The organism is Chitinolyticbacter meiyuanensis (genome assembly GCF_008033135.1).
In the GTDB taxonomy this organism is placed as follows: domain Bacteria; phylum Pseudomonadota; class Gammaproteobacteria; order Burkholderiales; family Chitinibacteraceae; genus Chitinolyticbacter; species Chitinolyticbacter meiyuanensis.
In genome coordinates, this window is the sequence record NZ_CP041335.1 from 3,612,389 (window position 1) to 3,667,821 (window position 55,433).

General features: G+C 61.3%; 58 protein-coding genes and 3 tRNA genes (2 of these 61 running past the window's edge). 19 read left to right on the forward strand and 42 right to left on the reverse strand.

The features are described 5' to 3' along the window. The 3 genes from FLM21_RS17130 to FLM21_RS17140 form a co-directional block, all read right to left on the reverse strand. Window positions 1–660, reverse strand: partial view of a tandem-95 repeat protein gene (locus tag FLM21_RS17130; RefSeq protein WP_148716731.1) — the 5' end (the start) only. The gene continues 37,038 nt to the left of window position 1, outside the view; 660 of the gene's 37,698 nt are visible here — the first part of the coding sequence; it begins with the start codon at window positions 658–660; its stop codon lies off the left edge, out of view. A gap of 74 nt (window positions 661–734) precedes the next feature. Further along, window positions 735–1,520 carry an efflux RND transporter periplasmic adaptor subunit gene (locus FLM21_RS17135; protein ID WP_187359962.1) on the reverse strand — a complete coding sequence of 262 codons (786 nt, stop codon included), beginning with the start codon at window positions 1,518–1,520 and terminating at the stop codon, window positions 735–737. A 410-nt stretch (window positions 1,521–1,930) separates the two neighbouring features. After that, complete coding sequence (locus FLM21_RS17140; protein ID WP_148716733.1) at window positions 1,931–2,701, reverse strand: class I SAM-dependent methyltransferase; 771 nt, start codon at window positions 2,699–2,701, stop codon at window positions 1,931–1,933. On the opposite strand from FLM21_RS17140, the gene FLM21_RS21140 reads away from it, so the two are divergent. From FLM21_RS21140 to FLM21_RS17180, 9 genes are all read left to right on the forward strand, one after another. Continuing rightward, a complete protein-coding gene (locus tag FLM21_RS21140) occupies window positions 2,700–2,867 on the forward strand; it encodes a hypothetical protein (RefSeq protein ID WP_222846719.1) in 168 nt (55 codons plus the stop codon). The two genes, FLM21_RS17140 and FLM21_RS21140, sit on opposite strands and share 2 nt — an antisense overlap. Window positions 2,868–2,892: 25 nt before the next feature. Beyond that, the gene (locus tag FLM21_RS17145) at window positions 2,893–3,921 is read left to right on the forward strand and encodes a citrate synthase (RefSeq protein ID WP_222846720.1); all 1,029 of its coding nucleotides are present in this window, start codon (window positions 2,893–2,895) and stop codon (window positions 3,919–3,921) included. 291 nt (window positions 3,922–4,212) lie between these two features. Next, on the forward strand, window positions 4,213–5,790 hold the full coding sequence (locus FLM21_RS21605; protein WP_148716734.1) for a lytic polysaccharide monooxygenase: 1,578 nt from the start codon (window positions 4,213–4,215) through the stop codon (window positions 5,788–5,790). 244 nt (window positions 5,791–6,034) lie between these two features. Then, the gene (locus FLM21_RS17155; RefSeq protein ID WP_148716735.1) at window positions 6,035–6,589 is read left to right on the forward strand and encodes a hypothetical protein; all 555 of its coding nucleotides are present in this window, start codon (window positions 6,035–6,037) and stop codon (window positions 6,587–6,589) included. Continuing rightward, window positions 6,586–8,373 (forward strand): M64 family metallopeptidase, encoded by a 1,788-nt coding sequence (locus FLM21_RS17160; RefSeq protein WP_148716736.1) that lies wholly within the window; start codon window positions 6,586–6,588, stop codon window positions 8,371–8,373. The genes FLM21_RS17155 and FLM21_RS17160 overlap by 4 nt, the downstream gene beginning before the upstream one ends. 98 nt (window positions 8,374–8,471) lie before the next feature. Continuing rightward, on the forward strand, window positions 8,472–9,005 hold the full coding sequence (locus FLM21_RS17165; RefSeq protein WP_148716737.1) for a glutathione peroxidase: 534 nt from the start codon (window positions 8,472–8,474) through the stop codon (window positions 9,003–9,005). After that, window positions 9,002–10,030, forward strand: coding sequence for a phytanoyl-CoA dioxygenase family protein (locus FLM21_RS17170; RefSeq protein ID WP_148716738.1), 1,029 nt, complete (start codon window positions 9,002–9,004; stop codon window positions 10,028–10,030). The genes FLM21_RS17165 and FLM21_RS17170 overlap by 4 nt, the downstream gene beginning before the upstream one ends. Before the next feature lie 231 nt (window positions 10,031–10,261). Then, window positions 10,262–10,474: a hypothetical protein gene (locus FLM21_RS17175; protein WP_148716739.1), complete on the forward strand. Its 213-nt coding sequence runs from the start codon at window positions 10,262–10,264 to the stop codon at window positions 10,472–10,474. A gap of 81 nt (window positions 10,475–10,555) precedes the next feature. Further along, window positions 10,556–10,915, forward strand: coding sequence for a hypothetical protein (locus FLM21_RS17180; RefSeq protein ID WP_148716740.1), 360 nt, complete (start codon window positions 10,556–10,558; stop codon window positions 10,913–10,915). A 36-nt stretch (window positions 10,916–10,951) separates the two neighbouring features. Here FLM21_RS17180 and FLM21_RS17185 read toward each other — a convergent pair whose 3' ends face one another. Beyond that, on the reverse strand, window positions 10,952–11,341 hold the full coding sequence (locus FLM21_RS17185; RefSeq protein ID WP_148716741.1) for a hypothetical protein: 390 nt from the start codon (window positions 11,339–11,341) through the stop codon (window positions 10,952–10,954). A gap of 335 nt (window positions 11,342–11,676) precedes the next feature. Between FLM21_RS17185 and FLM21_RS17190 the strand changes: the two genes are divergently transcribed. After that, window positions 11,677–12,018, forward strand: coding sequence for a hypothetical protein (locus FLM21_RS17190; RefSeq protein WP_148716742.1), 342 nt, complete (start codon window positions 11,677–11,679; stop codon window positions 12,016–12,018). 264 nt (window positions 12,019–12,282) lie between these two features. On the opposite strand, the gene FLM21_RS17195 is transcribed toward FLM21_RS17190, so the two are convergent. Together FLM21_RS17195 and FLM21_RS17200 are read right to left on the reverse strand one after the other, a co-directional pair. Then, window positions 12,283–12,801, reverse strand: coding sequence for a hypothetical protein (locus FLM21_RS17195; protein ID WP_148716743.1), 519 nt, complete (start codon window positions 12,799–12,801; stop codon window positions 12,283–12,285). Window positions 12,802–12,989: 188 nt separating this feature from the next. Further along, window positions 12,990–13,397: a hypothetical protein gene (locus tag FLM21_RS17200; protein WP_148716744.1), complete on the reverse strand. Its 408-nt coding sequence runs from the start codon at window positions 13,395–13,397 to the stop codon at window positions 12,990–12,992. Between the two features lie 261 nt (window positions 13,398–13,658). Between FLM21_RS17200 and FLM21_RS17210 the strand changes: the two genes are divergently transcribed. From FLM21_RS17210 to FLM21_RS17220, 3 genes are all read left to right on the forward strand, one after another. After that, a complete protein-coding gene (locus FLM21_RS17210; RefSeq protein WP_148716746.1) occupies window positions 13,659–14,048 on the forward strand; it encodes a nuclear transport factor 2 family protein in 390 nt (129 codons plus the stop codon). A gap of 342 nt (window positions 14,049–14,390) precedes the next feature. Next, on the forward strand, window positions 14,391–14,579 hold the full coding sequence (locus FLM21_RS17215) for a hypothetical protein (RefSeq protein ID WP_148716747.1): 189 nt from the start codon (window positions 14,391–14,393) through the stop codon (window positions 14,577–14,579). 400 nt (window positions 14,580–14,979) lie between these two features. After that, entirely contained in the window at window positions 14,980–16,119 is a 1,140-nt protein-coding gene (locus FLM21_RS17220) for a DUF4253 domain-containing protein (protein WP_187359963.1), read from the forward strand. A 271-nt stretch (window positions 16,120–16,390) separates the two neighbouring features. On the opposite strand, the gene FLM21_RS17225 is transcribed toward FLM21_RS17220, so the two are convergent. From FLM21_RS17225 to tpiA, 28 genes are all read right to left on the reverse strand, one after another. Then, window positions 16,391–16,467 (reverse strand) — tRNA-Pro (locus FLM21_RS17225). A 59-nt stretch (window positions 16,468–16,526) separates the two neighbouring features. Beyond that, a complete protein-coding gene (locus FLM21_RS17230) occupies window positions 16,527–16,883 on the reverse strand; it encodes a MerR family transcriptional regulator (RefSeq protein WP_148716749.1) in 357 nt (118 codons plus the stop codon). Next, entirely contained in the window at window positions 16,849–17,166 is a 318-nt protein-coding gene (locus FLM21_RS17235) for an integration host factor subunit alpha (RefSeq protein WP_148716750.1), read from the reverse strand. Before FLM21_RS17235 ends, FLM21_RS17230 begins: the two co-directional genes overlap by 35 nt. Before the next feature lie 60 nt (window positions 17,167–17,226). Continuing rightward, window positions 17,227–19,581 (reverse strand): phenylalanine--tRNA ligase subunit beta, encoded by a 2,355-nt coding sequence (gene pheT / locus FLM21_RS17240; RefSeq protein WP_148716751.1) that lies wholly within the window; start codon window positions 19,579–19,581, stop codon window positions 17,227–17,229. Between the two features lie 63 nt (window positions 19,582–19,644). Continuing rightward, on the reverse strand, window positions 19,645–20,631 hold the full coding sequence (gene pheS / locus FLM21_RS17245) for a phenylalanine--tRNA ligase subunit alpha (RefSeq protein WP_148716752.1): 987 nt from the start codon (window positions 20,629–20,631) through the stop codon (window positions 19,645–19,647). Window positions 20,632–20,750: 119 nt separating this feature from the next. Further along, window positions 20,751–21,110, reverse strand: coding sequence for a 50S ribosomal protein L20 (gene rplT, locus FLM21_RS17250; RefSeq protein WP_148716753.1), 360 nt, complete (start codon window positions 21,108–21,110; stop codon window positions 20,751–20,753). A gap of 16 nt (window positions 21,111–21,126) precedes the next feature. Beyond that, a complete protein-coding gene (gene rpmI, locus FLM21_RS17255; protein ID WP_148716754.1) occupies window positions 21,127–21,324 on the reverse strand; it encodes a 50S ribosomal protein L35 in 198 nt (65 codons plus the stop codon). Window positions 21,325–21,480: 156 nt separating this feature from the next. Next, window positions 21,481–22,056: a translation initiation factor IF-3 gene (infC, locus tag FLM21_RS17260; protein WP_444542104.1), complete on the reverse strand. Its 576-nt coding sequence runs from the start codon at window positions 22,054–22,056 to the stop codon at window positions 21,481–21,483. Then, window positions 22,053–23,957, reverse strand: coding sequence for a threonine--tRNA ligase (gene thrS / locus FLM21_RS17265; RefSeq protein ID WP_148716756.1), 1,905 nt, complete (start codon window positions 23,955–23,957; stop codon window positions 22,053–22,055). Before thrS ends, infC begins: the two co-directional genes overlap by 4 nt. 167 nt (window positions 23,958–24,124) lie before the next feature. Then, window positions 24,125–24,201 (reverse strand) — tRNA-Val (locus tag FLM21_RS17270). Window positions 24,202–24,272: 71 nt separating this feature from the next. Next, window positions 24,273–24,572: a DUF2818 family protein gene (locus FLM21_RS17275; RefSeq protein ID WP_148716757.1), complete on the reverse strand. Its 300-nt coding sequence runs from the start codon at window positions 24,570–24,572 to the stop codon at window positions 24,273–24,275. Next, the gene (gene nuoN, locus FLM21_RS17280) at window positions 24,573–26,024 is read right to left on the reverse strand and encodes an NADH-quinone oxidoreductase subunit NuoN (protein WP_148716758.1); all 1,452 of its coding nucleotides are present in this window, start codon (window positions 26,022–26,024) and stop codon (window positions 24,573–24,575) included. Between the two features lie 25 nt (window positions 26,025–26,049). Beyond that, entirely contained in the window at window positions 26,050–27,552 is a 1,503-nt protein-coding gene (locus FLM21_RS17285; protein ID WP_148716759.1) for an NADH-quinone oxidoreductase subunit M, read from the reverse strand. A gap of 32 nt (window positions 27,553–27,584) precedes the next feature. After that, window positions 27,585–29,672 carry an NADH-quinone oxidoreductase subunit L gene (nuoL, locus tag FLM21_RS17290; protein WP_148716760.1) on the reverse strand — a complete coding sequence of 696 codons (2,088 nt, stop codon included), beginning with the start codon at window positions 29,670–29,672 and terminating at the stop codon, window positions 27,585–27,587. A gap of 23 nt (window positions 29,673–29,695) precedes the next feature. Beyond that, complete coding sequence (nuoK, locus tag FLM21_RS17295) at window positions 29,696–30,001, reverse strand: NADH-quinone oxidoreductase subunit NuoK (RefSeq protein WP_148716761.1); 306 nt, start codon at window positions 29,999–30,001, stop codon at window positions 29,696–29,698. Window positions 30,002–30,022: 21 nt separating this feature from the next. Further along, a complete protein-coding gene (locus FLM21_RS17300) occupies window positions 30,023–30,670 on the reverse strand; it encodes an NADH-quinone oxidoreductase subunit J (protein WP_148716762.1) in 648 nt (215 codons plus the stop codon). A 15-nt stretch (window positions 30,671–30,685) separates the two neighbouring features. Beyond that, on the reverse strand, window positions 30,686–31,177 hold the full coding sequence (gene nuoI, locus FLM21_RS17305; RefSeq protein ID WP_148716763.1) for an NADH-quinone oxidoreductase subunit NuoI: 492 nt from the start codon (window positions 31,175–31,177) through the stop codon (window positions 30,686–30,688). 10 nt (window positions 31,178–31,187) lie between these two features. Continuing rightward, entirely contained in the window at window positions 31,188–32,234 is a 1,047-nt protein-coding gene (gene nuoH / locus FLM21_RS17310; protein ID WP_148716764.1) for an NADH-quinone oxidoreductase subunit NuoH, read from the reverse strand. Between the two features lie 13 nt (window positions 32,235–32,247). Next, window positions 32,248–34,557 (reverse strand): NADH-quinone oxidoreductase subunit NuoG, encoded by a 2,310-nt coding sequence (gene nuoG, locus FLM21_RS17315; protein ID WP_148716765.1) that lies wholly within the window; start codon window positions 34,555–34,557, stop codon window positions 32,248–32,250. A 56-nt stretch (window positions 34,558–34,613) separates the two neighbouring features. Then, on the reverse strand, window positions 34,614–35,903 hold the full coding sequence (nuoF, locus tag FLM21_RS17320; RefSeq protein ID WP_148716766.1) for an NADH-quinone oxidoreductase subunit NuoF: 1,290 nt from the start codon (window positions 35,901–35,903) through the stop codon (window positions 34,614–34,616). 1 nt (window position 35,904) lies between these two features. Continuing rightward, a complete protein-coding gene (nuoE, locus tag FLM21_RS17325; protein WP_148716767.1) occupies window positions 35,905–36,402 on the reverse strand; it encodes an NADH-quinone oxidoreductase subunit NuoE in 498 nt (165 codons plus the stop codon). Further along, window positions 36,402–37,658, reverse strand: coding sequence for an NADH-quinone oxidoreductase subunit D (locus FLM21_RS17330; RefSeq protein ID WP_148716768.1), 1,257 nt, complete (start codon window positions 37,656–37,658; stop codon window positions 36,402–36,404). The genes nuoE and FLM21_RS17330 overlap by 1 nt, the downstream gene beginning before the upstream one ends. After that, a complete protein-coding gene (locus tag FLM21_RS17335; RefSeq protein WP_148716769.1) occupies window positions 37,648–38,241 on the reverse strand; it encodes an NADH-quinone oxidoreductase subunit C in 594 nt (197 codons plus the stop codon). The genes FLM21_RS17330 and FLM21_RS17335 overlap by 11 nt, the downstream gene beginning before the upstream one ends. A 10-nt stretch (window positions 38,242–38,251) precedes the next feature. Next, complete coding sequence (locus FLM21_RS17340) at window positions 38,252–38,755, reverse strand: NuoB/complex I 20 kDa subunit family protein (RefSeq protein WP_148716770.1); 504 nt, start codon at window positions 38,753–38,755, stop codon at window positions 38,252–38,254. Beyond that, the gene (locus tag FLM21_RS17345) at window positions 38,752–39,120 is read right to left on the reverse strand and encodes an NADH-quinone oxidoreductase subunit A (protein WP_148716771.1); all 369 of its coding nucleotides are present in this window, start codon (window positions 39,118–39,120) and stop codon (window positions 38,752–38,754) included. The genes FLM21_RS17340 and FLM21_RS17345 overlap by 4 nt, the downstream gene beginning before the upstream one ends. Before the next feature lie 108 nt (window positions 39,121–39,228). Further along, window positions 39,229–39,313: transfer RNA gene (locus FLM21_RS17350), tRNA-Leu, on the reverse strand. A 32-nt stretch (window positions 39,314–39,345) separates the two neighbouring features. Next, window positions 39,346–39,675: a preprotein translocase subunit SecG gene (gene secG, locus FLM21_RS17355; protein WP_148716772.1), complete on the reverse strand. Its 330-nt coding sequence runs from the start codon at window positions 39,673–39,675 to the stop codon at window positions 39,346–39,348. A 66-nt stretch (window positions 39,676–39,741) separates the two neighbouring features. Continuing rightward, entirely contained in the window at window positions 39,742–40,458 is a 717-nt protein-coding gene (gene tpiA / locus FLM21_RS17360; protein WP_148716773.1) for a triose-phosphate isomerase, read from the reverse strand. Between the two features lie 198 nt (window positions 40,459–40,656). On the opposite strand from tpiA, the gene pstS reads away from it, so the two are divergent. The 5 genes from pstS (at window position 40,657) to FLM21_RS20950 (ending at window position 44,786) form a co-directional block, all read left to right on the forward strand. Further along, a complete protein-coding gene (gene pstS, locus FLM21_RS17365) occupies window positions 40,657–41,697 on the forward strand; it encodes a phosphate ABC transporter substrate-binding protein PstS (protein ID WP_148716774.1) in 1,041 nt (346 codons plus the stop codon). A gap of 88 nt (window positions 41,698–41,785) precedes the next feature. Next, window positions 41,786–42,751, forward strand: a complete 966-nt coding sequence (pstC, locus tag FLM21_RS17370) for a phosphate ABC transporter permease subunit PstC (RefSeq protein ID WP_148716775.1) — start codon at window positions 41,786–41,788, stop codon at window positions 42,749–42,751. An 18-nt stretch (window positions 42,752–42,769) separates the two neighbouring features. Then, window positions 42,770–43,606 (forward strand): phosphate ABC transporter permease PstA, encoded by an 837-nt coding sequence (gene pstA, locus FLM21_RS17375; protein ID WP_148716776.1) that lies wholly within the window; start codon window positions 42,770–42,772, stop codon window positions 43,604–43,606. Window positions 43,607–43,640: 34 nt separating this feature from the next. Next, window positions 43,641–44,405: a phosphate ABC transporter ATP-binding protein PstB gene (gene pstB / locus FLM21_RS17380; protein WP_148716777.1), complete on the forward strand. Its 765-nt coding sequence runs from the start codon at window positions 43,641–43,643 to the stop codon at window positions 44,403–44,405. A 153-nt stretch (window positions 44,406–44,558) separates the two neighbouring features. Next, complete coding sequence (locus FLM21_RS20950) at window positions 44,559–44,786, forward strand: thioredoxin family protein (RefSeq protein WP_187359964.1); 228 nt, start codon at window positions 44,559–44,561, stop codon at window positions 44,784–44,786. A gap of 55 nt (window positions 44,787–44,841) precedes the next feature. On the opposite strand, the gene glmM is transcribed toward FLM21_RS20950, so the two are convergent. The 4 genes from glmM to FLM21_RS17405 form a co-directional block, all read right to left on the reverse strand. After that, the gene (glmM, locus tag FLM21_RS17390; protein ID WP_148716779.1) at window positions 44,842–46,203 is read right to left on the reverse strand and encodes a phosphoglucosamine mutase; all 1,362 of its coding nucleotides are present in this window, start codon (window positions 46,201–46,203) and stop codon (window positions 44,842–44,844) included. 61 nt (window positions 46,204–46,264) lie between these two features. Continuing rightward, window positions 46,265–47,089 carry a dihydropteroate synthase gene (gene folP / locus FLM21_RS17395; RefSeq protein WP_148716780.1) on the reverse strand — a complete coding sequence of 275 codons (825 nt, stop codon included), beginning with the start codon at window positions 47,087–47,089 and terminating at the stop codon, window positions 46,265–46,267. 64 nt (window positions 47,090–47,153) lie between these two features. Next, window positions 47,154–49,064, reverse strand: a complete 1,911-nt coding sequence (gene ftsH, locus FLM21_RS17400; RefSeq protein ID WP_148716781.1) for an ATP-dependent zinc metalloprotease FtsH — start codon at window positions 49,062–49,064, stop codon at window positions 47,154–47,156. A gap of 52 nt (window positions 49,065–49,116) precedes the next feature. After that, window positions 49,117–49,737: an RlmE family RNA methyltransferase gene (locus FLM21_RS17405; RefSeq protein WP_148716782.1), complete on the reverse strand. Its 621-nt coding sequence runs from the start codon at window positions 49,735–49,737 to the stop codon at window positions 49,117–49,119. A gap of 144 nt (window positions 49,738–49,881) precedes the next feature. Between FLM21_RS17405 and FLM21_RS17410 the strand changes: the two genes are divergently transcribed. Further along, on the forward strand, window positions 49,882–50,205 hold the full coding sequence (locus FLM21_RS17410; protein WP_187359965.1) for a YhbY family RNA-binding protein: 324 nt from the start codon (window positions 49,882–49,884) through the stop codon (window positions 50,203–50,205). A 63-nt stretch (window positions 50,206–50,268) separates the two neighbouring features. Here FLM21_RS17410 and FLM21_RS17415 read toward each other — a convergent pair whose 3' ends face one another. From FLM21_RS17415 to carA, 4 genes are all read right to left on the reverse strand, one after another. After that, a complete protein-coding gene (locus tag FLM21_RS17415) occupies window positions 50,269–50,703 on the reverse strand; it encodes a DUF4149 domain-containing protein (RefSeq protein ID WP_148716783.1) in 435 nt (144 codons plus the stop codon). Between the two features lie 50 nt (window positions 50,704–50,753). Then, the gene (gene greA / locus FLM21_RS17420; RefSeq protein WP_148716784.1) at window positions 50,754–51,236 is read right to left on the reverse strand and encodes a transcription elongation factor GreA; all 483 of its coding nucleotides are present in this window, start codon (window positions 51,234–51,236) and stop codon (window positions 50,754–50,756) included. A 124-nt stretch (window positions 51,237–51,360) separates the two neighbouring features. Then, window positions 51,361–54,582, reverse strand: coding sequence for a carbamoyl-phosphate synthase large subunit (gene carB / locus FLM21_RS17425; protein ID WP_148716785.1), 3,222 nt, complete (start codon window positions 54,580–54,582; stop codon window positions 51,361–51,363). Window positions 54,583–54,592: 10 nt separating this feature from the next. Next, window positions 54,593–55,433: the 3' portion of a glutamine-hydrolyzing carbamoyl-phosphate synthase small subunit gene (gene carA / locus FLM21_RS17430; protein WP_148716786.1), read on the reverse strand. Its footprint extends 287 nt past the window's final position; 841 of the gene's 1,128 nt are visible here — the last part of the coding sequence; its start codon lies beyond the right edge, outside the window; its stop codon occupies window positions 54,593–54,595.

Sequence of the window (55,433 nt, forward strand, 5' to 3'; positions counted from 1 at the left end):
GGCCGCAGTGTTGTAGATCAATCCTTCAACCAGCAGGGTATATTGACCGTCGTAAGGTAATATAACCTCCGCATCGCCAGCCCCATTGGCATTATTGATCTGGCGGCCAAATGGATCGATCAACCGCCAGCTCACCGGGGCACCTTCCTTGAAATCCAGAAAGTAATGTTCGCCCGCGGAGCCCGACCAGGTAAAAACGTCAGTTTCCTTACCAGATTCAAGCTGACCTTCCCGCTTTTGCCCAGGGATCAACTTGGCGCTGTTATTGACATCGATCAAACGAAATGCATAGCTTCCGGTCGCATCACCGACAGCATCGACCGAAATGGTGTATTCGTCGGCCTCCAGCATATAGAACGGCGCATAGCTGGTACCACTTGCATCCGTTGCATGGAATTGGCGACTATCGATGAAATCGCCTTTTGAATTGGTAATTTTCCAGTTCAAATCGCTTCGATTGGTCAATGAATCAAAGACAACCTGACTTTTTTCGACAACCTTGAAGACATATTGATCAGTCTCACCTGGCGAGGCGATCTCACCTTCGACCTTCTGCACTGGGTTGATGTCCGCCGACAGCAGCACTCGCTGCTCGAGCATCTCGACGGCTGCAACCTTGCCTGTTTCGCCTTGTTTTTTCCAATCGACCATCTTGTTCATTTCACGCCCCAATTTATTACAATTTTGATTTTTTCGGACAAACAAAAGCCAGACCACACAGGATCTGGCCTTCTTTAATTAATTAATTCAGCCTTACATCGAACCCCGACTGGTATATTTGATTTTGGATTCGGCATTTCAAAGACTACAACAAACGTACCACTGGCCGCGTCCACCACACCATCGACAGATTTTACGGTGGCCACCAGCTCCTTTTGTTTCAGAATTTCAGTTTCAACGGTCGCCTTCTGTCCGATCTTCACTTTGCCGAACATCTCTTTCGGCAAGATTGCTCGGACATGTAATAAATCGATCCGCGCTACCTTGAGTATTGCACTTCCTTTCCCGGCTTCGACTACCTCACCTGGAAAAATAGACTGATCTACAACCACACCGTCAAAAGGGCTATACACCGTACGCAGCGCCAACACAGCGCTGCGATATTTATATTCAATGCCCGAGCCTGATTTATTTTCTTTTGCCGTCACGATCTCTGATTGCGCGACCCGATATTCGGACTCTGCCTCGTCCACTTCCTGTTGCGACATCAAGCGCTCCCCGCCTAAAGCCTTTTTGCGTTCGAATTTTCTCTTCGCAAACTCTGCTTTGGCTTGTGCGGTCTGGAGAGGGCCAACCTGCTCTGCTTTGAATTTCGCGAGCTCGGCCTCGGCATTTTCTGCATTAGATGCAAGCGAAATCAGCAACTGTCCCTTTTTGACCCGATCCCCTCGACGCACAGTGACCTTATCGACCACACCCGCGACGTGCACGCCCAAGGCCAGAGTTCGGGCTGGCTCTACCAGACAAGTGAAAGGTGCGGCCCTGCCAGCGGGACTCGAAATCAGGACAACCAACGACATCGCTATGATTACAGACTTCATCAGTTAAATCTTACGCAGACTGAAAAAACATGATGTAAGCATGAAACCAACAGCATTGTAAAGATCACTATCGGTTAGGCGAGTTTCTGTCATCAAGATGTCACTCGTTAGGCGATGGTCCGGAATTCTATCGCCTGCACTTTCGTAAACAGCTGAAGCCTTTGCCCATTCTTCAGGAGCCGTCCTCCTGTGCTACGCAGTGCGCACGATCCAAGTTTGAAAATGAGCCAAACGCAGACGACACACATGCTCCAAAGGCAACACATGGACAAACTGCACTGTTCTTCGCATCATCAAAACTTACTAATTTTCGTTGCCGAAGTAAGGATGTTTGACGCTGAGCTGCTCCCCCTGCTCAACCTGCCAAGAGGGAGCTTTTCCCGCACAGATCAATTCCGCTTGCTACCCAGCAGCAGGAACACACGGTGTGGCACCTCAAGCGGCTCAGCCGAAAAGCACTCCGCCAGCAACGCGGCATGCTCGGCATCGAAACTTGCCACTGCGTCGTTGCCGAGGCTCGCCGCCACGCCGGCGCTGGCACGGATGCGGCCACGCCATCCCTGATGCGTGTAATGCTGCAGGTGATCGAACGACAGCGATTCCAACACAGTGAATCCGGCTTCGGCCAAGTGGGCAAAGCCGGCGGTGTGGATGCCGCAACCGTCGGCGCCGCGCCAATGCGGGTTGTGGCGCAGGATCAGGTGTTCGCTCGCTGCGGCGACACTGCCGGGTAACGGCAGCCAGTCGTAGTGGGCGATCAGCAGCATCCCACCGGATCGCATCAGGCGGTTGGCCTCATGCGCCACGGCAAAGCCGTCGAACCAATGCCAGCACTGGCCGGCACATACCAGGTCGAACTGCGCCTCGGGCAGGCCGATGTGCTCCGCAGCAGCTAAGTGGTACTGCACGTCCACGCCAGCTTCCTGATCCAGCGCACGCGCGGCGGCCAGCATTGCTGGCGCGATATCGAGGCCGGTTACGTGGCAACCGCATCGCGCCAGGCCACGTGCCAGTGTGCCGGTCCCCGTCCCCAAGTCGAGTACGCCGGTACCGGCTTGCAACAGGCCCCAGTCGGCCAACCGGTCATAGAAGGCATCGGGAAACCCGGCACGGTGGATACGATAGTCATCAGCCGTCAGGCCGAAATCAATGGTGTTCATGGCTTTCCTCGAATGGTGGGAAAGCGGCGCCGCGTGCTGGCATTGGATGCTGCGCTGCGATATACCGTCAATCTTGATCGAACCAATCAAGTTGCCGATGTCGCGCTATCTCCTCGCCGATGAAGCCGCCCGCCTGCTTGGCATCAGCCGCGCCACGCTTGTATAGCTACGTCAGCCGGGGCCGGCTTGCCGTGTATCGGATCGGTGACGATCGCCGCAGCAGTTACCTGCGGGAAGACATCGAACGGCTGCTGCGGCTGAAAGCGCCTGGGCGCAAACCGGAACGCATCGCCGCGGCCAGCCTGACTTGGGGTCAGCCAGTGCTCGACACCCAATTGAGCGGCATTGCTAAAGGCGACCTGTTCTATCGCAGGCAATCGGCATCCACGTTAGCTGATACCGCTCACTTGGAAGCTGTAGCCGCCTTGCTCTGGGATTGCGATGCCGCAGTGTTTGACGCACCCGCCCCTGAAGCAACGGCACCTTGGATGCAGCTGTGCCGGTCACTGCAAACGGCGAGCTTCGCCGATCGGGCCATTGCCCTCACCGCGCTAGGCCGCAGTGCCTTGATAGAGACGGATCCTGCCGCAACTGCAGTAGCGCTGCTGCGCCTGGTGGTTGCCGGCCTGCTCGGCACTGCGCCGCGCCGCCAACCGATCCATCAGCAGTTCGCCTCAGTGTGGTCGCTCGCCGCACCCGCGGCCAAGCAAGTTCGCGCAGCGCTGGTCCTGTCGGCAGATCATGAACTGAATGTATCGACCTTCACCGCACGCTGCATTGCATCGGCCGGCGCTGATCTGGGCGCCTGTGTGCTGGGAGGGTTGTCCGCCGTCAGCGGTACGGCTCATGGCGGGCAGAGCGCCGAAGTGGATGCCTGGCTGGACCGGATGGCCACCGGCGCTACGCTCGATGCCCACAACTTTGCACCCGGCTTCCGCCACGCGTTGTATCCGGCCGGCGATCCGCGCGCGGCAAAGCTGTTATCGCTTTTGACGCCCTCGCCCGCCGCGGCGCAATTGCTTGCTCGTGCAGTCTCCCTAAGCTGGCCGCCACCGAACATCGATCTGGCGCTAGTGCTGCTGTGCCGCCAATTGGGTCTACCACGCGGCAGCGCCTTCGCCCTATTCGCTGCGGGGCGCACCATCGGCTGGCTTGCCCATGCGCTGGAACAGCGCCGCGACGGCAGACTGATCCGGCCACGCGCCCGCTATCTACGCTAGGCCAGCATGTAGCCGAGAGTGGTATTAGTACAAAATCCGGCCTGCCACTCATCGCCGTAAGGCGACCTGTTGTCACATAAGACTGAACTAATACGATCACGCGCCTATTGCACTGCCTTGCATCGCGCGCGATTACCGTTTTCCATGCAAGTGGTATTAACTCATCATCGACTTGTATCCACTCCAGCCCATCAGTAAGCTAGCGCGCACTGCTCCAGAGTGCAGCCAGGCGCCGGATTACACCAACAAGATCCAAATCGCGGCGTCACCCCCGAATAATGAGGAGACAACATGAACAAGTGCTTCAAGCCGACACGTCTGTGCCTGTCGTTGCTCTTGGCCTTGCCCGGTGCCGTGCTCGCCCACGGCTCGATGGAAGTACCGGTCAGCCGCGTCCTGAACTGCTTCAACGAAGGTCCCGAAGCGCCGAAGTCCGCCGCCTGCCAGGCGGCCGTGGCCATTTCCGGCCCGCAGATGCTGTATGACTGGAACGGCGTGAACCAGAACCCGAATGGCAACCACCAGGCCTTCGTGCCGGATGGCCAGCTCTGCGCAGGGGGCAAGTCCAACTACGCCGGCCTCAACCTCGCCCGCACCGACTGGGTCACCTCGCCGATCGCCCCGGACTCCAACGGCAACTTCGAATTCATCTACAACGCCCCGGCAACGCACGCCACCAAGGATTGGGTGTTCTACGTGACGAAGGATGGCTGGAATCCGACCCAGCCGCTGAAGTGGAGCGACCTCGAGCAGTTCTGCAAGCTGGGCAACGTGCCCGCCGATGCCACCAAGCGCTACCACCTGACCTGCCCGCTGCCCAAGAACAAGAAGGGCTACCACGTGATCTACAACACGTGGCAACGTTCGGACAGCGCCGAAGCGTTCTACTCGTGCTCGGATGTGACCTTCTCGGCCGTGGTCTCCAATTACAAGGAACTGGGCCAGATCCGTTCGGCACAGGATCTCGCAGCGGAAACCAACGTCACCTTCCGCCTGTTCGACGCCAACGGCGGCGACCTGGAATCCTTTACCGTCAACATGGGCTGGGACAGCGTGACCGGCGAGAAGATGTACCTCGCCGCCAACTGGCCATACTACCTGGCGCAGAAGGTCAACAGCTCGTCGCGCTACATCTCGGTCGGCGTACTGGCCACCAATGGCAGCGTTGCACCGGTGAAGAGCACGCAGGACAACCGCGTGTATTCGCGTGATGGCGTCAGCTACACCTTCCGCGTCGATGTGAATGGCACCACCGTGCCGACCCCGTCGCCGACGACCCCTACCCCGTCGCCCACCACACCGACGCCGTCGCCAACCACGCCTACCCCTTCGCCGGTCACGCCGACCCCGATTCCGGTTACTCCCACTCCAGTGACGCCGGTCCCGACCACGCCGACCCCGGCTCCGGGCGCCTGCTACACCGCCTGGGCTGAAGGCCGCAACTACACTGCCGGCACGCTGGTGACCTACAACGGCCGCAACTATCAGGCCCTGGTCACGCACACTGCTTACGTCGGTGCAGGCTGGAACCCGGCTTCGAGCACCACGCTGTGGAAGGATGTCGGTGCCTGCACCGGTTCCGTGCCGACACCGACCCCGGTGACCCCGGCTCCGACCACTCCAACCCCGGTCACGCCCGCTCCGGTAACGCCGACGCCGGTGACTCCGGCTCCAGTTACGCCGAGCCCGGTCACCCCGGCGCCGTCCACCTGCAACCCGGTCTGGAACGCCAGCACCGTGTACGCAGCCACCGGCACCAAGGTGACCTACAACGGCCGCAACTACCAGAACAAGTGGTGGACCCAGGGTGACAACCCCAGCCAATCCGGCCAGTGGGGCGTGTGGCAGGACATCGGCGCCTGCAACTGATCCGCCTTGCAATGAAATCGGCCCTCCCTCGTGGAGGGCCTTTTTCTTTTCTCCGCCCTCGCGCAAGCGCTTTCACCCGATAAACAACCGGCCATACCGGCAAAGCCGGTGCTTCATCGGAAGCGCAGCTCGTCGCAGACGATAGACCTTGGTGGCGCAGCGTTAGCACATTAGCATCCGCTGACCTTGCCCGGATTGCACAACAGCGGCGCAAGCGGATCGACAAGAACAGCGAGGAGAGGCCGTGAAACATTATCTGACCGGGGCATGCATCGCCGCGGCGCTGGGGCTGTCCGCCCCGGCATGGGCCGAGCCGGTGCTATTGCTGCAACTGGCACTGGATGACCAGGGCGTACACATCGTCAGCCAGGAAGTCCGCGATATCGACTACAAGCCCTCGCGCAGCGAAGCGCGCGAGCGCAAGCAGGGCCGGGTGAAGCGTGCTGGCCAGGGCTGGCTGGCGCAGATCGTCCGCGCCGACGGCAGCATCGAGCGCGAGATCACCATCGAGAATCCGCGGCTGGTGCGCGGCGAGTTTTCCGATCGCGCCAAGCCGGGCGATGCCAACGAGTATGTGGAATCAACCCGCGATACCGGGTATTTCGACCTGCAGATTCCCGTTTCCACCAGCGATGTGACCGTGCGCATCATCGAGCGCAAGCCGGCACCACAGGCCGGCGCGCGCAGCGCCACCGCCGATGTCGACAGCACAGACGACGCCAGCACGGCATCGACCGCCAGCGGCGTGCGCGATGCCGTGCAGGGCGAGATCAAGGTGCAGGGAGGGCGCGCGCAATGAAGCTGCGTCCACAACTCCTGCCGCTGCTGCTCGCCGGTGCGCTGGTGCAACCCGCCATGGCGCAGCTGTTCGAGCACAAGATCACCGGTGCGCGCGACAAGCGCGTGAATATCCTGTTCGTCGGCGATGGTTACCTCGCCAGCCAGCAGGCCCAGTTCAAGACCGATGTCGCCACCTTCCACAATGCGCTGCTCGATGGCCCCTGGGGCAGCAGCTATGCGCGTTACTTCAACACCTACGGGCTGTTCATCGCGTCCAATCAGGCTGGCGCCGACAAGGAAGACGGCAGCACGCTGAAGGACACGGCGTTTGACTGCACCTACTGGACCAGTAACCTGGAACGGCTCGGCACCTGCAGCACCAGCAAGGTGAATGCGGCCAAAAACCAGTATCTGCCGGAAGCCGATATCGTCGTCGTCATCATCAACAGCAGCAAGTACGGCGGCAGCGGCGGCAGCATCGCCGTAGCCAACCGCAGCTCGCCCGACATCGTCGCGCACGAGGTGGGCCACAGCTTCGCCAAGCTAGCCGACGAATACGAATATGCCGGCACCACGCCGCGCGAAGCACCCAACGCCACCCAGACCATCCTGCCGCGTAGCAGCCTGCGTTGGGCGCACTGGGTGGAGACCAGCACCCCTATTGCCACGCCGGAGACCAGCGCCTACGCCAGCATCGTCGGGGCGTTCGAAGGCGCGGCCTACAACCCCACCGGCTGGTGGCGCCCCACGCTGGACAGCCGCATGCGTAGCAACGGCAAGCCGCTCGGCCCGGTGAATGCCGAGCAGTTCGTGCTGGCGATGTACGACCGCGTGTCGCCACTGGAATCGTTCAGCCCGGCGTCCGGCACCGTCAGCTGGCGCGGTCCGGGCACGTTGTCGGTCACGCCGATGCAGCCGAGCAGCCATGCGCTCGCCATCGAATGGTGGGTGAATGGCACCAAGAGCGCCGAGACCGGAACGGTGTTCCAGGGCAGCCTGTTGCCACTGTCCGGCAACGCCACGGTGCAGGCCAAGGTGATCGACCGTACCAACTGGGTGCGCAAGGACAGCAACAACCTGCTGGGCGACAGCGTGAGCTGGACGGTGCGGACCAGCGCCCCCACCCCGACGCCCCGGCCAACGCCGCTGCCAACAGCAGTGCCCACGCCGAAGCCGACCCCGGTCGCCACGCCGACCCCCAGGCCGACCGCCGTCCCCACGCCAACGCCCAAACCCACGGCAGTGCCAACCCCGACGCCGCGCCCCACTGCCGTGCCGACTTTGGCTCCGACGCCTACGGTCACGCCACGGCCGGCGACCCCGGTGCCGGCCACGCCGACGCCGGTATCCGGCAGTTGCTACACAGTGTGGGCGGAAGGGCGTAGCTATGCTGCCGGCAGCTTCGTCACCTACAACGGCCGCAACTATCAAGCGCTGGTGGCCCACACTGCGCATGTCGGCGCCAACTGGAACCCGGCCGCCAGTAATACGCTCTGGAAGGATGTCGGCGCCTGCAGCGGCAGTGCACCGACCCCGGCGCCCGCCACGCCAACACCAAGGCCGGCCACTCCAGTTCCGCCCACGCCAACACCGGTGGCCCAGATCACCGTCACCCCCACCACCGTCACTCCGGTGTCGGGCAGTTGCAATCCGGCCTGGAGTGCCAGCACGGTGTACGCCACTGCCGGCACCAAGGTGACCTACAACGGCCGCAACTACCAGAACAAGTGGTGGACCCAAGGGGACAATCCCAGCCAGTCCGGCCAGTGGGGCGTGTGGCAGGACAGCGGCGCCTGCAACTGATCCTTGCCTTGCACTGGAATCGGCCCTCCCTCGCGGAGGGCCTTTTTCTTGGCCCGGCCGCCTGCCATCATGCAGGCATCTTCCGCCTGGAGGCCGCCATGCTGCGTCTGCTCTCGATTGCCGTGCTGCTGTTCCTCAGCCAGACCGCCCTCGCCACCTGCCCGCCGTTGTTGAACAGCCAGTTCAAGACACTGCAGGGCGAGCCGTTCGATCTGTGCCAGCACGCCGGCAAGCCAATCCTGGTGGTGAATACCGCCAGCAAATGCGGCTTCACGCCGCAGTTCGAAAAGCTGGAAACGCTGTATCGCAAGTACCAGGACAAGGGTTTGCTGGTGGTGGGCTTTCCCTCCAACGACTTCAAACAGGAGCTGGCAACCAACAAGGAGATCGGCGAGTTCTGCAAGCTCACCTACCTGGTGCAGTTCCCAATGATGGAGGCGTCGAGCGTGATCGGCAGCAACGCCAATCCGTTGTTCCAGCGTCTGGCCGCCGCCAGCGGCACCGCACCGAAGTGGAATTTCTACAAATACCTGATTGCGCCGGATGGCAAGACCGTGACCGCCTTCGCCTCGCGAGTGGCGCCGGACGATCCACGTATCGTCAGCGCCATCGAAGGCTGGCTTAAGCGATGAACGCTCCGGCGCTACCCGCGATTACAGAAACCGGTGCGCTGGGCATCTGCCAGCTCAAGCGACTCTGGGCTCGCAGCCAGCTGGCCCGGCAGGGACATTCGGCCCATGGTGACGAAGCGGAAGGCCGGCGCGATCAACTGACGCTGCATGCACTGGGCCTGGGCCTGGAGCAGGCGCGTCGGGCATTGGTCAACGATGTTCACAGCTTTGCCGATTTCGAGCGCTGGATCGTTGCTATGGCAGGCACACCGCCAACGACATTGGCGGAGCGCCTCAATGCCGCCTTGCTCGACGTGCCACCTCCTGGTCATGCACAAGCACTGCTACAGCAGATCGATGCAATGGACGCAGTACTCGACGGCGCCGATCTCGCCCACTGGCACCGCGAAGGCTATGTGATCGTCCGTGGCGCCGTGCCCGCCACCCTGTGCAGCCAGACTGTCGAGGCAGTCATGACGCAGCAAGCAGCGACGCTGGACCAGCCGGACAGCTGGTATCGCGGGGAACGGCAGGGCATCATGGTCCAGCTGTTCCAGCACCCGGCGCTCACCGCCATTCGCAGCCTGCCGCGCATCCACAAGGCATTTGCGCAGTTGTGGGGTCACGCCGACCTGTGGCCCAGTACGGACAGGGTCAGCTTCAACCCGCCGGAGCGCCCCGACCATCCATTCCAGGGGCCTCATTTGCACTGGGACGTGAGCCTGACCCAGCCGATCCCGTTCGGCACCCAAGGCCTGATCTACCTGACCAATACTTCAGCCGACCAAGGCGCATTCACCCTGGTGCCAGGCTTTCACCGCAGGATCGATGCCTGGCTCGATGCCCTGCCACCGATTGCGGATCCGCGCGTGCAAGACCTGCAGGCGCTCGGCCCCCGCCCGATCGCTGCCCAAGCCGGCGATCTCATCATCTGGCATCAGGCCCTGCCCCACGGCAGCAGCCCGAACCGTGCCACGCTACCGCGCTTCGTCCACTACCTGAACTACGCACCGGCCAGGATTGAGCAGCAGGCGGTATGGCGCTGATTGCATCGCGCCGGACCATCGCGCGATGAAACGATGTCCCTCGATGAATGTGCGGCTCTCCCGTCACTGAAGCGGGTTTGTTTCGGTTGGCGAGGTAGCCGCCTGACCGTGCATAAGCCACAGGCGCTCCCACATGATCCGCAAGCAATAGCCCGCAGGCACCCTACTTGCTCCTTTAGTTCTGGCGGGCCACGACGGCCTGCATGTCTTGCCCACAAAGGAGAGCTCAACATGACCACCATCCGCTACTTCACCACCCTGCTCGGCGCTGCGGCGCTGGCCGCTTCGCTTGGCGTTTCCGCTGCAGACACCGGTTCGGCCAGTGGCAGCGGCAACGGTCCTGCCACGGAGAGCGACGGCAGCTGGACCCGCAGCGCAACCCCGACGCCAAACAATCACACCGCCAGTGAGCCGGATACCACCGGCAGGAACCGTCACGATTGAATCGTCCTCGCCTGGAGCGCGTACCGTCCCAGCCAAGCCGCCTAAGGGCGGCTTTTTTGTAACCGCAGCACGCACTGCAACATGGTTTTCCTGCGCTCAGCCGGCAAAACAGCCCTGCCGTCGGTCATTTTGTGTAGCCCCGCAACAAATAATTACATACTGGGCAATCAAAAAATAAGAAAGGGTATGGAAGACGTGTACGGAGAATTGGAAGCCATGAAGATCCAAGAGGATTCCTACAAGGGCGTGACGTATGAAGTCTATGCGCGGGAGGCAGACCATCGCTGGTCCGCCTTGGTGATGATCGATTTTCCAGGCACGACTTTTCCGCCCACCTCAAGCGTGGAAACGAGCTACGTCTCCTCCGATGAAGCGATCGCAGCCGGACACAAAACCGCCAAGCGGCTGATCGAGAACTACGCCCAACAACACCGACATTGATATCGCAAACGTGAGCCGAGGTGCCCTTGGCCAGGTTCATACCATCGGCATCGATGGCCACTCGTCGTTCGCTGCCGGCCTGCTCGGTGGCAACTTGCCAGCGCGATAACGGCCAAGGTTGAGCAGCGGCGCCGACGCACGCGAAGCCGGCGATACCGCCAGACCGCGCAGTGAACGATGCATGTCGCTGAACCCGCGCCAATACGCCTCGAAATCCACGACGACGCGTTCCGAGTAGCTCAGACGCGCGGGAATACGGGCCGCAATGCTGGCAACGCGCTCATCATCGATCATCTCGATGGTCTCAGGCTGCAATAGCAACGCATGAAACCCTTGCAACGGCCGCGACAGCAGCTTCAATTGCACATCGTTGGGCACGCAGCCCGGGAAATAGACCAGCCCCACCAGCTGACCGAGCAGAAACATGGTGTGCTCCTGCCGTAGAAACGGCGCACTCTTGGACAACTTCAAGAGAATGAATGCTCAAGACCAGAAGCATGAATTTGGTAGCCGGGTTGTCGGCGTCGGTCTTGGAGCTGCTTGCCACGCGAGGGAGGAACAACGGCTACCTGAGTCCCAACGGTAGCGGCGGGGCAAATTGGATGCAGGACAATACACATGTATCTTCCACCCATATGCGGAAGAATCCTATGGCCACGTCTCAATAGCATGACGAACGGATCAGTGGTGTCAGTCATGGCTTGGCTGCGAGCCAGCGTCTTGAGCGCTATGCTGCCATATCGCTCACGAGTTTCGCCGCAATGAAAAGTACTGCTGGTCTGGCCTTGGCGATCGTGTTCGTGCTGTACAGCGCAGCATGTTTGCTCTACGACCGATACCTCGCTCCAGTACAGCTGGACTTCAACGAGTTCAATGCCCTGTTCTGGCTGCTGTTCCTTGCCACGCTCTATGTCATGGGCGACGCATTGCGGCAGGCGGCTAGCCCGGCCATCGCAGTCACTCTGGCGATCAGCTTGGGCACCTTGTTGAGCTACCTGATCGGTTGGACGCTGGAACGTCTGTTGCATGCATGGCGGCGGAGACACATGGCAACCTCCAGCAAGCCAGGACACGACCCAGCGAAGCGTGAACCGCAAAAATAGAACAGCCCACCACAAGGGGCGGGCTGGCTACCAGGGCGGTTTGCAATCGGCCGCGGCGGCATTTGCACTATACCCTGAAGCGCTGATGGAGCCGGCAGAACGTGGCAATCGCGGGACCAACGGTGCGACTGCACCACATTGTATGTCACACGCATGGCCAACCGGTCTTCAGGCATCACGAGCGCCGTTCAAGTTCTGTCGTCTCTCGAGTTGGAACACAGAGCGCACACCTGTGCGCTCTGTTGTTGGCGCTTTGAAGCAACTTCAAAGCTTGGAGCGCTTGTCGATCCGCTCCCAGGATGCCCGCGCCGCTTCGCGCGCGTCATCCCACTCCAGCGCCGAATCACCGCGGTTGGCGTAATAGTCCGAGCGCAGATGACCTTCCACTTCGTCGAACGACTGGTCGGCAAATCGCCCCCTACCCTCGTAGCCGGTGCGGTACGCTGCAGCGTAGCGATCAAAACCGCTGCCCGGCTCCACATAAGGCTCGCGCGTGTAGTTGCGCCGCCAGAAGTCCTCTTCCTCGGTCGGGTTTACCAATTCGCCCGCGGCAGAGCCGATCAATCCGCCCGCCACCGCCCCGACCGCGGCGCCCACCGCCGTACCCACCGGGCCGACCGCAGAGCCAGCTGCTGCACCAGCGGCTGCAGCAGCGCCGATACCGGCTGCACCGCCCACTGCCGCGCCCACGCCGGTGCCCACCGGGTGCGATCCGGGCTCTCCCGTGATGAGATCGCGGTTCGCGTCGCGATCTTCGCGCTTGTCGTAATCGTCGTGTGCCATTGGAATGCTCCTTTCGCTGTGCGAGCCAGCGTGATGTGCCAACTGGATGAAATCAGCCCGTTCGATCGAGCCTGACCCCAGCGTACGCGGCACCGGAAAGCATGCCTGTAGGCGCACGCCGCAAAGTAGCGCAGGACGCAGACAACCAACTTTGCCAGCTGCCCGAAGAAGCACTGCTCCATAATGCGCTACTTCTGCTCGATGGTTTCGTGGAAGCGCCGCTTGATCTTTTCCACTCGGTCATCGCAGACCTGTCGGGTTTGGGGGTCGGTTTCGTCACCGTAGCCCTGGCAATGCACTGTCAACGTGATCAACTGGCTCTGGCCTTGTTCGCGCGTCAGCACCGCTTGCAATCCAACCTGACCAGAGTTGGTCGGCACGTAGGTAATGATCGCATCCTGATCCACGCTTTTAACCTTCATGTCCGAATGCTGCTCGATAAAGGCGCGTGTTTTTGCAAAATCGGTTTTGCACTGTTCTGCCCCAGCGCAGGCCGTACTGATGCTATTGGGTGGCAGCTGAGTGGAATTAGCACCCGCCGCGAAAGTGTGCAGCGATACCGCAGTCAGAGTGATCGCCAATTTGAGGTTAGCCATGATTCGCACCTTCCAACATGAAAGCCCCAACATACCATCCTGCCCCAAACCAAGTTGTAAGATTTTTCAATGCAAATCGAATAGAAATCGGTCCAAACAACCAAATGTCATTGCAAATCACGCTGGTATTGACGTTGCATCAACTACAAGCACCTACTCAATCGGTGGCGTAGGAATAAACCGACATCAGTTCGCAATTTTTTCTGATACGGGCTTGCTTTCCGGAGGGCGATAGTGAGCCAAGAGTCACAGGAGCCCACCATGCATACCTCGAACAGCCAGTTGGTCCAACTTGAAAAACAATTCTGGCAAGCGCTGGTGGATGAAGACACAGAAGCAGCAATCGCGTTGCTGGCAGAGCCCTCCACCCTCATCAGCTCACATGGTGTGATGTCGTTCGATCACAACAGCTTTCGGCAGATGGCGGAAAAGGCGCCAGAGTTGATCAAGTCGTTCCAGCTCAGCGACGTCAATGTGGTACAGCCGAACGAAGACACTGCCGTGATCACCTATCGGGTGAAGCAGACGCTAGCCAAGCGGGGGCAAGCGGACGCGGTGACTCAAGAGATGGCCGATTCATCGGTATGGGCGCGGCAGGGCGAAGACTGGCGTTGCGTGATGCATACGGAGACACCGCTTTATAGTCATTGAGGTATTGCCAAAGGGCGATTAATCCAACGACGATTTGAGAATGACTTTAAATTTCGCCACCACTGAACTTCCAGAATCTATGACTTAGGCGTGGGGGCCGTGTTTAATGCCCCCACGAAGTTCATCTTCTTCTCACCCCCACTTTATATGGCGTTCTATTCGACAAGCCGAACAGCCCTCGGATTCCAAGCACCGCAATAGTGCAAAACCTCTACATTCGCTGTGTAAAAACGACACACCGCCGGCCTGGCCCTAACCCAAACGCGAATTAGCGCAGGCACGCTACTTGCGACTTCCCCCATGCAGACCGAATTGCCTGTTTAACCAAAAGGAGAACTCAAGATGATGACCATGCAAAAGTTCCTCGCCTTAGTCGGTGCCACGACATTAGCTGTGTCGTTCGGTGTAACCGCCGCAGATGCCGGGAATGCAGATACCGACACCGGCGGCTCCACCAGCGAAAGCGGTAGCTGGAGCAAGGACGTAACGCCCACGCCGACCAGCGTTCCGGATGCAACCATCCAGAACTAAGCTCTTACAACTACAAGTTCAGTCGTTTTGAAACAGCGCCTCACAAGGGCGCTGTTTCAATTTGAAATTTTTACTGCATATTGTCGCCACGTACTGACTTCCCAAGCCAGAGACAAATATCCCGTGGGTAGCAGTTCGTGGCAAGGATTTAGCGATAGCCATTATCAATCGGCAGCCGTAGCGTGAGTACATCCGTAAAGCGGCCCGCTTACGCAACCAGCTTGGAACTTTCTAGATGCACACCGCTGGTAGGCTCGGGGGGCCTAGGTCTCTCTTTAAACGCATATTTAACGGGCCGCTTATCGGTCCCGGACGCCTCGCTACATTCGCAAATCTGGCCGTACAATTGACAAGCAATGCGTCAAAGCTGACCACCGTTACTTCTAGCTATGGAGACACGATGTCCACACTTGGTCTGTTGTCTGGGATCTATTGGCAAGATCTATCAGGAATCAAAGAACGACATGCTGCGGGCACAGATGTAAACGGAATTGATGCAAACGGCCGCACACCGTTGGTTGAAGCGATCCTAGGTGGCACTGGTTACCCCGCCGTGGTGAAGCTGCTGCTTGAGCTAAAGGCAGATCCCAATCTTCAAGACACACATGGCTATACACCGTGGTTGGCCAACCTCAGCATGATGGGTAATCCTGTTACCGCAAAAGAGCAGTCTAAAATTCGCAAACTGCTGCAAGACGCGGGAGCAAACCGCCAGGGAGAAGAAATATTTGAACTGCAAACCCTGGCCGGCAATGGAGAACTGGAAGCCGTTCGTGCACTGCTTGACCGCGGTGCCACTGTAGAAACCGCATTCTGCTCACCACTTGGAGCTGCACTCTTTGCAGGCCATTTGGCGATCGCTGAATTGTTGCTTCAAAATGGAGCAAACCCGGAAGGGAGTGATTCAACGGGCCTTTCACCCATGATGCACGCCGCGGACATGGGACTCTTGCCTGCCGTACAACTCTTGGAGAAGTACGGAGCCAATGTCAGCCGTTCAATGGACGGTGAGGAAGGGTGCATGACTGCTGCTTGGTATGCTCGGCAAAGTGGCAAAGATGAAGTTGCGAATTGGCTTGCGCGGCAACATCCAGCCGCAGAACGCTGCCGTATCCCTCAGTCAGCCCTCAACAACGGCCCGAAGGCAAAATATCTCGAGCTCTATCGCAAATACACCAACGGTCACAACTATGAGTTGAGCACTGATGCAATTGTGCGCCAACTCAGCACGTGGGATAAGCACTATGGTATCTACGTACATAACGTAGAAGCGGATCGAATCACTGTCCAATTCGCCACGCTCCCGGCCAACCTAGATAAATTGGTCAAGGAGATCGACAAATTCTGCCCAGATGTGATCAGCCAGCATTTTGGCATCCTGCATGAGCAAGCAAGCCAGTTTCTGGCTCATGACCGTGAAGTACCCAACGATCTATCCGAGCTACTTTACGGACTCGATCCGCAGCACAAGCGCTTTGGTCACCAAGTGCTCGCCCGTTGGCTTCATACACACCGTGCAGTTGAACTTTGGTGGGACTAAGCGAGGCTGATTACCAGTACCCTGCTGCGCTTCGCACAACTGATCGTGCCGATAAGTCAGCACATTCAGTCCGGAATATAGTTGCTGAGGTTGATAAGGCTCCGGTCCGACGTCAACGTTGCTAGGGGAGTGCATTCACGCAGTGCCAACTACTTCGTAGAGCAACTAAACGGATTGCACATCCCGCACAAAAGTCGGCACACAAAGAAAAAGCGACCGGGTGATGACCGATCGCTTTCTTGTACAACCAACTGATTTTATTGCATAAAACTGGTCGGAATGGCGGGATTCGAACTCGCGACCCCTTGCACCCCATGCAAGTGCGCTACCAGGCTGCGCTACATTCCGATAGGAGGGCGATTATAGCCAAGGCTGCCGGACTTGCCTAGCCCTGAAGCACCGCCGTTTCAGCTATCCAGCCAATGCAGCAGCGCAGTGAGCTCTTCGCGTACCTCGCCGATCACATCGACCTCCGAGACTTCCTCGCCAGGATGCGCCAGCTGGTTGCGGGCACCGCTGATGGTGAAGCCCTGCTCGTACAGCAGCGAGCGGATTCGGCGCACCAACAGCACTTCATGGTGCTGATAATAGCGCCGGTTGCCGCGACGCTTCACCGGCTTCAGTTGCGTGAATTCCTGCTCCCAATACCGCAGCACATGCGGCTTCACACCGCACAGCTCGCTTACTTCACCGATGGTGAAATAGCGCTTGGCGGGAATGGAGGGCAGATCACTGGTCGGAACGACGTTGCTGCTGTTTTGCATAGTGGACTTCCACCAGCCCCTTCAGCTTCTGACTCGCATGGAAGGTGACGACGCGGCGTGCGGAGATGGGAATCTCCTCGCCGGTCTTGGGATTGCGCCCGGGGCGCTGCGGCTTGTCGCGCAGCTGGAAATTGCCGAAACCCGAGAGCTTCACCGAATCACCCTCGGCGAGGGCGGTGCGGATCTCTTCAAAGAAGGCTTCGACCATGTCCTTCGCTTCGCGCTTGTTCAGGCCCACCTTGTCGAACAGCAGATCTGCGAGGTCTGCCTTGGTGAGCGTCATTGTTGTATTTTCGGTACTGCTCGATGGCATAGAAGGACGAAACGGGAAATTCATAGGATCTCAAACTCTCAATGTCGCGCCTGCAGCCTCCGCTTGGCGAATGAGCTTCGCCACTGCGGCATCGACTTCTTCATCGGTCAGAGTTTTGTGAGTATCTTGCATTAACACCTTGAAAGCAAGGCTCTTTTTTCCTTCCGCAACACCCTTGCCGCGGTAGACGTCAAACAATGCGATCTCAGCAACAACGCCTGCTGCAGCGGCCTTCAGCCCGGCGATCAGCGCGCCCGCTTCGACGTGATCATCGACGATCAGCGCCAGATCACGGCGTACGCCCTGGAACTTGGATACTGGCCTGGCCTCGACCTTGTTCACGGTAACGAGCTCCGCCACTGCGAGCTCGAACAACACCGGTGCGCTGCCGAGCTCGTACGCCTGCGCCCATTGTGGATGCAACTCGCCGATCACGCCGATCACACGGCCTTCGAGCACCACTTCGGCGCTGCGGCCCGGATGCAGGGCCGGGTGGCTGGCGCGACGGAACTCCGCCACGCGCGGCGCCAGCAAGGCCTCCACGTCCGCCTTCACGTCATAGAAGTCGACGCGCTCCTTGCCAGCGGCCCACTGCTCGGCGTCGCGCGGACCCCACGCGAGGCCAGCGATCAGCTCGGGCTGATTCGCGGCATCCTTGCTCTTGAAGACTCGGGCGAGTTCGAACAGCCGTACGCGATCATGCTTACGGTTGACGTTGTGCTTGAGCGCACTGACCAACCCGCCGACCAGGGTTGAGCGCATCACGCTCATCTGGCTGGCGATGGGATTGATCAGCTTCACCGGGCTGGTATTGCCGGCAAAATCGGCTTCCCACTTTTCCTCGACGAAGGCGTAGCTGATCGCCTCCTGGTACTCACGCGCCACCAGGATCTGCTTGAGCGCATTCTTGCCACGGGCGTCGCCCGGCTGCGCCAGCATGGCGAGCTTGGCGTTCGACGCTGCCACCGGCACGTTGTCGTAGCCGTAGACCCGGGCAATTTCCTCGATCAGATCTTCCTCGATCACGATATCGAAGCGGTAGGACGGCGGCGTCACGGTGATGACATCTCCATCCTGCGCAGTGGCCAGGCCCAAGCGCTGCAAAATAGCGGCGATCTCGGCCGCGGGCAGCGTCACGCCGAGCACGCGGGCGACGCGCGACACACGCAGCGCCACCGGCTGGCGGGCTGGCAGTTCGGCGATGCGCTCGACAATCGGGCCCGGCTCGCCGCCGCATAGCTCCAGCACCAGCTGGGTAGCGCGCTCCAATGCGTCGCGGCAGTTGCCGAAGTCGACACCACGCTCGAAACGGTGCGACGAATCGGATGAGAAGCCCAGACGGCGCGCCTTGCCAGCGATCACTTCGGGAGCGAAGAAGGCGGACTCCAGGAAGATGTCGCGGGTGGTCTCGGTGACACCGGTGTCGGCGCCGCCCATGATGCCGGCAAGCGCTACCGGCTTCTTGTCGTCGGCGATCACCAGCATGTCGGGCTCGAGCACCAGCTCTTTGTCGTTGAGCAACGTGATCTTTTCGCCCGGCTGAGCCAGCCGCGCCGTGATGCCGCCTTCGAGCTTTGCGAGATCGAACGCATGCATCGGTTGGCCGAGTTCCAGCAGCACGTAGTTGGTAATGTCGACGATGGCCGAAATCGAGCGGATGCCCGAGCGCGCCAGGCGCTGCTTCATCCAGTCAGGCGTGGCGGCGGCCTGGTTCACGTGCTTCACCACGCGACCGGCGTAACGCGGGCAGGCAGCAGGCGCACCCAAGTTGACGCTGCGTACGTCGTCGCAACGCGGTGTCACCGGACTGATGGTAACCGGCGTCTGCGCGGTGCCGGTCAGCGCGGCCACTTCGCGGGCAATGCCGCGGATCGACAGGCAATCGGTACGGTTAGGGGTGAGCTTGAGCGTCAACAGCTGGTCGTCGAGCTGCAGGTAGTCACGCAGTGGCGTGCCAACCGGTGCATCAACCGGCAGGACGAGCAGGCCGTCGACACCATCAGGAATACCGAGCTCGTCACCCGAGCACAGCATGCCGGACGATTCGACACCGCGTACCTTGGCGCGCTTGATCTTGAAGTCACCGGGCAGATTGGCGCCAATGCGCGCGCACGGCACCTTGAGGCCAACCGCAACATTAGGAGCACCGCAAACGATCTGCAGCGGTTCAGCCTCGCCAACGTTCACGCTGCAGACATTGAGCCGGTCGGCATCCGGGTGCTTGGCTACCGACAGCACCTCAGCCACGAACACGGTGTCGAAGACGGGAGCGGCAGGCTCCTGCTCTTCCACTTCCAGGCCGGCCATGGTCAGCAGGTGCGAGAATTCATCGGAGGTCAACGCCGGGTTCACCCAGCTGCGCAACCATTGTTCGGAGAATTTCATGGGGAGTATCCGTTCGAGTTCGTCGCCAGGCGGCCGCCATGCAGCCGCGTCACGCTTGGGGGCTTACTTGAACTGCCCGAGGAAGGACAGATCGTTCTCGAAGAACAGGCGTAGATCGTTCACGCCGTAATACAGCATGGCAAAGCGGTCGAGGCCGATGCCGAAGGCAAAGCCAGTGTACTTTTCCGGATCGATGTTCACGTTGCGCAGCACATTGGGGTGGACCATGCCGCAACCACCCACCTCCAGCCAGCCACGCTTGCCCATCACGTCGATTTCGGCCGATGGCTCGGTGAACGGGAAGAACGATGGACGGAAACGCACTTGCAGTGTGTCGTCTTCGAAGAAGTTGCGCAGGAAGTCGACGATCACGCTCTTCAGATCGGCAAACGACACGCCTTCATCGACCCATAGCCCTTCCATCTGATGGAACATTGGTGAATGGGTGGCGTCGGAATCGACGCGATACACGCGGCCCGGCGCGACGATCTTGATCGGCGGCTGGTTGTTCAACATGTAGCGCACCTGGATCGGACTGGTGTGGGTGCGCAGCACCTCGCCCCCCTCCACGTAGAAGGTGTCCTGCATCGCCCGCGCCGGGTGATCCTTGGGGATGTTGAGCGCTTCGAAATTGTGAAAATCGGTTTCGATTTCCGGGCCGTCGGCAACTTCGAAACCGATCGAGCGGAACAAGGCCTCGATCCGTTGCTGCACCAGCGTCACCGGATGCAGACCACCGGCTGCGCGACCACGACCGGGCAAGGTCACGTCGAGCGCTTCGGCGGCGAGCTGGCGCGCCAGCTTCTCGGCAGCCAGCGCCTCGCGCCGGCCGTTCAGCGCCGCCTCGAAGGCCTGCTTGGCCTGGTTGACGGTAGCACCGAAGGTCTTCTTTTCCTCCGGCGCCAGCGTGGCCAGTTGGCGCAGCAGTGCGGTGATGGCGCCTTCCTTGCCGATATAACGCGCCTTGGCGTTTTCCAGCTCGACCGGGTCGTTGGTCGCGGCCAGCGCGGCAAGTCCCTCATCGAGTATGTGTTGTACGTTGGCAGCCATTGGGGTCTCTCTTCAGAAACGATTGCGCAGCATGCGCGTAGCACGCGCTGGGCAATCGGAGCTGGGCGGAATTCAATAAAAAAGGGAGGCTAACGCCTCCCTTTCAAACCACTCACCGATCAGGCAGCGAGGCTTGCCTTGGCTTGTTCAACAAACTTGGCAAAAGCCGGCTTGTCGAACACAGCGAGGTCAGCCAGAACCTTGCGGTCCACTTCGATGCCAGCCTTCTTCAGGCCGTTCATGAAGCGGCTGTAGGCCAGACCCAGTTCACGCGAAGCGGCGTTGATACGCGCGATCCACAGCGTGCGGAACTGGCGCTTCCTTTGACGACGGTCGCGATAGGCGTATTGGCCGGCCTTCATCACCGCTTGCTTGGCGATCCGGTATACGTTTTTGCGACGGCCGCGATAGCCCTTCGCCAGATTCAGGATTTTCTTGTGACGGGCGCGTGCCGTTACACCACGTTTAACGCGAGGCATGTTCTATCTCCTTTGGTTACGCGTAGGGCAACATTGCGCGCACGTGACCCATATTGGTCGCGTCGATCTGCGAGGTACCGCGCAGCTGGCGCTTGTTCTTGGTGGTTTTCTTGGTCAGGATGTGGCGCTTGAACGCGTGAGCGCGCTTGATGCCACCGCTACCCTGAACCTTGAAGCGCTTCTTGGCGCCGCTCTTGGTTTTCATCTTGGGCATGGGAATGCTCCTAGGACGTTAGATTTGGCGACAGGCGCCCCAGAGAGGGGACTTGATGCCTGGCACCACGCTTTTGTTGCGACAACCGGCCTTTCGGCCTTGACGGGCGTTGTCGCCAACCCGTTGTTCGGTATGGCTGCTAGCTTCTTCAGCCGTTTACTTCTTCTTCGGCGCCAGCATCATGATCATCTGGCGGCCTTCCAGCTTGGGGAACTGCTCGACCACGGCCAGTTCGGTCAGATCCGCCTCGACGCGCTTCAGTTGGGCCAGACCGATTTCCTGGTGGGCCATTTCGCGGCCGCGGAATCGCAGCGTCACCTTGCACTTGTCGCCGTCTTCCAGGAAGCGCACCAGATTGCGCAGCTTCACCTGATAGTCGTTCTCATCCGTGCCTGGGCGCAGCTTCACTTCCTTGATCTGGATCTGCTTCTGCTTGAGCTTGGCGGCGTGTTCGCGCTTGGATTTCTCGTACTTGAACTTGCCGTAATCCATGATGCGGCAGACCGGGGGCTGCGCCATCGGCGCGATTTCCACCAGATCCACTTCGGCTTCTTCGGCCATCGCCATGGCTTGCGCCAGGCTCACGATACCGAGCTGATCACCTTCCAACCCTTGCAGACGAACTTCGCGTGCGGTGATCTCACCATTGATCCGCGGTTCTTTATCCTGAGCAGCTATCGCCGTTCTCCAATTCTGACAAAAGAAAAACCGTGCGCCTCGGGTACGGCTCAGCCCTGCGGGGTTTCGGCTGCAACACGCTCAATCAGCGCTTGTACCGACATTTGCCCGAGGTCTTCGCCGCTACGGCTACGCACGGCCACCAGGCCAGCAGCCTTTTCCTTGTCGCCGACAACCAGCTGGAAAGGAATACGCTGCAAGCTATGTTCGCGGATTTTATAGGTTATTTTCTCGTTCCTCAAGTCGGCCTCGGCCCTGAGGCCCAGCGCCTTGAGCTGACCAGCCACTTCGGCGGCATACTCGCGCTGCGATTCGGAGATATTCATCACCACGATCTGGGTCGGCGCGAGCCACGCCGGGAAGGCGCCGGCGAAGTTCTCGATCAGGATGCCAAGGAAACGCTCCATCGAACCGACGATGGCACGATGCAGCATCACCGGGCGCTGGCGCGAGTTGTCCTCGGCCACGTATTCCGGGCCGAAGCGCTCGGGCAGCACGAAATCGAGCTGCAGCGTGCCGCACTGCCAGGAGCGCCCGATCGCATCCTTGATGTGGTATTCGATCTTGGGGCCATAGAACGCGCCCTCGCCGGGCAGCTCTTCCCACTCCACACCACAGGCACGCAGTGCTTCGCGCAGGCCATGCTCCGCCTTGTCCCAACCTTCGTCACTGCCCGCGCGCTTGTCCGGGCGCAACGCCAGCTTGATGGCGATGCCGGCAAAGCCGAAGTCCTCATACACGCTCATCGCCAGTGCGTGGAAGGTCTTGGCCTCCTCGATCAGCTGGCTTTCCATGCAGAAGATATGCGCATCGTCCTGGGTGAAGCCGCGCACCCGCATCAGGCCATGCAGCGCACCGGACGGCTCGTTGCGGTGACAGGCGCCGAATTCAGCGAGGCGCAACGGCAGATCACGGTACGATCGCAGATCGCTGCTGAAGATCTGGATATGGCCCGGGCAGTTCATCGGCTTGACGGCGTAGGTACGCTTTTCCGATTCGGTGATGAACATGTTTTCCTGGTAGTTCTCCCAGTGACCGGACTTTTCCCACAGCGAACGGTCCATCATCATCGGCGTGCGTACTTCCTGGTAGCCGGCCTTCGCCAGGCGACGACGCAGGTATTGCTCAACCGATTGCCACAGGCTCCAGCCTTTGGGATGCCAGAACACCATGCCCGGCGCTTCGTCCTGCATGTGGAAAAGGTCGAGTGCCTTGCCGATCTTGCGGTGATCGCGTTTCTCGGCCTCTTCCAGCCGGTGCAGGTAGGCGTCGAGGTCTTCCTTCTTCGCCCAGGCCGTGCCGTAGACGCGCGTCAGCATTTCGTTGCGGCTGTCGCCACGCCAGTAGGCGCCGGCCACCTTCATCAGTTTGAATACCTTGAGCTTGCCAGTGGAGGGCACGTGCGGGCCGCGGCACAGGTCAGTGAATTCACCCTCGCGATAGAGGCTCAGCACCTCGCCCTGCGGGATGCTTTCGATGATCTCGGCCTTGTACGCCTCGCCAATCCCCTTGAAGTAGGCAACGGCTTCGTCGCGCGACAGCTCGTAGCGCTCGACCGGGATGTCCTTCTTCACCAGCTCAGCCATCTTCTTCTCGATCGCCTCGAGGTCTTCCGGCGTAAAGGGACGCTCGTAACTGAAGTCGTAGAAGAAGCCGTCCTCGATCACCGGGCCGATGGTGACCTGGGCACTGGGGAACAGCGTCTTGACCGCATAGGCCAGCAAGTGGGCCGTGGAATGGCGAATGATGTCGAGCCCGTCTGCGTCCTTGTCGGTGACGATGGAGAGCTGGGCATCCTGCTCGATCAGGTAGCTGGTATCGACCAGCTTGCCATCCACCTTGCCCGCGAGGGCAGCACGGGCAAGGCCGGCACCGATGCTGGCGGCGACGCCTGCCACGGTGACCGGCGCATCGAATGGGCGTTGCGAACCATCGGGAAGCGTAATAACGGGCATGAGCGCCACCTGTATCCAAGCAAAGTTGCCGCCCCGCAGGGCAAAAAAAAAGTGCGGCCATCGCCGCACTTTTCTGAGATCAAACTGGTTCTGACCAGCGCACGGCTACCCGGTTATTGAAGGGCAGTAGTGCGAGTTCGAAACATGTTTGATTTCCTTGTATTCGTTGGTAGGCACGATTGGACTCGAACCAACGACCCCCACCATGTCAAGGTGGTGCTCTAACCAGCTGAGCTACGTGCCTGTCGAAGAGCGCGAATAATAGCTTGCTGTTCGCTGCGTGGCAAGCCCTGTTCGCGTCTTTTTCCGGATTTTTTACAGACCGGGACGCCGCCAGAAATAGCACCAGACAAAGCCGGGAAACGCTGCGACAAGGAACAGGCAGAGCGTGGTCACGTAGAACGGCCAGTTCTGGCTGTGGATCGGCGACAGCCGCGATTCGAGCGCCAGCGCCAGTGCGCCGACTGCGGCATACAGCAGGATCAGCTCCAGCAGGCGCCAGCCAAATGCCTTGCGCCCGACAGCGGGCGCCACGGCAAACAGGATGCGATCGCTGAGGAACGGCAGGTTGGCGGCGAGCACCGCCAACCCATAGAGCATGAACAGTTCGATCATTTACAGCGGCAGCGAGAACGACACCGCGTCGGCCAGCGCGGTCAGCAGCGTGTTCGGGAACAGACCCAGCACCAACAGTGCGAGGCAGTTCAGCGACAGCACCACCTTGGCGAACAGGCTGCCCGACAACGTGATCTCGCCGGCCGGCTCGTCGAAGTACATCACCTTCACCACGCGCAGGTAGTAGAAGGCGCCGATCAGCGACATCATCACCGCAAACACCGCGAGCCAGACCAGGCCCAGGTTGACCACGGCCTTGAGCACGGCCAGCTTGGCGAAGAAGCCGACGAACACCGGGATGCCCGCCATCGAGAACATCACCATCAGCATCATGAAGCCGAACCACGGGTGCTTGCGCGCCAGGCCCTTGTAGTCATCGAGCTGATCGGCCTCGAAGCCGTTGCGCGCCAGCAGCATCACCAAGCCGAAGCCGGCGGCTGCGGTCAGCACATAGGTGAAGGCATAGAAGAACGATGCCGAGTAACCGACCGGATTCGCCACCAGGATGCCCAGCAGCAGAAAGCCCATGTGCGAGATGGTCGAGTAGGCGAACATCCGCTTGATATTGGTCTGGGCGATGGCGGAGAGATTGCCGATGGCCAGCGACAGCACGGCCAGCACGATCAGCATGCCGCGCCAATCCGGGGCAAAGCCTTCCAGCGCCTGCGCCAGGAGGCGGATGATGAAGGCGTAGGCAGCGAGCTTGGGGGCGGAACCGATCAGTTGGGTGATCACCGTCGGCGCGCCGTGATACACGTCGGGCACCCACATGTGGAACGGCACGGCGCCCAGCTTGAAGGCGATGCCAGTCACCACGAACACCAGACCGAACACGGCGAGCAGGCGGTTGCCCTCGCCCACCAGCAGTCGGTGGCCGATCTCGAGCACGTTGAGCGAACCGGTGGCGCCGTAGACCATGGACATGCCGTACAGCAGCATGCCGGACGCCAGCGCGCCGAGCACGAAGTACTTCATCGCCGATTCGGTGGCGTTCACCGAATCACGCTGCAGCGCGACCAGTGCGTACAGCGACAGCGACAGCAGCTCCAGGCCGACGTACAGCGTGAGCAGGTTGACGGCCGAGGCCATCACCATCATGCCGGCCAGCGAGAACAGCGTCAGCGAGTAGAGCTCGCCCTTGAAGATGCCACGGTCCGCCGCATAGCTGCGACCGTAGATCAGCACCAGCGCCACACCAAGCACCATGCCGCCCTTGGCGAGCGTGGCGATCGGGTCGGCCACGAACATGTCGCTGAACGCGAGCTGCGGAGCGCTCGTGTAACCGGCGTACAGCAGTACGCCGGTCACTGCCAGCACCAGCAGCGCAAGCACATGGGTGACGCCACGGCGGGCATCGCTGACGAACAGGTCGATCAGCAGGAGGGCACAGGTGGCACACAGCAGGAAGATTTCCGGCAGTGCGATGCCTGCATTGAGACTGGTCCAGGTCATGCGCTAAACCCTTGTTTCGAATTCGTTATTGCGGAATCTTGGTCTGGGAGACATGCCAGATCAGGTCATTCACCGAGAAATGCATCAGATCGGTGAACGGCTTCGGATACAGGCCCATGCCCAGCACGGTGATCGCCAGGATGGCCAGAACCAGGAACTCACGCTTGTTCACATCCGAGAGCTCGGCCACGTTCTGGTTGCCCACCTCGCCGAAGATCACCCGCTTGTACATCCACAGCGTATAGGCCGCACCGAAGATCAGCGTGGTGCCTGCGGCTACCGCATACCAGAAGTTCACCTGCACCGCGCCCAGCACGACGAAGAACTCGCCGACGAAGCCGCTGGTGCCCGGCAGACCGGCATTGGCCATAGCAAACAGCATGAAAAACGCGGCGAAGATCGGCATCTTGTTGGCGACGCCGCCGTAGTCGGCGATCTTGCGGCTGTGCACGCGGTCGTACATCACGCCGATCGAGAAGAACATCGCGGCGGAAACGAAACCGTGCGAAATCATCTGCACGATGGCGCCTTCAACGGCAAAGCTGTTGAGGTTGGTGCCATTGGCGAACATGAAGAAGCCCAGCGTGACGAAGCCCATGTGCGAGATCGACGAATAGGCGACCAGCTTCTTCATGTCGGTCTGCACCAGCGCAACGAAGCCGATGTAGACGACGGCGATCAACGAGAACAGCACGAACACCCATGCATACTCACGCGAGGCATCGGGGGCGATCGGCAGCGCGAACCGCAGGAAACCGTAGGCGCCGAGCTTCAGCGTGATCGCGGCCAGCACCATCGAGCCCCCGGTGGGCGCCTCGACGTGGGCATCGGGCAGCCATGTGTGGACCGGCCACATCGGCACCTTCACCGCGAAGGCGAAGAAGAAGGCCACCAGCAGCAGCGCCTGGGCAGTCATCGTCAGCGGCAGGCGATGGAATTCCTGGATGTCGAAGCTGCCACCGCTCTGGTAGTAGAGGTAGATGAAGGCCACCAGCGTGAGCAGCGAGCCCAGCAGCGTGTAGAGGAAGAACTTGATCGACGCATACACGCGACGTGGGCCACCCCAGACACCGATCACCAGGTACATCGGGATCAGCATCGCCTCGAAGAACACATAGAACAGGATGGCATCGAGCGAGGCGAAGGCGCCATTGATCAGGCCCGACATGATGAGGAAGGCGGCCATGTACTGGCCCACACGCTCCTCGATCACTTGCCAGCCGGCCAGCACCACCATCAGCGTGGTGAAGGCATTCAGGATGACGAACCAGACCGACAGGCCATCGACACCGAGGTGGTAGTTGATGTTGTAGGTCTCGATCCAGCTGCGCAGCTCTTCGAACTGCATGCCGCTGCTGTGCGTATCGAACCCGGTGAACAGCGGAATCGTCACCAGGAAACCGGCCAGCGCGCCGAAGAGCGCCAGCCAGCGCTGCAGGCCCGCGTTCTTGTCGCCGCCGGTGGCGAGCACGATCAGGCCGGCCACAATCGGCACCCAGATCGCGTAGCTCAGAAGATGTCCCGTCATAATCTACCTGCTTGTTATCGTTTCGATTCGGCTCAGGCGCGCGAATACAGAAGGTTGCCGATCCACTCGCGCGCGTCGGGGCCGAACCAGCCCAGAACAACGCCCAGCCACACGGTGATGAACACCAGGCCGCCAATGATCATGGCGAAGGCGTAGTGGTAGATGTAACCGCTCTGCAGGCGACGTACCACGCTGGCGAAGAAGCCCACTACCTTGGCGGAGCCGTTGACGACGAGGCCGTCGATCAGCAGCGCATCACCCACCTTCCACAGCACGGTGCCGAGGCCGCGACCGGCGGCGGCAAAGCCGTTGATGTAGAGGTGATCCATGTAGTACTTCTCTTCCAGCAGCTTCTTGATGCCGATCTTGCTGAAGAAGCGGTCGAGGGCTGCCGGGATTGCAGGCACCTTCATGTAGAACACGTAGGCAGCCACCACGCCAGCGATAGCGAGATACAGCGGCAGCGTCTTGAGCGCGTGCGTCACCATGCCGACCGGGCCGTGGAACTCTTCCTTCATCATCTCCATCGCGCGATGTGCTTCGTGGTTCACGTAGATCACGCCGTCGAAGAAGCCGCCGTACAGCATCGGCTCGATCGCGATGTAGCCGATCACCACCGACGGGATGGCCAGCAGCACCAGCGGCAGCGTCACCACCCACGGGCTTTCGTGCGGCTTGTCGTTCGGGCCCAGGCCATGATGATGGTCGTCGCCATGGTCATCGTGGTGATGATCGTGGCCGTGCTTGGCCTCCATCCAGCGTTCCTTGCCGTGGAACACCAGGAAGTACATGCGGAAGGAGTAGAACGCGGTGACGAATACACCAGCCAACACCGCGAAGTGTGCGAAGTGAGCCCCCGGCAGCGTCGAGAATTCCACCGCCTCGATAATCGAGTCCTTGGAATAGAAGCCCGACAGGAACGGCGTGCCAATCAGCGCCAGCGACCCGATCAGCGAGGTGATCCAGGTGATCGGCATGTACTTGCGCAGGCCGCCCATGTTGCGGATGTCCTGGTCGTGGTGCATGCCCATGATCACCGAACCGGCCGCAAGGAACAGCAGCGCCTTGAAGAACGCATGGGTCATCAGATGGAACGCGGCGACCGAGTAGGCCGAGACGCCGAGTGCCACCGTCATATAGCCAAGCTGCGACAGCGTCGAGTACGCCACCACGCGCTTGATATCGTTCTGGATGATGCCGAGGAAGCCCATGAACAGCGCGGTGATCGAGCCGATCACCAGCACGAAGTTCAGCGCGGTATCGGACAGCTCGAACATCGGCGACATGCGCGCCACCATGAAGATGCCGGCGGTGACCATGGTCGCCGCATGGATCAGCGCGGAGATCGGGGTCGGGCCTTCCATCGAATCCGGCAGCCACACGTGCAGCGGGAACTGGGCCGACTTGCCCATCGCGCCAACGAACAGCAGGATGCAGGTCACGGCCATCAGCGACCAGGTATGGCCAGTCCACAGCGTGATGGTGGTGTCCTTCAGCATCGGTGCCTTGGCGAACACCTCGGCGTAATCGAGGCTACCGAAGTAGGCCAGCACGAGGCCGATGCCCAACAGGAAGCCGAAGTCGCCAACCCGGTTGACCAGGAACGCCTTGAGGTTGGCAAAGGTCGCGGTCGGGCGCTTGAACCAGAAGCCGATCAGCAGGTAGGACACCAGGCCCACCGCTTCCCAGCCGAAGAACAGCTGCACGAAGTTGTTCGCCATCACCAGCATCAGCATGGAGAAGGTGAACAGCGAGATGTAGCTGAAGAAGCGCTGGTAGCCTGGGTCCTCGTGCATGTAGCCAATGGTGTAGACGTGCACCATCAGCGACACAAAGGTCACCACGCACATCATCATCGCGGTCAGCGTATCGACGAGGAAGCCGACGTTGAAGTCCACGCCATTGATCGACAGCCAGGTGTAGACGGTGCCGTTGTAGGCCTCGCCACCCGACAGCATGTGATTGAGCACGTAGGCGGAAAGCGCAAACGAGACCGCCACGCCGCCGATGGTGACGCAGTGCGCAGCACGGCGGCCGATCGCCCAGCCAAAGAGGCCGGCGAGTATGGCTCCGAACAAGGGCGCAAGCGGAATCAGCAGGTAGATTGTTTTCATGTCCATTGTTGTGACCCGTAGTTTTCCGGTTAACCCTTGAGGTGATCGAGGTCTTCGACGTTGATCGAGCGCAGGTTACGGAACAGCACGACCAGGATCGCGAGGCCGATGGCCGATTCGGCCGCCGCCACCGTGAGGATGAAGAACACGAAGATCTGGCCTGCGGAGTCGCCAAGGAACTGCGAGAACGCGATGAAGTTCATGTTGACCGCAAGCAGCATCAGCTCGATCGCCATCAGCAGCACGATCAGGTTCTTGCGGTTCATGAAGATGCCGAACACGGAGATCGCAAACAGGATCGCCGCCAGCACCAGGTAATGTTCGAGTGTGAGCACGTCTAATTCTCCCTGAGCGCCTTAGGCCTGACCTTCGCCCTGCCCTTCGGCCGCCGGCTTGGGCGCTTCGAAGGTTGGCTTGGGTTCGCTGTCCACCTTGACGATGCGCAGGCGGTCGTTGCGCTTCACCTTGACCTGCTGGCCCGGATTCTGGAACTTGGTGTTCTTGCGCTTACGCAGCGTCAGCGCGATCGCGGCGATCATGCCCACCAGCAACAGGAAAGCGGCGAGCTGGAACGGCAGGAAGTAGGTGGTGTAGATCTGCACCCCGAGGTCGCGCACGTTGTTGTAGTCCGGCGCGCGCTCGGCAATGGTCACGGCCTTGAGGCCAGCGGCCGGGTGCGTCAGGATCAGCACCATCTCCACTGCCATGATGGCGGCGACCACCGACGCGAGCGGCACGAACTTCCAGAAACCCTTGCGCAGCTCCTCGAAGTTGATGTCCAGCATCATCACCACGAAGAGGAACAGCACCATCACTGCGCCGACATAGACGACGACCAGCGACACCGCGAGGAACTCGGCCTGCATCAGCATCCACAACATGGCACCAGTGAAAAACGACAGCACGAGGTAAAGCGCGGCGTGCACCGGGTTCTTGGCGGTGATCACCATCAGGCCGGCGATCAACAGCACGGCGCTGAACACGTAGAAAAGGACTTCGGTCATGACGGATTCCTGTGCTTAGCGGTACTTGGCGTCGGCCGCCTTGCGTGCCGCGATCTCGGCTTCATACTTGTCGCCGACGGCGAGCAGCATGGGCTTGGTGTAGTAGAGATCGCCGCGCTTCTCGCCGTGGTATTCGAGGATGTGCGTCTCGACGATGGCATCGACCGGACAGGCTTCCTCGCAGAAACCGCAGAAGATGCACTTGGTCAGATCGATGTCGTAGCGCGTGGTGCGACGGGTGTTGTCGTCCGGGCGTTGCTCCGATTCGATGGTGATCGCCATCGCCGGGCACACCGCCTCGCACAGCTTGCAGGCAATGCAGCGTTCTTCGCCGTTGGCGTAGCGACGCTGGGCGTGCAGGCCGCGGAAACGCGGGCTCATCGGCGTCTTTTCTTCCGGGAACTGCACGGTGATCTTGCGCTGGAAGAAGTGGCGCCCGGTCAGCATCAGGCCCTTGACCAGCTCGACGAGCAGGAAGGTCTTGAAGAAGTGATTGATTCTTTCCATGGCTCTTTCCTTACTTCCAGATCGACAGCGGGGTCTGCATCCACGCACCGACCACGATGATCCACACCAGTGTCACGGGGATGAAAATCTTCCAGCCCAGGCGCATCAGCTGGTCGTAGCGATAGCGCGGGAAGGTGGCGCGGAACCACAGGAAGAGGAACAGCATGAAGGCGACCTTGAGCACCCACCACAGAAAGCTCGGCGCGCCCAGAATGCCCCAGCTCGCCGGGAACGGCGACAGCCAGCCACCCAGGAACATCACCGAGGAGAGCGCTGCGATCAGGATCATGTTCGCGTATTCGGCAAGGAAGAACAGCGCGAAGCTCATGCCCGAGTATTCGACCATGTGGCCGGCAACGATTTCCGATTCGCCTTCGGTCACATCGAACGGGGCACGGTTGGTTTCGGCCACGCCGGCGATGAAGTAGACGACGAACAGCGGCAACAGCGGAATCATGTTCCAGCTGACGATAGAACCGCCGCCGATGCCCTGCCCTTGCTGGTTCACGATCTCGGTAAGATTGAGCGAACCGCTGACCATGATCACACCGATCAGCGCGAAACCCATCGCCAGTTCGTACGAGATCACCTGCGCTGCGGCACGCATCGCGCCGAGGAAGGCGTACTTGGAGTTGGACGCCCAGCCGGCCAGGATCACGCCGTACACGCCCATCGAGGTGATGGCCATCACGTACAAGAGGCCCACGTTGACATCGGCCAGCACGAAGCCCGGGTAGAACGGCACCACGGCCCAAGCGGCCAGCGCCGGCACCAGTACCCAGACCGGCGCCAGGAAGTACAAGCCCTTGCTGGCGGCGGACGGCGCGATGATTTCCTTGAGCAGCAGCTTCACGCCGTCGGCCACCGGCTGCAGCAGGCCGAACGGGCCAACGCGGTTGGGGCCGATCCGGATCTGCATGTAGCCGATCACCTTGCGCTCGAAGTACGTCATGTAGGCGACGCCACCCATCAGCGGCGCGACGATGCAGACGATCTTCAGCAGCGTCCAGACCACAGTGGCGAGTTCGACGCCGAGGAGGTTTTGCAACAGTTCCATCGTGATCTCGTCCTTATGCCTGGGTCACTTCGATGGCCGCGGTCAGCGCGCCAAGAGCACGGGTCGCCGGCAGGTTGGCTGCCACGCGCACCACGTCATCGACCAGACCATCGTCGAGCGCCACCGCGAGCGTGGCCACGCCAGCGCCCTGCTTCACCTGGGCGTTGCTGCCGACGGCAAGACCGAGCTTGGCGAGGGTCGCAGCATTCGCCTTCAGCTGGGTTGCAGCCTGGGCATCGACCGTGGCCTGCAGCGCCGGAGCACGGCGGGTCAGCATGTCGAGCTGGTAGATCGGCACTTCGCCGAGACGGACCACGCCGCTGGCGGCTTGGGCCTTGACCGCAACCGGTGCGGCCAGCGCGTTGCCCAGCTTGGCGGCGAAATCACCGGCCAGCGCCAGATCGCGCACTTCTTCGGAGCTGTTGAAGCCAAAGTTCTCCAGGCCCAACAAGTTGCCCAGCACGCGGAACACCTTCCAGGCCGGACGGGTTTCGCCGAGCGGGCGCACCACGCCATTGAAGCTTTGCGGCTTGCCTTCGGCATTGACGAAGGTGCCCGAGGTTTCCGAGAACGGCGACACCGGCAGGATCACATCGGCGTGCTCCAGCGCGCAGCTGCCGAAGCTCGACAGTGCGACGACCATGTCGGCCTGCTGCACGGCGGCGAGCGCTTCGGCACCGTTGGCGGTATCGAACTCGACTTCGGTGTTCAGCAGCACGTAGGCCTTCTTCGGCTGGGCAAACACGTTGCCGGCACCGGTGGCACCGACCAGTTGCGCACCGACCGAGTTGGCGGCGGTGGCGAACACGCCCAGCTTGGCGCCGACCAGTTCAGCCAGCGCAGCGGCAGCGGCATAGAGCTCGCCATAGCGCGGGTTCTGCTGCGCAAGGTTGCCCAAGGCGATGCTGGTCTTTTCCTTGCCCTCGAACACCGCGGCGACAGCGCGCGCCGCATCGGTCACTTCCACACCGGCGAGGTCGATCTGGGCCGGAGCAGCAACGCCACGCGCGTCGCTGACCGCCTTGATCACGGCCAGCAAGCCTTCGACCAGCTGATCCGGGCGGACGACGAGTTCACCCGACACGGCGGTCAGCAGATCGTCGCTGTGCGGATTGACGATGGCGAGCTTGGCGCCTTTCTTCGCCGCCTGGCGCAGCCGTTGCGCGATCAGCGGTTGTTCCTTGCGCAGTGTCGAACCGACTACCAGCACAGCATCGCTGCCGGCGAAATCGACGATGGACTGGCCGAGCCAGGTTGCACCCTGGGTCTTGAGGCCGAAGTCGGCGGCACGCAGGCGGGTCTCGACATTCTGACTGCCAAGGCCGGCAAACAATTGCTTGAGCAGGTACAGCTCTTCGACAGTGGCCTGCTCGGTGGCGACGGCGGCGATGCTGTCCGCGCCATGATTGGCCACCACATCCTTCAAGCCATTAGCGACGTATTCGAGCGCGGTCTGCCAGTCGGCTTCCTGCCACACACCACCCTGCTTGATCAGCGGCTTGGTGAGGCGTTCTTCCGAATTCAGCGCTTCGTAGCTGAAGCGGTCGCGGTCGGCGATCCAGCATTCGTTGATCGCTTCGTTTTCCAGCGGCAGCACGCGCTTGACCTTGTGGTCCTTGACCTGAACCACCAGATTGGCGCCGAGGCCATCATGCGGGCTGACCGACTTGCGACGCGACAGCTCCCAGCTGCGGGCACTGTAACGGAACGGCTTGCTGGTCAGCGCGCCGACCGGGCACAGGTCGATCACGTTGCCGGAGATTTCCGAATCGACGGTCTTGCCGATAAAGGTCATCACCTCGGTGTGCTCACCACGACCCGGCATGCCGAGCTCCTGGTAACCGGCGATTTCCTCGGTGAAGCGCACGCAACGGCTGCAGTGGATGCAGCGCGTCATATCGGTGGAGATCAGCGGGCCGAGGTTCTTGTTCGGCACCACGCGCTTCTCTTCCTCGTAGCGCGAGGACGAAGCGCCGTAGCCCACGGCCAGATCCTGCAGTTGGCATTCGCCGCCCTGGTCGCAGATCGGGCAATCCAGCGGGTGGTTGATCAGCAGGAACTCCATCACCCCCTTCTGCGCCGTCACGGCCATGTCGGAGTGGGTGTGGACCTTCATGCCGTCGGTCACCGGTGTGGCACAGGCCGGCAACGGCTTGGGCGCCTTTTCCACCTGTACCAGACACATGCGGCAGTTGGCCGCGATCGACAGCTTCTTGTGGTAGCAGAAATGCGGGATGTGGACGCCAATGGAATGCGCTGCGTCCATCACCGTGCTGCCGCCCGGCACTGTCAGTTTCTTACCGTCGATTTCGATTTCGAGCATATCGATTCGATCCCAATCACAAAGTCTGCAACGAACACTGCTGCGTCAAAACGGGCTCAGTAGCCCGGCGCGACGCAATTCTTGTGTTCGATGTGGTGTTCGAATTCGGCACGGAAATGCTTGAGCATCCCCTGGACCGGCATGACCGCAGCGTCGCCCAGCGCACAGATGGTGCGGCCGGCGATATTGGCGCCGACAGAGAGCAACAGGTCGAGATCTTCCGGGCGCCCCTGGCCGTGCTCGATGCGATGCACGACGCGGTAGAGCCAGCCTGTCCCTTCGCGGCACGGCGTGCACTGGCCGCACGACTCCTCGAAGTAGAAGTAGGACAGGCGCTCCAGCGCCTTCACCATGCAGGTGGTCTCATCCATCACGATCACGGCGCCCGAGCCGAGCATGGAGCCCGCCTTGGCGATGGAGTCATAGTCCATCGTGCATTGCATCATGATGTCGGCCGGTAGCACCGGGGCGGACGAGCCGCCCGGGATCACCGCCTTCAGCTTCTTGCCGCCGCGCATGCCGCCGCACATCTCGAGCAGTTCCGAGAACGGCGTGCCGAGCGGAATCTCGTAATTCCCGGGCCGATTCACGTGGCCGGAGACCGAGAACAGCTTGGTGCCGCCGTTGTTGGGCTTGCCGAGTTCGAGGAACTTCTGCCCACCCTCGCGGATGATGTACGGCACCGAGGCGAACGTCTCGGTGTTGTTGATGGTGGTCGGCTTGCCGTAAAGGCCGTAGCTCGCCGGGAACGGTGGCTTGAAGCGGGGCTGGCCCTTCTTGCCTTCCAGCGATTCCAGCAGCGCGGTTTCCTCGCCGCAGATGTAGGCACCGTAACCGTGGTGACCATGCAGCTGGAACGAGAAATCGGTGCCGAGGATATGGTCGCCGAGGAAGCCGGCGGCACGCGCCTCTTCCAGCGCGGCTTCGAAGCGCTCATAGGCCTCGAACACTTCGCCATGGATGTAGTTGTAACCGACCGAGATGCCCATCGCGAACCCGCCGATGATCATGCCTTCGATCAACGCGTGCGGATTGTTGACGATGATGTCGAGATCCTTGAAGGTCCCCGGCTCACCCTCGTCGGTGTTGCACACCAGATATTTTTGGCCCGGGAAGCTCCGGGGCATGAACGACCACTTGAGGCCGGTGGGGAAACCCGCACCGCCGCGGCCGCGCAGCGCCGAGGTCTTCATCTCGGCAATGATCTGGTCCTGGGTGATGCCTTCCTGCAGGATCTTCTTCAGCGCGGCATAACCGCCACGCTGCATGTATGCGTCGATCTTCCAGCTGTTCGGATCATCGAAATCGACGCCCTCGAACACGACGCCCTTCACGTATACGGTCATGTTATTCGAGCTCCGCCAGTTTCTTGTCGATCGCGTCAGGCGTCATGTGATTGCACATGCTGTGGTTGTTCACCAGCAAGACCGGCGCATAGCCACAGGCGCCCATGCACTCGCCTTCCTTCAGCGTGAACTTGCCATCTGCCGTGGTTTCGTTGAAGCCGATCCCGAGCTTGTGCTTCAGGTGATCAGCCGCCTGATAACCGCCGGACAGCGCACAGGGCAGATTGGTACAGACGGTGATCTTGTGACGACCCACCGGCGCACGATCGAACATGTTGTAGAACGTTGCGACTTCCATCGCGGCGATCGGCGGCACGCCGACATAGTCGGCAACCACGGCGATCAGCTCGTTCGACAACCAGCGATGCTCGACCTGGGCGATGCGTAGCGCGCTCATCAGCGCAGAACGACGCTGATCGGCCGGGTACTTGGCCAACTCGCGATCGATCTTTGCCTGCGATTCGGCACTCAGCGTTGGTGCCTGATTGCTGGTAACCATTAGCGGTCGATCTCCCCAAATACGATGTCCTGCGTGCCGATGATGGCGACCACGTCCGACAACATGTGGCCACGCGCCATCTCATCGAGGGCGGCCAGATGCGCGAAACCGGGGGCGCGGATCTTCAGGCGGTAAGGCTTGTTGGCACCGTCCGACACCATGTAGATGCCGAACTCGCCCTTCGGATGCTCGACGGCAGCGTAGGCCTCGCCTTCGGGCACATGCATGCCTTCGGTGAAGAGCTTGAAGTGGTGGATCAGCTCTTCCATGTTGGACTTCATGTCCAGGCGCGACGGCGGCGCGATCTTGTGGTTGTCGACGATCACCGGGCCCGGGTTCGCACGCAGCCACTGCACGCACTGCTTGATGATGCGGTTGGACTGGCGCATTTCTTCGACGCGGACAAGGTAGCGGTCGTAGCAATCACCGTTCTTGCCAACCGGGATGTCGAAGTCGAGCTTGTCGTACACTTCGTACGGCTGCTTCTTGCGCAGATCCCAGGCAATGCCGGAGCCGCGCAGCATCGGGCCGGTCAGGCCCAGATTCATCGCACGCTCGGGCGTGAGCACGCCGATGCCAACGGTACGCTGCTTCCAGATACGGTTGTCGGTAAGCAGCGTTTCGTACTCGTCGACATAGGTTGGGAAGCGCTTGGTGAAATCTTCGATGAAGTCGAGCAGCGAGCCTTCACGGTTGCTGTTCAGCCGCTTGATCGCCGCTTCGTTGCGCACCTTCGATGCCTGATACTGTGGCATCTGCTCCGGCAGATCGCGGTACACACCACCCGGACGGTAGTAGGCCGCGTGCATGCGCGCGCCCGATACGGCCTCGTAGCAATCCATCAGGTCTTCGCGTTCGCGGAACGCGTAGAGGAAAATGGTCATCGCGCCGCAATCGAGGCCGTGCGCACCGATCCACATCAGGTGGTTCAGGATGCGGGTGATCTCGTCGAACATCACGCGGATGTATTGCGCACGGATCGGCACTTCGATGCCGGCGAGCTTTTCGATTGCCATCACGTAGGCGTGCTCGTTGGACATCATCGACACGTAGTCGAGACGATCCATGTACGGCAGCGACTGAATGAAGGTCTTGGATTCGGCCAGCTTCTCGGTGGCGCGATGCAGCAGGCCGATGTGCGGATCGGCGCGCTCGACGACTTCGCCGTCAAGCTCGAGCACCAGACGCAGCACGCCGTGCGCGGCCGGGTGTTGCGGGCCGAAGTTCAGCGTGTAGTTACGGATTTCAGCGGTCACCGTAGCTCTCCTCGCGAATGATGCGCGGGGTGATTTCGCGCGGTTCGATGGTGACGGGTTGGTAGATCACGCGGGCCTGCTCGGGGTCGTAGCGCATCTCGACATAGCCCGACAGCGGGAAGTCCTTGCGGAACGGGTGACCGACGAAGCCATAGTCGGTGAGGATACGACGCAAGTCCGGATGGCCTTCGAACACGATGCCGTAGAGGTCGAACGCCTCGCGCTCGAACCAGTTGGTGCCGCTCCACACGTCGACCACCGAGGGAATGACCGGGAAATCGTCGTCGGTGGCGAACACGCGCACGCGCAGGCGCACGTTGTGTGCGTAGGAAATCAGGTGGTAGACGGCGGCGAAGCGGCTGCCTTCCCACACGCTGTCCTTGTAGGCGCTGTAGTCGACGCCACAGACATCGAGACAGCCTTCGAACTTGAATTCGTCACGCAACTTGAGCGACACGGCGGCCCACTGGCCGGCCGGCACTTCGATGGTCACTTCGTCGAGCTCGACCTTGAGACTGGACAAAGCGGCCTCGCCCAGCTTGGCGTTCAATGCATCGACGAGGGCGTTGAGGGTCATGGTCATCGTCCGGCCCTCATGCCTGTGCCGCGGCAATCTGCTTGCTGCGGGCGATGGTGTTGGTGCGCTTGATCTTGTTCTGCAGCTGGATCAGGCCGTAGAGCAGCGCTTCGGCGGTCGGCGGGCAGCCCGGGACGTAGACGTCGACCGGGACGATGCGATCGCAGCCACGCACGACGGAGTACGAATAGTGGTAATAGCCGCCGCCGTTGGCACAGGAACCCATCGAGAGCACCCAGCGCGGCTCGGGCATCTGGTCGTAGACCTTGCGCAGCGCCGGCGCCATCTTGTTGCACAGCGTGCCGGCCACGATCATCAGGTCGGACTGGCGCGGCGAGGGACGGAACACGATGCCGAAACGGTCGAGGTCATAGCGGGCCGCACCGGCCTGCATCATCTCGACCGCGCAACAGGCGAGACCAAAGGTCATCGGCCACAGCGAACCGGTCCGGGTCCAGTTCACCACGGTATCGACCGTGGTGGTGATAAATCCTTTTTCGAGGCTTTGAGCTTCCATCATTCCCACTCCAAGGCGCCTTTCATCCACTCGTATACGAAGCCGACCACGAGCACCGCGAGGAAAATCATCATGGACACGAAGCCGAACATGCCGATTTCATCGAGCACCACGGCCCAGGGCACGAGGAAGGCCACTTCGAGATCGAACAGAATGAAGAGGATGGCAACGAGGTAGTAACGCACGTCGAACTGCATGCGCGCGTCTTCGAAGGCTTCGAAGCCGCACTCGTACGGGGACAGCTTGGCCGGATCGGGCTTAACGGTGCCCAGCACCTTGCCCACGCCCCAACCGAGCAACATGGGCGCAACACCCACCAGCACACCCACCACCAGGAACAACAGTATGGGGAAATAGTTCTGCAGCATTCGGATCCCCGATCAGATCTATGACAAGAACAGGAAAACTACTGAAAGTTATTGTTATGGTTATGGATCGTAAAAACGCCGGGAGGACCCGGCGTTTTTATTGATGTATGGTGCCGACAGTGAGACTCGAACTCACACGGCCGCAGCCACTACCCCCTCAAGATAGCGTGTCTACCAATTTCACCATGTCGGCTTCAAGCAGCAATCAAAAAAGCGGAGCGAAACTCACTCGGGGATCTGGGCCGGCGCCGAAGCGCTGGGCGCCGCCGCTGTCGGCTTGAACCCTTCCATCGCACCGGCCGAGGATTTGCCGGACGGGGAAGTGACAAACACCAGCACGAGGCAAGTCACAAAGAACACCGTGGCACACACGGCGGTCGAGCGACTCAGAAAATTGGCCGAACCAGAGGAACCGAACAGACTACCTGCGGAACCACTACCGAAAGCGGCCCCCATGTCAGCACCTTTGCCGTGCTGCAACAACACCAGCACGATCACCGCAAATGCGGCGACAACGTTGACGATCAGGACCAGAGTGTGAACGAGATTATCCATCTATCGCTTCTTCAGATTGGCGCGCATTCTAGCGCCGATAGGGGTTTTTTGCAATGCCGCAGACGCTTACTGCGCCTCGCGACAGATATCCAGAAACTCGGTGGCCGACAGTGCCGCACCACCGACCAGCACGCCATCCACCCCGTCCACCGCCAGCACATGACCGGCGTTGTCACCCTTCACGCTTCCGCCGTACAACACACGGGTCCGCGCATCGAGCGTGTCCTTGATGAAGGCATGCATTTCAGCGATCTGGTCCGGCGTGGCCACCACCCCGGTCCCGACCGCCCACGACGGCTCGTAAGCCACCGCGTACAAGCTCGTCGGCACGCCGGCGAGCACCTGTAATTCCTCTGCAATGATGTCGCGCGCGACACCGCTCTGCCGCTGCTCCAGCGTTTCGCCGACGCAATAGACTGGGAACAGCCCACCATCGAGCGTGGCCCTTACCTTGCGCGCCGCCATCTCGCTGGTTTCGCCAAAGTAGCGCCGCCGCTCCGAATGACCGACGATCACCATCTCGCAGCCGACGTCGGCCAGCATGCCTGCCGACACCTCACCGGTATACGCACCGATGTGGTACTCGCAGACATCCTGCGCGCCCAGCTGTACCGGTGACTCGGCCTCGGTCAACAAGGACTTGGCCAGCGCCAGATACGGATAAGGCACGCACAACGCGACATTGGAACCGAGCCCGGCTCGTAACAGCTCTCGCAACACCGAGCGTATCTGCCCGACGCTGCCATGCATCTTCCAGTTGCCGATGACTTGCTGCCTGGGCATGCGCACTGCTGTCCGTTTCGCAAAAGCTGTCGATTCTAGGCCCACGCTTCTTCCTCCGTCAAACCGGACCAGGCCCGTCCGGCGGCCGATAGATTGCAGACCGGTTGCAAAAACGATCACTTGTAATATTTCGGAAACACACCATGGCTAGCATGCGGCAGCGTGTCATCAAGACCCGACCAACCAGGAGACTTCACCATGACGTTCGCACGCAAAGTGCTCGTGACCCTCGGCGTTTCTGCCGGCCTGTTCATTGCCCATGCTAACGCTGCTGACATCACCGGCGCCGGTGCGAGTTTCCCGTACCCGCTTTATGCAAAGTGGGCTGAGCAATACAAGGCCAAGTCCGGCAGCGGTCTGAACTACCAATCGATCGGTTCGGGCGGCGGCATCAAGCAGATCCAGGCCAAGACCGTCGACTTCGGCGCATCCGATGCCCCGATGACCGCCGACAAGCTCAATGCTGCCGGCCTCGTGCAATTCCCGACCGTGATGGGCGGCGTGGTGCCGGTCATCAACGTCCCGGGCATCACCGCCGGCCAGGTCAAGCTGACCCCAACCCTGCTCGCCGACATCTTCCTCGGCAAGATCACCAAGTGGAACGACGCGGCCATCGCCAAGCTGAACCCGGGTGTGAAGCTGCCGGAACAGAACATCACCGTGGTCCACCGCGCCGACGGCTCGGGCACCACCTGGATCTTCACCAACTACCTGTCCAAGGTCTCGCCGGAGTGGAAGACCAAGGTCGGCAATGAAGCCTCGGTGCAATGGCCCAAGGGCGTGGGTGGCAAGGGTAACGAAGGCGTGGCCCAGTACGTGAGCCGCATCAAGGGTGCCATCGGTTACGTGGAATACGCCTATGCCAAGAAGAACAAGATGGCCCACACCCAGCTGCAGAACAAGGCTGGCAGCTTCGTGAACCCGGACGACACCACCTTCAAGGCCGCTGCCGCTTCGGCCGACTGGAACGGCACCCCCGGCTTTGCCGTGGTGCTGACCGACCAGTCGGGCGCGCAAGCCTGGCCTATCACCGGCGCCACCTTCATCCTGATGCACAAGAAGCAGGAAAAGCCAGCGCAGGCCACCGAAGTGCTGAAGTTCTTCGACTGGGCCTACAAGGATGGCGACAACACCTCGCTGGAACTGGATTACGTGCCGATGCCGGCCGCGGTCAAGGACACCATCCGCAGCTCGTGGAAGCAGATCACCGGCGCCGACAACAGCCCGGTCTGGAAGTAATACGCAGCATGCCGGCCTTGCCCAAGACCGGCTCATCCAGCAACAGGAGCCCATGCGGCTCCTGTTGTGTTCACGCCCGGAGACGTGAATGACTTCCCCACAATCACAAGAACAGCGCCTGAAGAAGCAGTTGATGCAGGATCGCCTGTTCCGCGGTTCGACGCAGTTCTTTGCATTCCTGGTGCTGGCCTTGCTGGCCGGCATCATCCTGTCGTTGCTGCATGGCGCACTGCCTGCGCTGCAGTCCTTCGGCTTTGGCTTCATCACCAGTAGCGAATGGAACCCGGTGACCGAGCAGTTCGGCGGCTGGAACTCCATCGTCGGTACGCTGCTGTCCTCGTTCATCGCCCTGCTGATCGGCGTACCGGTCAGCTTCGGCATCGCCATCTTCCTGACCGAGCTCTCGCCGGTATGGCTGCGCCGCCCGCTGGGCATGGCGATCGAGCTGCTGGCTGGCGTGCCGTCGATCATCTACGGCATGTGGGGCCTGTTCGTGTTCGCCCCCTGGTTTGCCGACAACGTTCAGCCGTGGCTGCAGCAGCTCACCGACGGCGTGCCCGTGCTCGGCACGCTGTTCGGCGGCCCCCCGATGGGGATCGGCCTGTTCACTGCCGGCCTCATCCTGTCGATCATGGTCATCCCCTTCATCGCCTCGGTAATGCGCGATGTGTTCGAAGTGGTACCCGCGATGCTGAAGGAATCGGCCTACGGCCTGGGCTGCACCACCTGGGAGGTGGTGTGGAACGTGGTCCTGCCCTACACCAAGAACGGCGTGATCGGTGGCGTGATGCTGGGCCTGGGCCGCGCGCTGGGCGAAACCATGGCGGTGACCTTCGTCATCGGCAATGCACACAGCAGCATCTCCTCGCTGTTCGATCCGGCCACCTCGATCGCCGCGACGCTGGCCAACGAGTTCACCGAGGCCACCACCGAAGCGCATACCGCCTCGCTGATCGAGCTCGGCTTGTTGCTGTTCGTGATCACCTTCATCGTGCTCTCGCTCTCCAAGCTGCTGCTGCTGCGCCTGCAGAAGAGCGAAGGCGCTCACAGCTAATCCGGGACGGCTACGACCATGAACCTCTACTTTCGCCGCAGACTGATCAACAGCATCAGCCTTGCTCTGTCGCTCGCCGCCATGGCTTTCGGCCTGTTCTGGCTGATATGGATCCTCTACACACTGCTCAAGAACGGCTTGGGCGGCATCACCATCGCCATGTTCACCCAGGCCACGCCCGCTCCGGGCAGCCCGGGCGGCCTTGCCAACGCCATCATCGGCAGCCTGGCCATGGCCGGCACCGGCACGCTGATCGGCACGCCGATCGGCATCCTGGCCGGCACCTACCTCGCCGAGTTTGGCCACAAGGGCTGGCTGGCGCCGGCCACGCGCTTCATCAACGACATCCTGCTGTCCGCCCCATCCATCGTCATCGGCCTGTTCGTCTACGAGGTGTACGTGCGCCACGTTGGCCACTTCTCCGGCTGGGCCGGCGCGCTGGCACTGTCGCTGCTGGTGATCCCGGTGGTGGTGCGCACGACGGAGAACATGCTCAAGCTCGTGCCCAACAGCATGCGCGAAGCGGCCTACGCACTAGGTGCGCCGCAGTGGAAGATGGTGCTGTCGGTCAGCCTGCGCGCGGCCAAGGCTGGCGTGGTAACCGGCGTACTGCTGGCCGTTGCCCGTATCCTCGGCGAAACAGCGCCGCTGCTGTTCACCGCGCTGAACAACCAGTTCTACTCGAACATGAACCAGCCGATGGCCAACCTGCCGGTGGTGATCTTCCAGTACGCGATGAGCCCGTACGAAGACTGGCACGCCCTCGCGTGGGGCGGCTCGCTGCTGATCGGCGTGTTCGTGCTCGGCATCAACATCGTCGCCCGCGCCCTGGTGCGCAACCCGTCGCAGAACTAAGCGGCCACGGATCCTACGACATCAAGAGAACATCATGACCGCACTCAATCCCAAACTGGCCGTCAAGAAACTCGACTTCTACTACGGCAACTTCCACGCGCTGAAGAACATCAACCTCGACATCTACGAAGGCAAGGTCACCGCTTTCATCGGCCCGTCGGGCTGCGGCAAATCCACGCTGCTGCGCACCTTCAACCGCATGTACGGCCTCTACCCCAAGCTGCGCGCCGAGGGCCAGATCGTCATGAACGGCAAGAACCTGCTCGACAGCGATGTCGACCTCAACATGCTGCGCGCCAAGGTCGGCATGGTGTTCCAGAAGCCGACGCCGTTCCCCATGTCGATCTACGACAACATCGCCTTCGGCGTGAAGCTGTACGAATCGCTGTCGAAGTCGGAAATGGACGACCGCGTGGAATGGGCACTGCAGAAGGCCGCGCTGTGGAACGAGGCGAAGGACAAGCTGAAGCAGTCCGGCCTCGGCCTCTCCGGCGGCCAGCAGCAACGGCTGTGCATCGCCCGCGCGGTAGCGGTGAAGCCGGAAGTGCTGCTGCTCGATGAACCGACCTCCGCGCTCGATCCGATCTCCACGGCGCACATCGAGGAGCTGGTGCACGAGCTCAAGCAGGACTACACCATCGCCATCGTCACCCACAACATGCAGCAGGCGGCACGGGTCTCCGACTACACCGCCTACATGTACCTGGGCGAGCTGATCGAAGTCGGCGAGACCGACAGCATCTTCACCACGCCGCAGAAGAAGGCAACCGAAGACTACATCACCGGCAAGTTCGGCTGATTGATGATCGCCTGCCGGCAAGGCGGCCCTGCGGGGCCGCCTTTTTCATGCGCACTCGTCGGCCAAAGGTGCGCTCGCCCGGCCCAAGGCATATGGTATTCAGCGACACCCGCACCGGGTGCCATGATGTCGAATCACCAGCAGGAGCACATCATGCGCGTCACTTTGTATGGGCCCAATAGCGCCCTCTGCCACAGCGCCGAAGTGGTCGTCCGCCAGACGCTGAAAGCCGCCGGTGCCGATTTCCAGCTGGAAACCGTGCGCGACTTCACTCCGGTTCACTGTACAGCCCCGCCGGAGTTCGCCATCGACGGCAATATCGTCAGCTACGGCCATGTGCCGACGCCAGCCGAAGTCCTGGGCTGGCTGGAACGGCACTGAACTGCAACCTAAAAAACGCCGCAATCGCGGCGTTTTTCATTGGAGCGGGCTCTCGTCAATCAGCACTGGCTTCGCTGGTGACCACACCGGCAATGCGATCGGCCCACTGCTGGGCCACGCCGGCATCGACGTGCTCGACCATCACCCGGATTACCGGCTCGGTGCCGGACGGCCGCAGCAGTACCCGGCCATCGTTGCCCATCGCGCCTTCGGCCTGCGTCACCGAATCGGCAATCGCGCCGGAGGCCTTGAAGTCGAAACCCTTGGCGATACGCACGTTCTTCAACACCTGGGTCGATAGCGCAAGTGAATCGGACTGCGCCGACAGGCTGCTACCCTGCTCGATCACCGCCTCCAGCACCTGCAATGCGGAAACGATGCCGTCGCCGGTGGTATGGCGATCAAGGCTGAGCAAATGACCGGAGCCTTCGCCACCGAGCAGCCAGCCATTGGCCTGCAACCGCTCCAGCACATAGCGATCACCAACCTTGGCCCGCTCGAAGCCGATGCCCTGGGCCTTGAGCGCGTTTTCCACGCCAAGGTTGGTCATCAACGTACCGATCACGCCACCGCCCAACGTGCCGCGCGAATGGCGGTGTCGCGCCAGCACGTACAGCAGCATGTCGCCGTCGATGATCGAGCCATCGCCGTCGACCATGATCAGCCGGTCACCATCGCCGTCAAGCGCAATGCCGTAGTCAGCACCCTGCGCCAGCACGGTCTTGCGTAGCAGATCGACGTGGGTGGCGCCACATTCCTCGTTGATGTTGAAGCCGTTGGGTTGATTGCCGATGGTGACGATCTCGGCACCCAGCTCATGGAACACTTGCGGTGCCACCTGATAGGTAGCGCCGTGCGCGCAATCGACCACCAGCTTGAGGCCGCGTAGGTCCAATTCATTGGGGAACGTCGACTTGCAAAACTCGATATAGCGACCAGCCGCGTCATTCATGCGGCGCGACTTGCCCAAGTGCTTGGACGACACGCACGGTTGTGGCTCGTCGATGGCATCCTCGATCGCCGCCTCGACCTCGTCGTCGAGCTTCTTGCCACCAGCGCCAAAGAACTTGATCCCGTTATCGTAGTAGGGGTTGTGCGAGGCAGAGATCACCACGCCTGCGGACAGCCGCAATGCGCGTGTCAAATGGGCCACGCCAGGCGTCGGCAGCGGGCCGGTGAGGAACACGTCGACGCCGGCGGCATTGAGGCCAGCCTGCAGCGCCGCTTCCAGCATGTAGCCGGACACACGGGTGTCCTTGCCGATCAGCACCGCGGCATGTTCACCGTTCTGCCGCTTTTCCGATGCGGCCAGCACGCGGCCGGCAGCATAGCCCAGCTTCATCGCAAAATCGGGGGTGATCGGGTACTCGCCGACGAGACCACGTACACCATCGGTGCCAAAGTATTTGCGAGCCATGAGCGGCGCGACTCCTGTCAAATTGAGCGTGATTGAAATACGGTTGAAAGTTTTTCGGCGGCTATTTTAAGGCGGACCACACCGACAGCGCATCCTTTGTTTCCCTGACGTCATGCACCCGTACAATATGCGCACCGGCGAAAGCAGCGACCACGGCGGCCGCCACGCTGGCCGGCATGCGCTCATCGACCGGACGACCGGTGATCTGGCCCAGCATGGTCTTGCGCGAAACGCCCACCAGCATCGCGCATTCCAGTTGCGGAATCATGTCCGGCAAGGCTCGGAACAGCGCAGCATTGTGTTCCAGCGTCTTGCCGAAGCCAAAGCCGGGATCGAGCACGATGCGCTCGCGGGCAATGCCGACATTCAGCGCCGCATCACGCCGCCTGGCCAAGTAGGCAGTGACCTCGCCGACCACGTCGGCATACTCGGGGGTGTGCTGCATCGTTTGCGGCTCGCCGCGCTTGTGCATCAGGCAGACCGCCGCGCCACTGGCCGCGACCAGCGACAGCGCCCCCTCCCCTTCCAGCGCCGAGACGTCATTGATCAGGTCGATGCCGACCTCCAGCCCCGCCCGCATCACCGCAGGGCGACGGGTATCCACCGACAGCGGCACATTGAGACTCTGCAATGCGGCCAGCACCGGCACCACGCGCGCAACCTCCTCATCCTCACTGACATGGGCGGCTCCCGGGCGTGTCGACTCGCCGCCGATATCCAGCAGGTCCGCGCCATCAGCCACCAAGCGCTCGGCATGAGCCACGGCCTTGGCAACCGAATCGTAACGGCCACCATCGGAGAAGGAATCGGGTGTGACATTGACGATGCCCATGATTCGCGGGCGATCGAGCGGCAGGCTGAAGCGGCCACATTGCAAGGCGTACATGCACTCTCCTCTTGCAGGAAAAACAAAGGCGGCCTTGCGGCCGCCTCGGTTGGACTCGGTGGAATCAGCCCTCGATCACCGGCGTGGTCGTCGCGGTCGGGGCATCGCCACTGGGCTTGTCGTTGCCGGACGGCGCCTTCGGTGGCGGCGGATACTTGGGCGGACGCGGATCACGGCCTTCCATGATGTCGCGCACCTGATCGCGATCGATGGTTTCCCATTCCATCAGCGCGGCGGTCATCTTCTCGACCTTCTCGCGATGGCCTTCCAGCAGCTTTTCCGTCAGCGCGTACTGTTCGTCGATGATACGGCGGATTTCAGCGTCAACCTGCTGCATCGTCGCTTCGGACACATTCTTGTGCGTGGTAACCGAACGGCCGAGGAACACCTCGCCGTCGTTTTCGCCGTAGACCATCGGCCCCATCTTGTCGCTCATGCCATAGCGGGTGACCATGTCGCGCGCCATGCGGGTGGCACGCTCGAAGTCATTTGACGCGCCCGTCGAGATGCGGTGAACGAACAGGTCCTCGGCTACACGGCCACCGAACAGGATGGTGATCTCGTTCAGCATCTGGTCCTTGTAGAGCGAGAACTTGTCGCGCTCCGGCAGCTGCCAGGTCAGACCCAGCGCACGACCGCGCGGCATGATGGTGACCTTGTGTACCGGGTCCGTGCCTTCCAGCAGTTCGGCAACCACGGCGTGGCCCGACTCGTGGTAGGCCGTGGCGCGACGCTCGTCCTCGGTCATCACCATGGTGCGGCGTTCCGGCCCCATGTAAATCTTGTCCTTGGCCGACTCGAAGTCATCCATGTCGACCAAGCGCTTGTTGCGGCGCGCAGCGAACAGTGCGGCTTCGTTCACCAGGTTGGCGAGGTCGGCACCGGACATGCCTGGCGTGCCGCGTGCCAGCACCGAGGCGTCGACGTCGTTGGAGATCGGTACCTTGCGCATGTGCACACCGAGGATCTGCTCGCGGCCACGGATATCCGGCAGCGGCACCACCACTTGCCGATCGAACCGGCCTGGGCGCAGCAGCGCGGGGTCGAGCACGTCAGGACGGTTGGTCGCGGCGATCACGATGATGCCCGAGTTACCTTCGAAGCCATCCATCTCCACCAGCATCTGGTTCAGCGTCTGCTCGCGCTCGTCGTTACCACCACCCAGGCCGGCACCACGCTGGCGACCGACCGCATCGATTTCATCGATGAAGATGATGCACGGTGCGTTCTTCTTGGCATTCTCGAACATGTCGCGCACGCGCGCCGCGCCCACACCAACGAACATCTCGACGAAGTCCGAACCGGAGATCGAGAAGAACGGCACCTTGGCTTCGCCGGCAATCGCTTTGGCCAGCAAGGTCTTGCCAGTACCCGGCGAGCCCACCATCAGGATGCCACGCGGCATGCGGCCGCCCAGCGATTGATACTTGGACGGATCACGCAGGTAGTCGACGATTTCGGTGACTTCTTCCTTGGCTTCGTCGCAACCGGCCACATCAGCAAAAGTGACGACGTTGTTGCTCTCGTCCAGCATCTTGGCGCGGCTCTTGCCGAAGCTGAACGCACCGCCACGACCGCCACCCTGCATCTGCCGCATGAAGAAGATCCATACGCCGATCAGCAGGATCATCGGGAACCAGCTGATGAAGATGCTCATCAGCATGTTGGGCTCTTCCGCAGCCTTGGACGCGAACTTCACGTTGTGCTTGATCAGCGTATCGACCATGCGGAAGTCGAACGGCGCCACCGTGGTGAACTGCTGACCATCACCGCGCTTGCCGCGGATAACATAGCCACGCAGCAGGTCGCCCTCGATCACGAGCTCGGACACCCTGCCCTGCTCGACATCCTGCATGAACTGCGAATAGGGGACCTGGCCCGCTGGTTCGCCCTTGCCGGTGATCTGCTGGAACACCGTCATCAGTACAAGGCCGATGATCAACCAGATCGCGATATTCTTGCCGAGATTGTTCACGGCCTACTCCTTACTTCGCGCAGCGCGCGGACACAAAAGCATTCTAACCCGGTCAACCCTTCTTCTGTTTGCCGAGCAGGTAGATTTCAGAGCTGCGGTCGCGCGATGCCTTGGGTTTGCGGCTCTGCACCTGGGTGAAGGTGTCACGCATCGCGGCCATGTATTCGTTGAAACCGTAGCCCTGGAATACCTTGACCAGAAAATGGCCGCCAGGTTTCAAATGATCCTGCGCAAACGCGAGGGCGAGCTCGCACAGGTGCATGCTGCGGGCCTGATCGGTGACCGCATTGCCTGTGATATTGGGGGCCATGTCGCAAATCACAAGGTCGACCGCGCGGTCACCCAGCAAGGACGTGTATTGCGCCAGCACCGCATCCTCGCGGAAATCACCCTGGATGAATTCCACTCCAGGGATGAAGGCCATTTCCAGGAGATCGAGCGCAAACACCCGGCCCTGCTCGCCGACCAGTTGTGCCGCTACCTGCGACCAGCTGCCCGGCGCGGCACCAAGATCGGCCACCCAGATGCCCGGCTTCAGCAGCTTGTCCTTGTCGTTGATCTCCAGGAGCTTGTACGCTGCCCGGGCACGATAGCCGTCCTTCTGCGCCATATGCACATAGTGGTCGTTTACGTGCTCGGAGAGCCAGGCATTGCTCGATTTACTGCGCGCCATTGCGAAATTCCTCAGGCGTGAAAACTAAAATGGACAAGCCACGTGCATACTTGCCAGACCCCGCCTCGACCCCGCGGCAGCAGGTTAGCCGGTAACGGGGAAAGTCGAGTAAAATCAGGTTTTAATGTAATCGAATCACACATCATGAAAATCGAGCTGTCGCCCGTCGAGCGGCAATACCTGCGCGGCCTCGCCCACGGCCTCAACCCGGTCGTGATGATCGGCAACAATGGTCTCACCGAAGCGGTGATCCGCGAAATCGCGGTCAACCTGGATGCCCACCAGCTGATCAAGATCCGCGTATTGGGTGACGATCGCGAACTGCGCCAGCAATACCTCGAGCAGATCTGCAACGAGCTCGGCGCCGCCCCGGTGCAGCACCTGGGCAAGCTGCTGATCATCTATCGCGCATCCAGCACCGACAAGCCACGCATCACGCTGCCCAAGTCGAAGAAACAGGCTGGCTGAGCAACAAACTGGGCTGGGAAATCAAAAAAGGGCGGTGCAAACCGCCCTTTTTCTATCTCGCCATCAGCGCGCGTCGCGCCAGACGTAGAAGGCGCCGAACACCGACTGCACCAGATAGATCAATGCAGAGATGGTGTGCCACTGTTCCAGTCCGCCACCGAACATGCCGGTGGCGGCATGCGAGATCCCCGGCTTGATGCCGGCAATGATGGGAAACACCGCGAACTGGTTGACCAGCGTACAGACCAGCATGCCGATCACCAGCCACAGCTTGGCCTCCTTGAACGCACGCAGGCCATCGAGCCACAGCAGGTAGACAAACAGGTAGAGCCCGGCCACGATGCCGATCCAGCCGATGGCACGGAACAGCTGCCCTGCCACAGCCCCAGCGGCATTGCCGCCCAGCGTCTTGAACAGCACCGGCGCGACCAGGATGCCGATCACCCACATGCCGCCGATCCACAACACGGTAAAGACGTGCTTCAGCCCCTGCCCCATGCCCCTCCCCCCTGCCGCCGCGCCTCGTCATGGGCGCGGTCGCATCGTCCTCAGACGTAACGGACGTCCAGCACTTCGTATTCGCGGATGCCGCCTGGCGCCACCACTTCGGCGATATCGCCGGCGTACTTGCCGATCAATGCGCGGGCGATCGGGCTCGACACGGAAATCTTGCCGTCCTTGAGATCGGCCTCGTCGTCGCCGACGATCTGGTAGGCCACCTTGCTGCCTGCCTCGAGGTCTTCGAGCTCGACCGTCGCACCGAACACCACACGGCCTTCGGCGGTGGCAGCAAGCTCCTTGGGATCGATGACCTGCGAGTTCGACAGTTTGCCTTCGAGCTCGGCGATCCGGCCCTCGACAAAGCCCTGTCTTTCCTTGGCGGCATCGTACTCGGCATTTTCCGACAGATCGCCGTGTGAGCGCGCTTCGGCGATCGCGGCAATCACGGCCGGGCGGTCCACGCTCTTCAGGCGCTGCAGCTCGACCTTCAGCTTTTCCGCACCGACAACGGTCAGCGGGATCTTGATCATGGCTTTCTCCGTGGGGCGATCTTGCCCCGATGTATCACCACATGCCCCTATCTATGGGCATCGGCCTTGCGACAAAAGCACAGCCGCCGTCCCAAGGGACGGCGGCTGACTGGCCGATAACTTATCAGCCTTTGAGCTGCAGGTGCAAGCCCTGCACGTCGTACACGCGCATTTCGCCCAGATCGCGGATGCCAACGCAGGCAGCGCGCGCACCAGCGATGGTGGTATAGATCGGCAGGCGCGCCTTCATTGCCTCGTGGCGGATCGAGTAGCTGTCCTGAATCGCCTGACGACGCTCATCGACGGTATTGAAGATCATGGCGATCTCGCCGTTCTTGATCATGTCAACGATGTGCGGACGCCCCTCGGTCACCTTGTTCACCGGAGTAACGGCGACGCCGGCTTCAGCGATCGCAGCCGCGGTGCCCTTGGTGGCGATCACCTTGAAACCCAGATCAGCCAGGATACGCGCGCACTCGATCGCGCCGGACTTGTCACCCTCGCGCACCGAGATGAACACGTTGCCCGCGCTCGGCAGCACGATACCGGCCGCCAGCTGCGACTTGACGAAGGCTTCGGCAAAGCTCTCGCCCACGCCCATCACCTCGCCAGTCGACTTCATCTCGGGGCCGAGGATGGTGTCGACGCCCGGGAACTTGTTGAACGGGAACACCGCTTCCTTCACCGAGTAGTACGGCGGGATCACCTCGCTGGTCACGCCCTGGCTGACCAGGCTCTGGCCAGCCATGCAGCGCGCGGCAACCTTGGCGAGCGAGTGGCCGGTGGCCTTGGACACGTACGGCACGGTACGCGAGGCACGCGGGTTCACTTCCAGCACGTAGACGGTAGCCGCCTCGCCCTGGCCCTGGATCGCGAACTGCACGTTCATCAGGCCGATCACATTGAGCGCCCGGGCCATGGCCACGGTCTGGCGACGCAGCTCGTCCTGCAATTCCTTGCTCAGCGAGTACGGCGGCAGCGAGCAGGCGGAATCACCCGAGTGCACGCCAGCCTGCTCGATGTGCTCCATGATGCCGCCGATCAACACGTCCTTGCCGTCACTGATGGCATCGACGTCGACTTCGATCGCGTCATTGAGGAAGCGGTCGAGCAGCACCGGGCTGTCGTTCGATACCTTCACCGCTTCGCGCATGTAGCGGGCAAGATCATCCTCGCTATGCACGATCTGCATCGCACGGCCGCCCAGCACGTAGGACGGGCGCACCACCAGCGGATAGCCGAGCTGCGCGGCCAGCGCCAGCGCATCCTTCTCAGTACGGGCGGTGGCGTTCGGCGGCTGGCGCAGGCCCAGGTCCTGCAGCAGCTTCTGGAAGCGCTCGCGATCCTCAGCGGCATCGATCATGTCCGGGCTGGTGCCGATGATGGGCACGCCGTTGGCTTCCAGCGCGCGGGCCAGCTTCAGCGGCGTCTGGCCACCGTACTGCACGATCACGCCGGCCGGCTGTTCGACAGCGACGATCTCCAGCACGTCTTCCAGCGTCAGCGGCTCGAAGTAGAGGCGATCGGAGGTGTCGTAATCGGTCGACACGGTTTCCGGGTTGCAGTTGACCATGATGGTTTCATAGCCGTCTTCGCGCAGGGCGAGCGCGGCGTGGACGCAGCAGTAGTCGAACTCGATCCCCTGGCCGATACGGTTCGGGCCGCCGCCCAGCACCATGATCTTCTTCTTCGAGGTCGGCGCGGCTTCGCACTCGTCCTCGTAAGTCGAGTACATGTAGGCGGTATCGGTGGCAAATTCGGCGGCGCAGGTATCGACTCGCTTGTACACCGGGCGCACGCCCAGGCCATGGCGATGGCGGCGCACGGCATTCTGGTCAACGCCAAGCAGTGCACCAAGACGACGGTCGGAGAAGCCCTTGCGCTTCAATGCGCGCATTTCCGGCTTGTCCAAGCTTTCGACCGTACGGCCGCGCAAACCGTTTTCCAGCTGCACGATCTCCTCGATCTGCGCGAGGAACCACGGGTCGATCTTGGAGAGGTTGAACACTTCGTCGAGGCTGAGGCCGATGCGGAACGCATCGGCGACGAACCACAGGCGATCCGGGCCAGGTGCGGCCAGTTCGGATTCAATGGCCTGGCGATCAGTCGTCACTTCGTCGAAGCCCGACATGCCAGTTTCCAGGCCGCGCAGCGCCTTCTGCAACGATTCCTGCAGCGTGCGGCCGATCGCCATCACCTCGCCGACCGACTTCATCTGCGTGGTCAGCTTGTTGTTGGCCTGCGGGAATTTCTCGAAGGCGAAGCGCGGCACCTTGGTGACCACGTAGTCGATCGACGGCTCGAACGAGGCCGGGGTCTTGCCGCCGGTGATCTCGTTCTTCAGTTCGTCGAGCGTGAAGCCCACCGCCAGCTTGGCGGCGACCTTGGCGATCGGGAAGCCGGTGGCCTTGGACGCCAAAGCGGAGGAGCGCGACACACGCGGGTTCATCTCGATCACGATCATGCGGCCATCGACCGGGTTGACCGAGAACTGCACGTTGGAGCCGCCGGTATCGACGCCGATCTCGCGCAGCACCGCCAGGCTGGCATTGCGCATGATCTGGTATTCCTTGTCGGTCAGCGTCTGCGCCGGCGCTACGGTGATCGAATCACCGGTATGCACGCCCATCGGATCGAGGTTCTCGATCGAGCAGACGATGATGCAGTTGTCGGCGCGGTCGCGCACGACTTCCATCTCGTACTCCTTCCAGCCGAGCAGCGATTCTTCGATCAGCAACTCCTTGGTCGGCGAGAGGTCGAGACCACGGGTGCAGATCTCGATGAATTCCTGGATGTTGTAGGCGATGCCACCGCCCGAGCCGCCCATGGTGAACGACGGGCGGATGATGGCCGGGAAGCCCAGGTTGGCCTGCGCCGCCAGCGCCTCTTCCAGCGAGTGGGCGATGGCCGAACGGGCGGAACCGAGGCCGATCTTGTCCATCGCGGCCTTGAACTTCTGGCGATCCTCGGCCTTGTCGATGGCTTCGGGCGTGGCGCCGATCAGCTCGACCTTGTACTTGTCGAGTACGCCGTTGCGCCACAGGTCGAGCGCGCAGTTGAGCGCAGTCTGGCCACCCATGGTCGGCAGTACAACATCCGGGCGCTCCTTGGCGATGATCTTCTCGACCACCTGCCAGGTGATGGGCTCGATGTAGGTGACGTCGGCCATGTTGGGGTCGGTCATGATCGTGGCCGGATTGCTGTTGACCAGGATGACCTTGTAACCCTCTTCGCGCAGTGCCTTGCAGGCCTGGGCGCCGGAATAGTCGAACTCGCACGCCTGGCCGATGACGATGGGGCCGGCGCCGATGATGAGGATGGACTTGATGTCTGTACGTTTCGGCATTGCTAAACCCTTACTTGCGCTCGGCCATCATGGCGATGAACTTGTCGAAGAGATACGCCACGTCATGCGGCCCCGGGCTCGCTTCCGGGTGGCCCTGGAACGAGAACGCCGGTGCATCGGTCAGCGCGATGCCCTGTACGGTGCCGTCGAACAGCGAGCGGTGGGTGATGCGCACATTGGCCGGCAGGCTGGTTTCGTCGACCTGGAAGCCATGGTTCTGCGACGTGATCATCACATGGCGGGTGTCGAGGTCCTGCACCGGGTGGTTGGCGCCGTGGTGGCCGAACTTCATCTTGCTGGTGGCACCACCGGTGGCGAGCCCCAAAATCTGGTGGCCCAAACAGATGCCGAAGGTCGGCAGCTTGCGGCTGATGAATTCACGCGTGGCGGCGATCGCGTAGTCGCACGGCTCCGGATCGCCCGGGCCGTTGGAGAGGAACACGCCGTCCGGATTGAGGGCCAGCACCTCGGCGGCCGGGGTCTGCGCCGGCACCACGGTCAGCTTGCAGCCGCGCTCGGCCAGCATGCGCAAAATGTTGGACTTCACGCCGAAGTCGTAGGCGACGACGTGGTACTTCGGATTGGACTGCACGGTGTAACCGATACCGAGCTTCCACTCGGCGGTGGTCCATTCCTGCTTGTCGGTAGCGCTCACCACCTTAGCCAGATCCTGGCCGGCCATGGAGCCGAAGGAGCGAGCCTTCTCGACAGCGGCAGCCTCGTCGATCTGGCTGCCGGCGACGATACAGCCGGGCTGGGCGCCCTTCTCGCGCAGGATGCGGGTGAGCTTGCGGGTATCGATATCGGCAATGCCGACGATACCGTTGGCCTTGAGATAATCACCCAGGCTC

What these genes read in the sequence shown, in the direction of transcription:
- pstS (WP_148716774.1), top strand. Translation starts at nt 40,657, where the DNA reads ATGACGTTCGCACGCAAAGTGCTCGTGACCCTCGGCGTTTCTGCCGGC.
- thrS (WP_148716756.1), bottom strand. Translation starts at nt 23,957, where the DNA reads ATGCCCGTTATTACGCTTCCCGATGGTTCGCAACGCCCATTCGATGCG.
- FLM21_RS17335 (WP_148716769.1), bottom strand. Translation starts at nt 38,241, where the DNA reads ATGACCATGACCCTCAACGCCCTCGTCGATGCATTGAACGCCAAGCTG.
- FLM21_RS17230 (WP_148716749.1), bottom strand. Translation starts at nt 16,883, where the DNA reads ATGCAAAACAGCAGCAACGTCGTTCCGACCAGTGATCTGCCCTCCATT.
- nuoF (WP_148716766.1), bottom strand. Translation starts at nt 35,903, where the DNA reads ATGACCGTATACGTGAAGGGCGTCGTGTTCGAGGGCGTCGATTTCGAT.
- FLM21_RS17190 (WP_148716742.1), top strand. Translation starts at nt 11,677, where the DNA reads ATGAAAAGTACTGCTGGTCTGGCCTTGGCGATCGTGTTCGTGCTGTAC.
- FLM21_RS17175 (WP_148716739.1), top strand. Translation starts at nt 10,262, where the DNA reads ATGACCACCATCCGCTACTTCACCACCCTGCTCGGCGCTGCGGCGCTG.
- pstA (WP_148716776.1), top strand. Translation starts at nt 42,770, where the DNA reads ATGAACCTCTACTTTCGCCGCAGACTGATCAACAGCATCAGCCTTGCT.
- FLM21_RS17170 (WP_148716738.1), top strand. Translation starts at nt 9,002, where the DNA reads ATGAACGCTCCGGCGCTACCCGCGATTACAGAAACCGGTGCGCTGGGC.
- FLM21_RS17215 (WP_148716747.1), top strand. Translation starts at nt 14,391, where the DNA reads ATGATGACCATGCAAAAGTTCCTCGCCTTAGTCGGTGCCACGACATTA.
- FLM21_RS17235 (WP_148716750.1), bottom strand. Translation starts at nt 17,166, where the DNA reads ATGACGCTCACCAAGGCAGACCTCGCAGATCTGCTGTTCGACAAGGTG.
- pheS (WP_148716752.1), bottom strand. Translation starts at nt 20,631, where the DNA reads ATGGCTGCCAACGTACAACACATACTCGATGAGGGACTTGCCGCGCTG.
- nuoI (WP_148716763.1), bottom strand. Translation starts at nt 31,177, where the DNA reads ATGGAAAGAATCAATCACTTCTTCAAGACCTTCCTGCTCGTCGAGCTG.
- carB (WP_148716785.1), bottom strand. Translation starts at nt 54,582, where the DNA reads ATGCCGAAACGTACAGACATCAAGTCCATCCTCATCATCGGCGCCGGC.
- tpiA (WP_148716773.1), bottom strand. Translation starts at nt 40,458, where the DNA reads ATGCCCAGGCAGCAAGTCATCGGCAACTGGAAGATGCATGGCAGCGTC.
- pstC (WP_148716775.1), top strand. Translation starts at nt 41,786, where the DNA reads ATGACTTCCCCACAATCACAAGAACAGCGCCTGAAGAAGCAGTTGATG.
- FLM21_RS17185 (WP_148716741.1), bottom strand. Translation starts at nt 11,341, where the DNA reads ATGTTTCTGCTCGGTCAGCTGGTGGGGCTGGTCTATTTCCCGGGCTGC.
- FLM21_RS17405 (WP_148716782.1), bottom strand. Translation starts at nt 49,737, where the DNA reads ATGGCGCGCAGTAAATCGAGCAATGCCTGGCTCTCCGAGCACGTAAAC.
- FLM21_RS17340 (WP_148716770.1), bottom strand. Translation starts at nt 38,755, where the DNA reads ATGATGGAAGCTCAAAGCCTCGAAAAAGGATTTATCACCACCACGGTC.
- FLM21_RS17165 (WP_148716737.1), top strand. Translation starts at nt 8,472, where the DNA reads ATGCTGCGTCTGCTCTCGATTGCCGTGCTGCTGTTCCTCAGCCAGACC.
- glmM (WP_148716779.1), bottom strand. Translation starts at nt 46,203, where the DNA reads ATGGCTCGCAAATACTTTGGCACCGATGGTGTACGTGGTCTCGTCGGC.
- folP (WP_148716780.1), bottom strand. Translation starts at nt 47,089, where the DNA reads ATGTACGCCTTGCAATGTGGCCGCTTCAGCCTGCCGCTCGATCGCCCG.
- FLM21_RS21140 (WP_222846719.1), top strand. Translation starts at nt 2,700, where the DNA reads ATGGCTTTCCTCGAATGGTGGGAAAGCGGCGCCGCGTGCTGGCATTGG.
- FLM21_RS17275 (WP_148716757.1), bottom strand. Translation starts at nt 24,572, where the DNA reads ATGATCGAACTGTTCATGCTCTATGGGTTGGCGGTGCTCGCCGCCAAC.
- pstB (WP_148716777.1), top strand. Translation starts at nt 43,641, where the DNA reads ATGACCGCACTCAATCCCAAACTGGCCGTCAAGAAACTCGACTTCTAC.
- FLM21_RS20950 (WP_187359964.1), top strand. Translation starts at nt 44,559, where the DNA reads ATGCGCGTCACTTTGTATGGGCCCAATAGCGCCCTCTGCCACAGCGCC.
- FLM21_RS17285 (WP_148716759.1), bottom strand. Translation starts at nt 27,552, where the DNA reads ATGACGGGACATCTTCTGAGCTACGCGATCTGGGTGCCGATTGTGGCC.
- FLM21_RS17345 (WP_148716771.1), bottom strand. Translation starts at nt 39,120, where the DNA reads ATGCTGCAGAACTATTTCCCCATACTGTTGTTCCTGGTGGTGGGTGTG.
- FLM21_RS17135 (WP_187359962.1), bottom strand. Translation starts at nt 1,520, where the DNA reads ATGTCGTTGGTTGTCCTGATTTCGAGTCCCGCTGGCAGGGCCGCACCT.
- FLM21_RS17220 (WP_187359963.1), top strand. Translation starts at nt 14,980, where the DNA reads ATGTCCACACTTGGTCTGTTGTCTGGGATCTATTGGCAAGATCTATCA.
- FLM21_RS17195 (WP_148716743.1), bottom strand. Translation starts at nt 12,801, where the DNA reads ATGGCACACGACGATTACGACAAGCGCGAAGATCGCGACGCGAACCGC.
- FLM21_RS17180 (WP_148716740.1), top strand. Translation starts at nt 10,556, where the DNA reads ATGGTTTTCCTGCGCTCAGCCGGCAAAACAGCCCTGCCGTCGGTCATT.
- FLM21_RS17410 (WP_187359965.1), top strand. Translation starts at nt 49,882, where the DNA reads ATGAAAATCGAGCTGTCGCCCGTCGAGCGGCAATACCTGCGCGGCCTC.
- nuoH (WP_148716764.1), bottom strand. Translation starts at nt 32,234, where the DNA reads ATGGAACTGTTGCAAAACCTCCTCGGCGTCGAACTCGCCACTGTGGTC.
- FLM21_RS17415 (WP_148716783.1), bottom strand. Translation starts at nt 50,703, where the DNA reads ATGGGGCAGGGGCTGAAGCACGTCTTTACCGTGTTGTGGATCGGCGGC.
- nuoN (WP_148716758.1), bottom strand. Translation starts at nt 26,024, where the DNA reads ATGACCTGGACCAGTCTCAATGCAGGCATCGCACTGCCGGAAATCTTC.
- FLM21_RS17140 (WP_148716733.1), bottom strand. Translation starts at nt 2,701, where the DNA reads ATGAACACCATTGATTTCGGCCTGACGGCTGATGACTATCGTATCCAC.
- FLM21_RS17160 (WP_148716736.1), top strand. Translation starts at nt 6,586, where the DNA reads ATGAAGCTGCGTCCACAACTCCTGCCGCTGCTGCTCGCCGGTGCGCTG.
- nuoE (WP_148716767.1), bottom strand. Translation starts at nt 36,402, where the DNA reads ATGGTTACCAGCAATCAGGCACCAACGCTGAGTGCCGAATCGCAGGCA.
- greA (WP_148716784.1), bottom strand. Translation starts at nt 51,236, where the DNA reads ATGATCAAGATCCCGCTGACCGTTGTCGGTGCGGAAAAGCTGAAGGTC.
- FLM21_RS17210 (WP_148716746.1), top strand. Translation starts at nt 13,659, where the DNA reads ATGCATACCTCGAACAGCCAGTTGGTCCAACTTGAAAAACAATTCTGG.
- rplT (WP_148716753.1), bottom strand. Translation starts at nt 21,110, where the DNA reads ATGCCTCGCGTTAAACGTGGTGTAACGGCACGCGCCCGTCACAAGAAA.
- secG (WP_148716772.1), bottom strand. Translation starts at nt 39,675, where the DNA reads ATGGATAATCTCGTTCACACTCTGGTCCTGATCGTCAACGTTGTCGCC.
- nuoL (WP_148716760.1), bottom strand. Translation starts at nt 29,672, where the DNA reads ATGGACATGAAAACAATCTACCTGCTGATTCCGCTTGCGCCCTTGTTC.
- pheT (WP_148716751.1), bottom strand. Translation starts at nt 19,581, where the DNA reads ATGAAATTCTCCGAACAATGGTTGCGCAGCTGGGTGAACCCGGCGTTG.
- FLM21_RS17200 (WP_148716744.1), bottom strand. Translation starts at nt 13,397, where the DNA reads ATGGCTAACCTCAAATTGGCGATCACTCTGACTGCGGTATCGCTGCAC.
- rpmI (WP_148716754.1), bottom strand. Translation starts at nt 21,324, where the DNA reads ATGCCCAAGATGAAAACCAAGAGCGGCGCCAAGAAGCGCTTCAAGGTT.
- FLM21_RS17300 (WP_148716762.1), bottom strand. Translation starts at nt 30,670, where the DNA reads ATGACCGAAGTCCTTTTCTACGTGTTCAGCGCCGTGCTGTTGATCGCC.
- FLM21_RS21605 (WP_148716734.1), top strand. Translation starts at nt 4,213, where the DNA reads ATGAACAAGTGCTTCAAGCCGACACGTCTGTGCCTGTCGTTGCTCTTG.
- nuoG (WP_148716765.1), bottom strand. Translation starts at nt 34,557, where the DNA reads ATGCTCGAAATCGAAATCGACGGTAAGAAACTGACAGTGCCGGGCGGC.